48 protein-coding genes, 3 tRNA genes and 1 other RNA gene (2 of these 52 running past the window's edge) are annotated in these 57,530 nt (G+C 56.3%); 37 read left to right on the top strand and 15 right to left on the bottom strand.

All coding sequences use genetic code 11. The features are described from left to right. The 3 genes in view from PSES9_RS0120930 to PSES9_RS0120920 are tightly spaced (at most 30 nt apart) and all read left to right on the top strand, a layout consistent with a single transcriptional unit that may run on beyond the window. Positions 1-197, top strand: partial view of an undecaprenyl-diphosphate phosphatase gene (locus PSES9_RS0120930; protein WP_010490282.1) — the final stretch only. The gene continues 634 nt to the left of window position 1, outside the view; only the last 197 of its 831 coding nucleotides appear in the window; the start codon falls outside the window, past its left edge; its stop codon occupies positions 195-197. Between the two features lie 14 nt (positions 198-211). Beyond that, entirely contained in the window at positions 212-1,039 is an 828-nt protein-coding gene (locus PSES9_RS0120925) for an AraC family transcriptional regulator (RefSeq protein ID WP_010490281.1), read from the top strand. A 30-nt stretch (positions 1,040-1,069) separates the two neighbouring features. Beyond that, the gene (locus PSES9_RS0120920; protein WP_010490280.1) at positions 1,070-1,765 is read left to right on the top strand and encodes a DUF1294 domain-containing protein; all 696 of its coding nucleotides are present in this window, start codon (positions 1,070-1,072) and stop codon (positions 1,763-1,765) included. Here PSES9_RS0120920 and PSES9_RS0120915 read toward each other — a convergent pair. Continuing rightward, positions 1,760-2,113 carry an MmcQ/YjbR family DNA-binding protein gene (locus tag PSES9_RS0120915; RefSeq protein WP_010490279.1) on the bottom strand — a complete coding sequence of 118 codons (354 nt, stop codon included), beginning with the start codon at positions 2,111-2,113 and terminating at the stop codon, positions 1,760-1,762. The two genes, PSES9_RS0120920 and PSES9_RS0120915, sit on opposite strands and share 6 nt — an antisense overlap. A gap of 15 nt (positions 2,114-2,128) precedes the next feature. After that, on the bottom strand, positions 2,129-3,325 hold the full coding sequence (locus PSES9_RS0120910) for an MFS transporter (RefSeq protein WP_010490278.1): 1,197 nt from the start codon (positions 3,323-3,325) through the stop codon (positions 2,129-2,131). 341 nt (positions 3,326-3,666) lie between these two features. On the opposite strand from PSES9_RS0120910, the gene PSES9_RS0120905 reads away from it, so the two are divergent. Both PSES9_RS0120905 and PSES9_RS0120900 read left to right on the top strand, forming a co-directional pair. Beyond that, positions 3,667-4,173 (top strand): DUF1993 domain-containing protein, encoded by a 507-nt coding sequence (locus tag PSES9_RS0120905; RefSeq protein WP_010490277.1) that lies wholly within the window; start codon positions 3,667-3,669, stop codon positions 4,171-4,173. Positions 4,174-4,203: 30 nt separating this feature from the next. Further along, a complete protein-coding gene (locus PSES9_RS0120900) occupies positions 4,204-4,536 on the top strand; it encodes a luciferase domain-containing protein (protein WP_010490276.1) in 333 nt (110 codons plus the stop codon). A gap of 23 nt (positions 4,537-4,559) precedes the next feature. Here the strand turns inward: PSES9_RS0120900 and guaD are convergent, their stop codons facing one another. The 4 genes from guaD to xdhA form a co-directional block, all read right to left on the bottom strand. Continuing rightward, positions 4,560-5,864, bottom strand: coding sequence for a guanine deaminase (guaD, locus tag PSES9_RS0120895; RefSeq protein WP_010490275.1), 1,305 nt, complete (start codon positions 5,862-5,864; stop codon positions 4,560-4,562). 59 nt (positions 5,865-5,923) lie between these two features. Then, the gene (gene xdhC / locus PSES9_RS0120890) at positions 5,924-6,763 is read right to left on the bottom strand and encodes a xanthine dehydrogenase accessory protein XdhC (protein WP_010490274.1); all 840 of its coding nucleotides are present in this window, start codon (positions 6,761-6,763) and stop codon (positions 5,924-5,926) included. A 225-nt stretch (positions 6,764-6,988) separates the two neighbouring features. Then, positions 6,989-9,385 (bottom strand): xanthine dehydrogenase molybdopterin binding subunit, encoded by a 2,397-nt coding sequence (gene xdhB / locus PSES9_RS0120885; RefSeq protein ID WP_010490273.1) that lies wholly within the window; start codon positions 9,383-9,385, stop codon positions 6,989-6,991. Then, positions 9,378-10,829, bottom strand: coding sequence for a xanthine dehydrogenase small subunit (gene xdhA / locus PSES9_RS0120880; RefSeq protein WP_010490272.1), 1,452 nt, complete (start codon positions 10,827-10,829; stop codon positions 9,378-9,380). The genes xdhB and xdhA overlap by 8 nt, the downstream gene beginning before the upstream one ends. Before the next feature lie 541 nt (positions 10,830-11,370). Here xdhA and PSES9_RS0120875 point away from each other — a divergent pair. The 4 genes from PSES9_RS0120875 to ligA all read left to right on the top strand — a co-directional run bounded on the left by PSES9_RS0120875 (position 11,371) and on the right by ligA (position 19,097). Next, the gene (locus PSES9_RS0120875) at positions 11,371-12,030 is read left to right on the top strand and encodes a GntR family transcriptional regulator (RefSeq protein WP_010490271.1); all 660 of its coding nucleotides are present in this window, start codon (positions 11,371-11,373) and stop codon (positions 12,028-12,030) included. Positions 12,031-12,042: 12 nt separating this feature from the next. Next, positions 12,043-15,540 (top strand): chromosome segregation protein SMC, encoded by a 3,498-nt coding sequence (gene smc / locus PSES9_RS0120870; protein ID WP_010490270.1) that lies wholly within the window; start codon positions 12,043-12,045, stop codon positions 15,538-15,540. 308 nt (positions 15,541-15,848) lie between these two features. Further along, positions 15,849-16,664 (top strand): cell division protein ZipA, encoded by an 816-nt coding sequence (gene zipA, locus PSES9_RS0120865; RefSeq protein ID WP_010490269.1) that lies wholly within the window; start codon positions 15,849-15,851, stop codon positions 16,662-16,664. A 60-nt stretch (positions 16,665-16,724) separates the two neighbouring features. Further along, the gene (ligA, locus tag PSES9_RS0120860) at positions 16,725-19,097 is read left to right on the top strand and encodes an NAD-dependent DNA ligase LigA (RefSeq protein ID WP_010490268.1); all 2,373 of its coding nucleotides are present in this window, start codon (positions 16,725-16,727) and stop codon (positions 19,095-19,097) included. Positions 19,098-19,188: 91 nt separating this feature from the next. Here ligA and PSES9_RS0120855 read toward each other — a convergent pair whose 3' ends face one another. Beyond that, positions 19,189-19,467 carry an HU family DNA-binding protein gene (locus PSES9_RS0120855; RefSeq protein ID WP_010490267.1) on the bottom strand — a complete coding sequence of 93 codons (279 nt, stop codon included), beginning with the start codon at positions 19,465-19,467 and terminating at the stop codon, positions 19,189-19,191. Between the two features lie 496 nt (positions 19,468-19,963). On the opposite strand from PSES9_RS0120855, the gene ffs reads away from it, so the two are divergent. Continuing rightward, positions 19,964-20,060: signal recognition particle sRNA small type (gene ffs / locus PSES9_RS24740), an RNA gene on the top strand. Between the two features lie 230 nt (positions 20,061-20,290). Here ffs and PSES9_RS0120850 read toward each other — a convergent pair. Both PSES9_RS0120850 and PSES9_RS0120845 read right to left on the bottom strand, forming a co-directional pair. Beyond that, complete coding sequence (locus tag PSES9_RS0120850; RefSeq protein ID WP_010490266.1) at positions 20,291-20,578, bottom strand: DUF3509 domain-containing protein; 288 nt, start codon at positions 20,576-20,578, stop codon at positions 20,291-20,293. 187 nt (positions 20,579-20,765) lie between these two features. Beyond that, positions 20,766-20,987, bottom strand: coding sequence for a hypothetical protein (locus tag PSES9_RS0120845; protein WP_010490265.1), 222 nt, complete (start codon positions 20,985-20,987; stop codon positions 20,766-20,768). A gap of 488 nt (positions 20,988-21,475) precedes the next feature. On the opposite strand from PSES9_RS0120845, the gene dnaX reads away from it, so the two are divergent. The 7 genes from dnaX to PSES9_RS0120810 all read left to right on the top strand — a co-directional run bounded on the left by dnaX (position 21,476) and on the right by PSES9_RS0120810 (position 30,144). Next, the gene (dnaX, locus tag PSES9_RS0120840; protein WP_010490264.1) at positions 21,476-23,566 is read left to right on the top strand and encodes a DNA polymerase III subunit gamma/tau; all 2,091 of its coding nucleotides are present in this window, start codon (positions 21,476-21,478) and stop codon (positions 23,564-23,566) included. A gap of 20 nt (positions 23,567-23,586) precedes the next feature. Then, the gene (locus PSES9_RS0120835; protein WP_010490263.1) at positions 23,587-23,913 is read left to right on the top strand and encodes a YbaB/EbfC family nucleoid-associated protein; all 327 of its coding nucleotides are present in this window, start codon (positions 23,587-23,589) and stop codon (positions 23,911-23,913) included. A gap of 159 nt (positions 23,914-24,072) precedes the next feature. Further along, on the top strand, positions 24,073-24,675 hold the full coding sequence (gene recR, locus PSES9_RS0120830; RefSeq protein WP_010490262.1) for a recombination mediator RecR: 603 nt from the start codon (positions 24,073-24,075) through the stop codon (positions 24,673-24,675). A gap of 158 nt (positions 24,676-24,833) precedes the next feature. Then, positions 24,834-25,346: a sigma-70 family RNA polymerase sigma factor gene (locus PSES9_RS0120825; RefSeq protein ID WP_010490261.1), complete on the top strand. Its 513-nt coding sequence runs from the start codon at positions 24,834-24,836 to the stop codon at positions 25,344-25,346. A 1-nt stretch (position 25,347) separates the two neighbouring features. Further along, complete coding sequence (locus PSES9_RS0120820) at positions 25,348-26,307, top strand: FecR domain-containing protein (RefSeq protein WP_010490260.1); 960 nt, start codon at positions 25,348-25,350, stop codon at positions 26,305-26,307. 88 nt (positions 26,308-26,395) lie between these two features. Next, on the top strand, positions 26,396-28,840 hold the full coding sequence (locus PSES9_RS0120815; RefSeq protein ID WP_010490259.1) for a TonB-dependent siderophore receptor: 2,445 nt from the start codon (positions 26,396-26,398) through the stop codon (positions 28,838-28,840). 155 nt (positions 28,841-28,995) lie between these two features. Next, positions 28,996-30,144, top strand: a complete 1,149-nt coding sequence (locus tag PSES9_RS0120810) for an acyl-CoA dehydrogenase family protein (RefSeq protein WP_010490258.1) — start codon at positions 28,996-28,998, stop codon at positions 30,142-30,144. A gap of 61 nt (positions 30,145-30,205) precedes the next feature. Here PSES9_RS0120810 and PSES9_RS0120805 read toward each other — a convergent pair whose 3' ends face one another. Then, a complete protein-coding gene (locus PSES9_RS0120805) occupies positions 30,206-31,123 on the bottom strand; it encodes an AraC family transcriptional regulator (RefSeq protein ID WP_010490257.1) in 918 nt (305 codons plus the stop codon). A gap of 502 nt (positions 31,124-31,625) precedes the next feature. Between PSES9_RS0120805 and PSES9_RS0120800 the strand changes: the two genes are divergently transcribed. Next, positions 31,626-31,907 (top strand): hypothetical protein, encoded by a 282-nt coding sequence (locus tag PSES9_RS0120800; RefSeq protein WP_010490255.1) that lies wholly within the window; start codon positions 31,626-31,628, stop codon positions 31,905-31,907. A gap of 27 nt (positions 31,908-31,934) precedes the next feature. On the opposite strand, the gene PSES9_RS0120795 is transcribed toward PSES9_RS0120800, so the two are convergent. Continuing rightward, the gene (locus PSES9_RS0120795; protein WP_010490253.1) at positions 31,935-32,798 is read right to left on the bottom strand and encodes a universal stress protein; all 864 of its coding nucleotides are present in this window, start codon (positions 32,796-32,798) and stop codon (positions 31,935-31,937) included. 268 nt (positions 32,799-33,066) lie between these two features. Between PSES9_RS0120795 and PSES9_RS0120790 the strand changes: the two genes are divergently transcribed. From PSES9_RS0120790 to PSES9_RS0120770, 5 genes are all read left to right on the top strand, one after another. After that, positions 33,067-33,672, top strand: a complete 606-nt coding sequence (locus tag PSES9_RS0120790; RefSeq protein ID WP_010490251.1) for a tRNA-(ms[2]io[6]A)-hydroxylase — start codon at positions 33,067-33,069, stop codon at positions 33,670-33,672. Between the two features lie 154 nt (positions 33,673-33,826). Further along, the gene (locus tag PSES9_RS0120785) at positions 33,827-34,303 is read left to right on the top strand and encodes a MarR family winged helix-turn-helix transcriptional regulator (protein WP_010490249.1); all 477 of its coding nucleotides are present in this window, start codon (positions 33,827-33,829) and stop codon (positions 34,301-34,303) included. Beyond that, positions 34,300-35,781: an efflux transporter outer membrane subunit gene (locus tag PSES9_RS0120780; RefSeq protein WP_010490247.1), complete on the top strand. Its 1,482-nt coding sequence runs from the start codon at positions 34,300-34,302 to the stop codon at positions 35,779-35,781. Before PSES9_RS0120785 ends, PSES9_RS0120780 begins: the two co-directional genes overlap by 4 nt. A 16-nt stretch (positions 35,782-35,797) precedes the next feature. Next, on the top strand, positions 35,798-37,006 hold the full coding sequence (locus PSES9_RS0120775; protein ID WP_010490245.1) for an HlyD family secretion protein: 1,209 nt from the start codon (positions 35,798-35,800) through the stop codon (positions 37,004-37,006). 57 nt (positions 37,007-37,063) lie between these two features. Continuing rightward, complete coding sequence (locus tag PSES9_RS0120770; protein ID WP_010490243.1) at positions 37,064-38,593, top strand: DHA2 family efflux MFS transporter permease subunit; 1,530 nt, start codon at positions 37,064-37,066, stop codon at positions 38,591-38,593. Between the two features lie 49 nt (positions 38,594-38,642). Here the strand turns inward: PSES9_RS0120770 and lpxH are convergent, their stop codons facing one another. After that, the gene (lpxH, locus tag PSES9_RS0120765; protein ID WP_010490241.1) at positions 38,643-39,368 is read right to left on the bottom strand and encodes a UDP-2,3-diacylglucosamine diphosphatase; all 726 of its coding nucleotides are present in this window, start codon (positions 39,366-39,368) and stop codon (positions 38,643-38,645) included. Further along, positions 39,365-39,859, bottom strand: coding sequence for a peptidylprolyl isomerase (locus PSES9_RS0120760; protein ID WP_010490239.1), 495 nt, complete (start codon positions 39,857-39,859; stop codon positions 39,365-39,367). The genes lpxH and PSES9_RS0120760 overlap by 4 nt, the downstream gene beginning before the upstream one ends. Before the next feature lie 465 nt (positions 39,860-40,324). Here PSES9_RS0120760 and PSES9_RS0120755 point away from each other — a divergent pair, with 465 nt between their 5' ends. The 3 genes from PSES9_RS0120755 to PSES9_RS0120745 all read left to right on the top strand — a co-directional run bounded on the left by PSES9_RS0120755 (position 40,325) and on the right by PSES9_RS0120745 (position 45,365). Then, positions 40,325-41,989, top strand: coding sequence for a glutamine--tRNA ligase/YqeY domain fusion protein (locus PSES9_RS0120755; protein ID WP_010490237.1), 1,665 nt, complete (start codon positions 40,325-40,327; stop codon positions 41,987-41,989). Positions 41,990-42,094: 105 nt separating this feature from the next. After that, complete coding sequence (cysS, locus tag PSES9_RS0120750) at positions 42,095-43,477, top strand: cysteine--tRNA ligase (protein WP_010490235.1); 1,383 nt, start codon at positions 42,095-42,097, stop codon at positions 43,475-43,477. Between the two features lie 334 nt (positions 43,478-43,811). Next, a complete protein-coding gene (locus PSES9_RS0120745; RefSeq protein ID WP_010490233.1) occupies positions 43,812-45,365 on the top strand; it encodes an arylsulfatase in 1,554 nt (517 codons plus the stop codon). Positions 45,366-45,438: 73 nt separating this feature from the next. Here PSES9_RS0120745 and PSES9_RS0120740 read toward each other — a convergent pair whose 3' ends face one another. Then, a complete protein-coding gene (locus PSES9_RS0120740; RefSeq protein ID WP_010490231.1) occupies positions 45,439-47,340 on the bottom strand; it encodes a sigma-54-dependent Fis family transcriptional regulator in 1,902 nt (633 codons plus the stop codon). A 385-nt stretch (positions 47,341-47,725) separates the two neighbouring features. Between PSES9_RS0120740 and PSES9_RS0120735 the strand changes: the two genes are divergently transcribed. The 6 genes from PSES9_RS0120735 (at position 47,726) to PSES9_RS0120710 (ending at position 53,739) form a co-directional block, all read left to right on the top strand. Next, on the top strand, positions 47,726-48,820 hold the full coding sequence (locus PSES9_RS0120735; protein ID WP_010490229.1) for an ABC transporter ATP-binding protein: 1,095 nt from the start codon (positions 47,726-47,728) through the stop codon (positions 48,818-48,820). Next, positions 48,820-49,986 carry an ABC transporter ATP-binding protein gene (locus PSES9_RS0120730; RefSeq protein ID WP_010490227.1) on the top strand — a complete coding sequence of 389 codons (1,167 nt, stop codon included), beginning with the start codon at positions 48,820-48,822 and terminating at the stop codon, positions 49,984-49,986. The genes PSES9_RS0120735 and PSES9_RS0120730 overlap by 1 nt, the downstream gene beginning before the upstream one ends. Continuing rightward, on the top strand, positions 49,973-50,833 hold the full coding sequence (locus tag PSES9_RS0120725) for a carbohydrate ABC transporter permease (RefSeq protein ID WP_010490224.1): 861 nt from the start codon (positions 49,973-49,975) through the stop codon (positions 50,831-50,833). The genes PSES9_RS0120730 and PSES9_RS0120725 overlap by 14 nt, the downstream gene beginning before the upstream one ends. A 21-nt stretch (positions 50,834-50,854) precedes the next feature. Then, entirely contained in the window at positions 50,855-51,652 is a 798-nt protein-coding gene (locus PSES9_RS0120720) for a carbohydrate ABC transporter permease (protein WP_010490222.1), read from the top strand. Between the two features lie 10 nt (positions 51,653-51,662). Beyond that, the gene (locus PSES9_RS0120715) at positions 51,663-51,935 is read left to right on the top strand and encodes a DUF2160 domain-containing protein (RefSeq protein ID WP_010490220.1); all 273 of its coding nucleotides are present in this window, start codon (positions 51,663-51,665) and stop codon (positions 51,933-51,935) included. A gap of 61 nt (positions 51,936-51,996) precedes the next feature. Beyond that, positions 51,997-53,739, top strand: a complete 1,743-nt coding sequence (locus tag PSES9_RS0120710) for an ABC transporter substrate-binding protein (protein WP_010490219.1) — start codon at positions 51,997-51,999, stop codon at positions 53,737-53,739. Positions 53,740-53,817: 78 nt separating this feature from the next. Here PSES9_RS0120710 and folD read toward each other — a convergent pair whose 3' ends face one another. Beyond that, positions 53,818-54,672, bottom strand: a complete 855-nt coding sequence (gene folD / locus PSES9_RS0120705; protein ID WP_010490217.1) for a bifunctional methylenetetrahydrofolate dehydrogenase/methenyltetrahydrofolate cyclohydrolase FolD — start codon at positions 54,670-54,672, stop codon at positions 53,818-53,820. A gap of 280 nt (positions 54,673-54,952) precedes the next feature. On the opposite strand from folD, the gene PSES9_RS0120700 reads away from it, so the two are divergent. The 5 genes from PSES9_RS0120700 to clpP form a co-directional block, all read left to right on the top strand. Continuing rightward, positions 54,953-55,029 (top strand) — tRNA-Arg (locus PSES9_RS0120700). Between the two features lie 30 nt (positions 55,030-55,059). Next, positions 55,060-55,135 (top strand) — tRNA-His (locus tag PSES9_RS0120695). 59 nt (positions 55,136-55,194) lie between these two features. After that, positions 55,195-55,279, top strand: a tRNA-Leu gene (locus PSES9_RS0120690). Between the two features lie 553 nt (positions 55,280-55,832). After that, on the top strand, positions 55,833-57,143 hold the full coding sequence (gene tig, locus PSES9_RS0120685) for a trigger factor (protein WP_010490215.1): 1,311 nt from the start codon (positions 55,833-55,835) through the stop codon (positions 57,141-57,143). 92 nt (positions 57,144-57,235) lie between these two features. Next, positions 57,236-57,530, top strand: the 5' portion of a protein-coding gene (gene clpP / locus PSES9_RS0120680) for an ATP-dependent Clp endopeptidase proteolytic subunit ClpP (protein WP_010490214.1). The gene runs 347 nt beyond the window's last position; 295 of the gene's 642 nt are visible here — the first part of the coding sequence; the start codon lies at positions 57,236-57,238; the stop codon falls past the right edge of the window.

The raw sequence follows: 57,530 nt of genomic DNA, 5'->3' as shown, positions 1-57,530 counted from the left end.
AACCTGCGGATCTGCCAGTATTTGCCATTGGCTTTGTGACTTCGTTTATTTTCGCGATGATTGCAGTGCGTGCCTTGCTGCGCTTTATTGGTAACCACAGTTATGCGGTATTTGCCTGGTACCGGATCGGTTTCGGGCTGCTGATCCTGGCAACCTGGCAACTACATATGATCGATTGGAGCACCGCTCAGGGCTAGTTAGTGAGTCATCTATGAGCACAAGGTTATCCGGCTCAACAGCCAGTATCACCAAGCAGGTGGTGCAGCGCTATCATCTGGCATGGAAGGCTAGCGACCTTGATGCGGTGATGGCGCTCTATCATCCGGATGTTGAGTACAGTGATTTCTTTCAGAACAAGGTGTTTCACTTCACGCAGCTGCGCGAGTATGTGCGCAGCTCGATGCCGCTTGCGCCTCAGGAGGTGCTTGAACACACCGACCGAATTCGCTTTGATGATGACACGGCGTTTATCCAGTACCGGATTACTTTACGTGGCGGTCCCGGTTTGGTTTCGTTTCGCTCAAGCGAGGCGATCACGGTTCGGGACGGGCTGATCTGGCGGGTTAACGAATACGCGTCGTTGATCCACGAACAGCATGACGGCCAGCATGAGCCGGACAGCCGCCCAGCCACCAGTCGACTGGGGCTGTCTGCACGCCAACTGGGCATTCTGGCGCTGGACCTGCAAGAGTATTTCGCCCAGAAGCAGCCCTATTTGGACCCGGGGCTCAATCTCCAGCAAGTGGCGAGCGAAACGGGTTATAGCCGCAATCAGATCTCTTATCTGTTGAATCAGGTACTGGGCCAAAGCTTCTACCGTTATGTTAATCATGAGCGGCTCAAGCATTTACTGCAGAGTGTCGAACTGCTCCCGCCGTCGGCCAAGGTTGATGATCTGGTCTTCGCGGCGGGCTTTAACTCACTGTCTGCTTTTTATAAATGCTTTCGTTTGCATATCGGTATTACGCCCAAAGCCTATTTGAAGTTGCCTGTTGCGGAACAAAATGCCCTGCGTGCCAGCGCGCGTGAGAATGGTTAGTTGTGATGTGCCGGGGATGACTGTTTGATCATGGAAGTACATGGCTCGATCAAGAGCTGGAACGATGAAAAAGGCTTTGGTTTTATCCGTCCGGAGCAGGGCGGGCCGGAGGTGTTCGCTCATATTTCGGCAATGCGCGGTGATCGTCGCCCGCTTGTGGGTGACAAGGTGTTGTATATCGCCAGTAGAGATGACAAGGGACGAATTCGAGCCGAGCACCTACGTCTTGCCGGGGAATTGTCCCTTGATCAGCCCAGTATTCGTCGCAAGCCGCGCAAGCCACAGCCTGAAATAAAGAAGGCTTCAAGGCCGCCAAGGCGCCAAGGCTCTGCGCCCATGCAAAACCTTGGGTTCAAAACCCTGGTGTTCGCCTGTCTATACGCCTTGCCACTGTTTGGCAGTTTCCAGTTGTTTTTCAAGGCTGGTTTTATCTGGATATTGGTGGCTTATGGACTGATGAGTCTGGTTAGCTTCGTGCAGTACTGGAGTGACAAAGCCAAAGCCATGCGTGGGGCTTGGCGCATACCGGAAACCACATTGCACCTGGTTGAGTTATCCGGCGGTTGGCCTGGCGCCTTGATTGCCCAGCAATGCTTTCGGCATAAAACCCGAAAAGGTGCCTACCAGTTGATTTTCTGGCTGATCATCCTGGCCCATCAACTGTTCTGGTTTGATTGGTTGGTCTTGGGTGGCGAGTACTTCGGCCACTTTATCCGGCGTTTATAGGTCAATCAGCAGGCCAAGCTGTTTGCGCTTTGACAATTTAGCCACCACCAGCTGATGGGAGCGGGTGAGCAGTTCGCGCAGCTCTTGATCGCCGATGGGCAACTGATCACAGTCCATGCTGATCCAGTGTGCGCGGGCCAGATAGGGGGCGGGGCGGATTCCCGGGCGATCAACAAAGCCGAGAAACAGGTCTTTATCGACCTTGAAGGCGAGATTACCGCCAAGGAAGTTAAGGATCGCAAACATCTTGTTTCCAGCAATGGAGAATACCTGGTTTTCGCCCCATTTGAAGTCTTCACGGGCGCCCGGCAACTGCAGGCAAAATGCAGCAATTTGTTGGCGGTTCATCTTTATGTTCCTGTGTTAGGCCGAGCCCAACCTTGAGCGACTATCTCTGCTTAGCAATACCAGGGTCAGCAGCATGCCGAGCAGCGCCATGCAGGCGGCAACCATAAAAATCGAGCCGAAACCGAAATGACCGGCAACGGCACCCATAAGAGGGCCGGCGGTGCCCAATGCCAGGTCAAAGAATACTGCGTAGGCGCCGAGTGCCGAACTGCGGCTGGCAGGCGGAATATGCGAGATGATTTCGACCCCCAGCGCAGGATAGACCAGTGACAGGCCAAAGCCGGTGAGGGCGGCGCCACATAAGGTTAGCCATGGGGTGGGTGCAAGCCAGATCATCATCAGGCCAACGCACTCGATAAACAGGCATATGGTTGCTACGCGATACCCCCCGCGCTTTTTGATTGCACTGGAAAACCATAGGCGAGCGAGGATAAACGCGGCGCCGAATGCGCTCAGGCAATACGCCGCGTTATCCCAGTCACGGCTGTCGTAATACAGGGTGATAAACGTCGCCAGCGTGCCGAAGCCAATTGAGCCAAGTGCAAGTGCCACGCCGTTTGGTGCGACTTTCAGAAACACGCTGCTAAAGGGCAGGCGCTTCCCCTGAATAATGGGCGCCGGGGTTTTGATGCGGGCCAGCAGAAATGATCCGCCAGCAAGAGCCAACGTCAGGCTGCCTATGCTCCAGAGGCCCAGGCTGGACACCATCATCACTCCCAGGGGAGCTCCGAGCGCTACTGCTCCATAGGATGCAATACCATTCCAGGAAATCACCCGGGCAGTGTTTTCCGCGCCGACCCTGCCGATGCCCCAACTGATCGAACCTGTACCGACCAGGCCTTGGGATACACCGAGGATGATCCGGGCGAGTATCAGTAATATCAAGCTGGCCAGTGGATAGGCAATCAGGGAGGTGGCGATCAGGGTTACAGCGCCACTTATCGAGCAGCCAACAAGGCCATAAAGTACACCTCGTTTGGCGCCCAAGCGGTCGGCGATAGAGCCGGATATAGGTCGAGTCAGCAGGGTCGAAAAATACTGTGTGCCAATAACCACCCCGGCCAGTACCGAGCTATAGCCAAGGTCATACAGGACGAAGCCGGGGAGTACAGCGAGGGGCAAGCCAACGCACAAGAAGCTGATAAAGGTGAAAAATACTATAGTCAGGATCTGCAAGGTGGAGTTGTCTGCAGATGTCGGCTCGGTCGTCATTTGGCAGCTCAGATTGGCAATGGCGGCGGAAGATCGCGGACCCCAGAAAACAACTGCGCGAGGTATCGCCAGGTTGGAAGCTGCTCAGAGTGGTTGGCCCACTAAGCTCGGCTTTTTAGTCCTTTGCGATTTTCGATCGCGGCGTTTCCAGAGCCTCTTTTGATGATGGCTCATCATACAACTGAAAACAAAGCCTGCTAACGAATATTTCAGGATTTTATTAGCCGGCCGAATGCACATGGCCAAGGTATCCCTTGCTCTTGAGTCGAAATATCAATTCGCGCGAGCAATGCCACGGGTGTAATGTGCTCGGATCAACCTGCCGTTGTGGAGTAATAAGCATGTCGTTGTCCATGTATCAAGCCAGCGTTCCTGTTTTTATCCGTATGCTGAACAATCTCGAAGCGATCCTCGATAAGGCTTCGGCACACGCCGAGGCTGAAGGTTTCGATTCAACTGTGCTGGTCAATGCCCGCCTGGCACCCGATATGTACCCCTTGGCGCGACAAGTTCAAATCGCCACTGATGCAGTCAAAGGCTGTGTCGCGCGCCTTGCCGGAGTGGATGTGCCGAGCTATGCCGACGACGAGGCAAGCATTGCTGAACTCAAAGCGCGGATTGCCAAGACCCTTGCTTTTATTCAAACCGTCAAGCCGGAGCAGATTGATGGCAGCGAGGACAAAACCATCAACATCAAGCTGCCTTCGCGCGAGTTGAGCTTTAATGGGCAAATGTTCCTGCTGCATTTTGCTTTGCCGAACTTCTATTTCCACATCAGTTGTAGCTACGCGATCTTGCGCCACAATGGTGTGAAAATTGGCAAGATGGACTTCTTGGGCGCAGTTTGAGCCAGTCAATCACCAAGGGCAGCCGACAGGATGAATGCATTGAAGGCGCAATTGCTTGAGGCGATCAAAAGCTTGCCGGGCATGCAGGTTGTGGTCTGGCCTGGGCGATCGGATGGCTTTACTACGCTAAACCATGGCCAAAAGGAAATTGCCCATTTTCACCACGACAATGAGCTTGATCTGGCGCTGGGCAAATCGCTGATCAAGCAGCTGGGGTTGCAACATCCGGCGAACTCGATAAAGCATCCAAGGCGCTCGGCTTCATCTGCTTATATCGAGTTGCGTTATACCAGTGCTGATGAGGTGGATGAGGTCGTTCGCCTCATCAGGCTGGCAATAGCCGAGCGTGAGTCCACTGCTTGAGCCCGGGCCAGCAGCGGACAGATTCAATCGCGACAATGGACTGATTGACCTGCAGCAAAGGTTTCTTTCACGGCGCGGTCGTCGCCCAGGATAGTCAGGGCGAAAAGTTTCTCTTCCAGGCTTTTGGCTTGCTGCATGCGGTAGTCAATCAGCGGTGTGGCTTTATAGTCGAGGACGATAAAGTCGGCGTCCTTGCCGCTCGCGAAGTTACCTATCTTGTCGTCCAGATACAGGGCGTTGGCGCTGCCAAGTGTTGCCAGGTAGAGCGACTTGAATGGATCAAGCTTGTTGCCCTGCAGTTGCATCACCTTGTAAGCCTCGTTCAGTGATTGCAGTTGCGAGAAACTTGTACCGGCTCCGACATCAGTGCCCAGGCCGACGCGAACACCATGCTGTTCAAGCTTGTTCAGGTTGAACAGGCCACTGCCGAGGAACAGGTTCGACGTTGGGCAAAAGGCAACGGCAGAGCCGGTTTCGCCCAGTCGTTTGCATTCATCGTCACACAGGTGCACGCCGTGGGCGAACACCGAGCGGGCGCCAATGAGTTTGTAGTGATCGTAGACATCCAGGTATCCGGTGCGCTCAGGGAAGAGGGCTTTGACCCAGTCGATTTCCTTGAGGTTCTCGGACAGGTGCGTATGCATGTACAGGTCGGGGAACTCATGATACAGCTTGCCCGCCAGCTCAAGTTGTTCCGGGGTACTGGTCGGTGCGAACCGTGGCGTGACTGCATAGTGCAGGCGACCCTTGCCGTGCCAGCGTTTGATCAGTTCCTTGCTGTCGGCGTAGCCGGACTCGGCTGTGTCGGTCAGGTAGTCGGGCGCATTGCGGTCCATCAGCACCTTGCCGGCGATCATGCGCAGGTTGAGCGCTTCGCTGGCCTCAAAGAATGCATCAACCGACTGCTTGTGTACGCTACCGAACACCAACGCGGTGGTGGTGCCGTTGCGCAACAGTTCCTTGATGAATATACCGGCAACATCGGCTGCATGGGCTTTATCGGCGAACTGCTGTTCGGTCGGGAAGGTGTAGGTGTTGAGCCAGTCCAGCAATTGCTCGCCGTATGAGGCAATCATGCCGGTCTGTGGGTAGTGGATATGAGTGTCGATAAAACCGGGGGTGATTAGTGCATCGTGGTACTCGACAATCTCTATACCTTTGAGTTTGTCGAGTAAATCTGCCGCGTGGCCGACCTTCACCACGCGACCGTCTTCAACGAGCAGGATACCGTCCTCGAAATACTCATAGGATTGTTCGATACCTACCACCGCTGGGTCGCCAAGGCTGTGGAGTATGGAGGCGCGGTAAGCTTTTGCAGGGGTGGACATATTTTTCTCGGCATTCTGTATTCACCGTCCGCCATTATCCTTGGGGGACGGCACTGGAATTAAGCGTGGTTGCGGCGTGAAGCCGGTAATAGTTGAGCGATGGGGCCGGCGGATTTACTGTGCTTTTGCTCGCCAAAATGGGCGTTGTAGGTGGCGATGATTTCACCCGCAATCGACACTGCAATTTCGACGGGTAACTTGCCTTTGACTTCGGCCAGGCCCATAGGGCAGCGCATGCGCTGAACCACTTCGGGATTGAAGCCACGGTCACGCAAGCGATGTTCAAACTTGGCACGCTTGGTTTTCGAGCCGATCAAGCCGTAGTAGGCAAAATCATCGCGCTTGAGGATTGCGGCGCTTAGCTCAAGGTCGAGCTGATGGTTGTGGGTCATGACGATGAAGTAGCTCCCGGCGGGCATGTTATCGACTTCATCGACCACTTCATCATTGACCACTTTCTCGGCACCGCTTGGGATCTGCTCTGGAAACTCGGCTTCACGAGAGTCAATCCAGCGCACTTTGCATGGCAAGCCGGCAAGCAGCGGCACCAGGGCGCGGCCGACATGGCCGGGGCCGAATACGGCGATTTGCGCCTGCGGCTGGCCCATTGGCTCGAACAGCAATACTGTTGCGCCGCCACAGCACTGGCCAAGGCTGGCGCCCAGGTTGAAGCGTTCCAGGCGCGTGCTTTGGGAGCCACTGGCGAGCATTTGGCGGGCCATTTCCATCGCCTTGTATTCAAGATGACCACCACCGATGGTTTGGTAAATCCGCTCGGCGGTGACCACCATTTTCGAGCCGGAATTACGCGGGGTTGAACCGCGTTCGTCGATGATGGTGACCAGGACGCAAGGCAGGCCTTGCTCTTGAAGCTCGGCGAGGGTGCTGATCCAGCTCATTTTCTCAGCCTCCAGCTGTGTAAGGGTTTGGCAGGGCGTGACAGGCACCAGTTAGCAACTTTAGGTTGCTCAACAACAGTGCTTGATGGCGCCAGCACAAACAGCGGCGACACCTGATGGCCAGGGGCTTTGGCTGTTTCGGTTAAATTTTCGGTGGTATTTGTCATTGTTGTACACCATTGAGAAAACAGAGCGGCGTAGCATCACGCCGCTCATTGCACCCGATTAGACAGGCTCTGCAGCCTCACGCGCTACCGCCTTGGCCGGTTGCTGGTATTTCTTCATTTGCTCGACACCCCAGAGCACGCGCTCAGGCGTTGCAGGTGCGTCGATGTCGGGCTGCTGGCGATACTCAGCCAGGCTGGCGACGGCATCCTTGATCGCACACCACACGGCAATGCCCAGCATGAATGGCGGCTCACCCACGGCTTTGGAGTGGAATACCGTGTCTTCCGGGTTCTTGCGATTTTCGACCAGCTTGACCCGCAGATCGAGTGGCATGTCGGCGATGGCTGGAATCTTGTAGCTGGCCGGACCATTGGTCATCAGCTTGCCTTTCGGGTTCCAGACCAGTTCCTCCATGGTCAGCCAGCCCATGCCCTGAACGAATGCGCCTTCAACCTGGCCAATATCGATTGCCGGGTTAAGCGAGGCGCCGACATCGTGAAGAATGTCGCTACGCAGCATCTTGTATTCGCCAGTCAGGGTGTCGACTATGACTTCGGAGCACGCGGCACCGTATGCAAAGTAATAGAAGGGGCGGCCGGCGGCTTTATCGCGATCGTAGAAAATCTTCGGTGTGCGATAGAAACCGGTGCTCGACAGCGAAACCTGAGCAAAGTATGCCTGCTGGATCACCTGGTCGAAGGCAATGAACTGGTCGCGCACGCGGACCTGGCCGTTGCGGAACTCGATGTCTTCTGCACTGACCTTATGTTCGCGCACCAGGAAGTCGACCAGGCGTTGCTTGATGGTTTCTGCAGCGTTCTGTGCGGCTTTGCCGTTTAGATCGGCACCGCTGGAGGCTGCGGTCGGCGAGGTGTTGGGCACTTTGTCGGTATTGGTCGCGGTAATCTGGATACGTGATATATCGACCTGGAAAACCTCAGCCACGACCTGTGCGACCTTGGTATTGAGCCCTTGGCCCATCTCGGTGCCGCCATGGTTGAGATGGATGCTGCCATCGGTGTAGATGTGTACCAGCGCGCCTGCCTGGTTGAGAAAGGTGGCTGTAAAGCTGATGCCGAACTTCACCGGTGTCAGCGCCAGGCCTTTTTTCAACACCGGGCTTTGCGCGTTGAATGCACGAATTTCCTCGCGACGCTTGCTGTAGTCGCTGCTGGCTTCAAGCTCGCTGGTCATTTCGGCCAGCATGTTGTGCTCTACCTTTTGGTAGTAGTGGGTGATATTGCGATCTTCTTTGCCGTAATAGTTGAGCTTGCGCACCTCCAGCGGGTCTTTGCCAAGCTGGCGGGCAATATGATCCATCACTTGCTCGATCGCGACCATGCCTTGCGGGCCGCCAAAGCCGCGGTAGGCGGTGTTCGAGGCGGTGTTGGTCTTGCAGCGGTGGCCGTTGATGGTCGCGTTGCCGAGGAAGTAGGCATTGTCAGAGTGGAACATCGCCCGGTCGACAATGGAGCCTGACAAGTCGGGCGAATAGCCACAGTTGCCCGCCAGTTCAAGCTCGATACCCTGGAGCAAGCCGTCGTCGTCGTAGCCGACATCGTACTCGACATAGAAAGGGTGGCGCTTGCCGGTCATCTGCATGTCTTCGACACGCGGCAGGCGCATCTTGGTTGGCCGCCCGGTGAGATGAGCAACCACGGCGCACAAGCATGCGGGCCCGGCCGCCTGGGTTTCCTTGCCCCCAAAACCACCGCCCATGCGGCGCATGTCGATGACGATCTTGTGCATCGCCACGCCCAGCACTTCAGCCACCAGTTTTTGCACTTCGGTGGCGTTCTGCGTCGAGGTGTACACAATCATCCCGCCGTCTTCGGTGGGCATCACCGAGGAGATCTGGGTTTCCAGGTAAAAGTGCTCCTGGCCACCGATGTGCAGGCGGCCTTGCAGGCGGTGTGGGGCCGCAGCCAGAGCGCCAGCAGAGTCGCCGATCTTGTGCTGGTGACTGTCGAGAACAAAGTGCTTTTTACGCAAGGCATCGACTACATCGAGCACAGGTTCCAGGTCTTCGTACTCAATAACGGCTGCCATGGCTGCCTTGCGTGCAGCGTCCAGACTATTTGCGGCTACCGCCAGTACCACCTGGCCAACGAACTCAACCTTGCCGTCGGCGAGCAGGGGGTCTCCAGCGACTACTGGGCCAATATCCAACTGCCCGGGTACATCTTTGCTGGTGATGGCTATGGCCACGCCGGGAATTTCATAGCAGGGTGCAGTATCGATCTTGACGATTCGCGCGTGTGCACGGTCGCTCATGCGTGCGTAGACATGGAGCTGGTTGGGGAATTCCAGGCGGTCGTCGACGTAGGTGGCCTCGCCAGAAACATGCTTGGCTGCGCTTTCGTGTTTGACACTGCGGCCAACGCCAGTTGTGAGGTCGGCGCGGAACAGTTCAGCCAATTCAGCCTGGGTTTTTTGAATGATGTGATTAGACATATGCAGTCACCCGCGTCTCAACTTCTGGAGCTTGCATTTCAAGGAAGAACTTACGCAGCAGGTTTTGTGCGATAAGCAGGCGATACTCTTTACTGGCGCGGAAATCGCTCAGCGGCGTGAAGTCCTCGGCCAGAGCCGCGCAGGCTTGCTCGATAACCCCCGGATACCAGGCAGCACCGTTCAAGGCCGCTTCACAGGCTGCGGCACGCTTGGGGATGGCGGCCATTCCGCCAAAGGCGATGCGTGCGCTTTGCACCACGCCGTCTAGCACTTCGATATTGAATGCTGCGCAGACTGCCGAGATATCGTCATCCAGGCGTTTGGAGACCTTGTAAGCGCGGAAGGCACGATTGGCTTGCGCGCGAGGCACTATGATCTTTTCGATAAACTCGGCTTCCTGGCGAGCCGTAACCTTGTAATCGATGAAGTAATCTTCGAGTGGCAAGGTGCGTGACTCATTGCCTTTGCGCAGCACGATCTGCGCGCCGAGGGCTATCAGCAGCGGCGGGGCATCACCAATGGGCGAGGCATTGCCTATATTGCCGCCAAGGGTGCCCTGATTGCGGATTTGCAAGGATGCGAAACGGTGCAACAACTCTCCGAAGTCGGGGTAATCCTTGGCCAGAGCCGAGTAGCAATCGCTCAACGCCGTGGCGGCGCCAATCTCGATGGTTTCGTCATTGATGTCGATGCGTTTCATCGATTCGATATGACCCACATAAATCATCACGGGCAGTTCGTGGTGGAACTGGGTGACTTCAAGCGCCAGGTCGGTGCCACCTGCAAGCAGGCGTGCTTGCGGGTTGGCCGCGTAGATATCAGCCAGGTCTGCAACAGTCAGTGGCAGCAGGCAGCGTTTGTCACCGCTCTTGAGTTCGGCTGTATCAAGGGGAGCAATGGCTTTGAGCTGGGCAATGGTCTGGGTTTCAGCGTTATCGAACTGGTCCGGTTGTTTCTGGCAGCAGGCTTGCTCGGCAGCATCGATGATCGGACGGTAGCCAGTGCAGCGGCACAGATTGCCTGCAAGTGCTTCGAGGGTTTCAGCCTTGTTGTAGCCGTTGCTGGTCTTTTGCAAGGCAAACAGCGACATGACAAAGCCGGGAGTGCAAAAGCCGCATTGCGAGCCGTGACAGTCAACCATGGCCTGTTGCACGCTGTGCAGTTGGCCCTGGTGCTTGAGGTCTTCAACGCTGATCAGTTGCTTGCCATGCAGCGAAGAAACAAAGGTCAGGCATGAGTTGAGTGTGCGATAGCGAATGCGCTCGCGGCCTTCACTTGTATCAAGCTCGCCAACCACCACGGTGCATGCACCGCAGTCACCAGAGGCGCAGCCTTCTTTGGTACCGGGTTTGCCAAGGTGCTCACGCAAGTAATTGAGCACTGTGACGTTGGGGTCGAGTTGCTGCTCTGTACGCAGCTCCCGGTTAAGTAAAAACTGGATCAAGGAAGACCTCCAGGCATTTTATTGTTGTCGATTTGCTGGCCTGAAGCTGATCCGAGAAGGAGCCAGCCAGGGTTCAAGCAATCCGTTTGAACTAAATCTAGTGATTTCTGACTTTTGGGTCAACTAATATTTGACGTGCGAGTCAGGTGGTTTTCATGCCCGATAGTTATGAGTAAGTCGGTTGCCAATGAATGTCTGATGCTCGCTGCTTTTTTCATGCCAGGCGGTCGTACTGCCTCGGATACCCGGACAGATGAGCCGAGCCGGTGAAAACCGGGCTCCCCATTGCGCGAATTCGGTATGTGGTTGTGGCCTGGGTGCCATGATCTGGTGCGTTGGCCGTGACAGCTTTGCAAGCCAGGGCCCTGTGTTACACTTTGAAGATCTGTGGAACAATCTCAGCGCCTATCACCTAGCGACTTGCAGCGACTGCGCCCAAGTTCGAGCTTGACCCGGATGTTCGTCCGTAACCTTGCATGTTGGCGCTTATTGCGCCTGTCGATAATTTCTTGCAAAGCACCCTCAGGTTTTAAGGAACAGCATGACCTTCAAGGCCCCGGATAGCCTCGCCGAGCAGATTGCGCAGCATTTGTCAGAACGTATCATTCGCGGTGAGTTGCGGGCGGGTGAACGCATTCAAGAGCAGAAAGTTACCCAGTTGCTGAATGTCAGTCGGGGTTCTGTGCGCGAGGCCTTGCTGATACTTGAGCGCCGGCACTTGATTATTATCCAGCCCCGGCGCGGCGCACAGGTTAGCGAGTTGACCGCGCACAATGTCAAGAGCCTGTACGCGCTAGTGGTTGAGCTCTACGGCTTGCTGGCCTGTACGGTTGCGCGTGGCTGGCGCGAACAGTCTGAGCTGGAGCCGTTCGTTGATATCCAAAAACGCCTTTCCAGCAACTTCCAGCAGGGCGATATCAATGCCTTTGTCGATAACAGCTTCGATATCATGCGTGCCGCCTATGGATTTTCAAACAACCCTTATTTGCAACAAAGCGTAGAAAACCTGCTGCCGGCGATCAGCCGCACCTATTATCTGGCATTCGAGCGGCGGCGCAGTGAAATGGGGCAGTTCATCAATAGCTTCACTCGCTTGTTGCAAGCGATCATCGAGCGCGATGAGAATCAGGCACGCGAAGTGCTTAAAGGCTACTGCGCACATAATTCTAAACTGGTGCTGGCAGCATTAGCTGAACGCTAAGGAACGCTTTGCATGCGTCTGAAGTCGATCAAACTCGCAGGTTTCAAGTCCTTTGTTGACCCAACCACCGTGTCGTTTCCCAGCAACATGGCAGCGGTCGTTGGGCCCAATGGTTGTGGTAAATCAAACATAATCGACGCTGTTCGTTGGGTAATGGGTGAAAGTTCGGCGAAGAATCTCCGCGGCGAGTCGATGACCGATGTCATCTTCAATGGCTCGAACACACGTAAACCCGTTACCCAGGCCTCGATCGAGCTGATTTTCGATAACAGCGACTCAACGCTGGTGGGTGAGTACGCGGGTTATGCCGAGATCTCGATTCGCCGCCGGGTGACCCGCGATAGCCAAAATACCTACTTTCTCAACGGCACCAAGTGCCGTCGTCGTGACATCACCGACATCTTTCTGGGAACTGGCTTGGGGCCGCGCAGCTACTCGATTATCGAGCAAGGGATGATCTCCAAGCTGATCGAGGCCAAGCCCGAAGACTTGCGCAACTTCATCGAAGAGGCCGCGGGGATTTCAAAGTACAAGGAACGCCGCCGCGAGACCGAGAACCGGATTCGACGCACCCATGAAAACCTTGCGCGCCTGACTGACCTGCGCGAAGAACTGGAGCGCCAGCTCGAACGCTTGCATCGCCAGGCCCAGGCTGCTGAGAAGTATCAGGAATACAAGGCAGAAGAGCGCCAACTCAAAGCACAACTCACAGCCCTGCGCTGGCAGGCCCTGAACGAGCAAGTGGGCCAGCGTGAGTCGATCATTCGTGATCAGGAAGTGGGTTTTGAAGCGTTGGTGGCCGAGCAGCGTAATGCCGATGCCAGTATCGAGCGCTTTCGCGACGGTCACCATGAATTGTCTGAACAGTTCAACCTGGTGCAGGGGCGCTTTTATTCGGTGGGTGGCGATATTGCCCGGGTCGAGCAAAGTATCCAGCATGGCCAGCAGCGGGTGCGTCAGTTGCAGGAAGACCTCAACGAGGCCGAGCGCTCGCGTCAGGAAACCGAGTCCCACTTGGGTCATGACAGCACCTTGGCTGCGACCCTCGGCGAGGAGTTGGCCCAACTGGAGCCCGAGCAGGCACTGATTGCCGCCGCGGCCGAGGAATCAGCCGCGGCGCTTGAGTTGGCTGAGGCTGCAATGCATGGCTGGCAGGAGCAGTGGGACGTTTTCAATCAGCGCTCGGCTGAGCCGCGCCGCCAGGCTGAGGTACAGCAGTCGCGTATTGGGCAGTTGGAGCAGAGTCTTGAGCGCCTGGTCGAGCGCCAGCGGCGACTCAGTGAGGAGCTGCAGCAGCTTGCCGCCGATCCGGAGGATGCGGCGATACAGGCGCTCGGCGAGCAGGTTGCGGTTAGCGAATTAAGCATCGAGGAGCTGCAAGTCGCCGAGGCAGAGCACGCTGACCGCTTGCAACTGCTGCGTGGAGAGCTGGAGCAAGCTGGGCAGGCCCAGCAACAGGCCCAAGGTGAGCTGCAGCGCTTGCAGGGGCGGCTGGCTTCGCTGGAGGCGCTGCAACAAGCGGCGCTGGAGCCGGGGCAGGGGGCCGCCCAATGGCTGGATCGGCAACAGTTGCTTGATCGGCCTCGGTTGGCCGAAGGGCTTCGGGTTGAAAACGGTTGGGAGTTGGCGGTCGAGACGGTTCTCGGCGCTGATCTTCAAGCGGTGTTGCTGGATGATCCTGAGGCTTTAAACCAGCTGGACTTTTCAGATTTCGAGCAAGGTGATCTACGCCTGCTTAGCCCGGCTAAAAATGGCCAGAGAGTGGCGGGCAGTTTGCTCGACAAGGTTGAGTCTGCGCTCGACTTATCGCCATGGTTGGGTGCTGTTCGCCCAGTTGAAACACTTGATCAGGCCTTGGCCCTGCGTGGTGGTCTGGGTGAAGGCGAAAGCCTGATAAGTCGTGACGGCTACTGGGTTGGCAAGCATTTCCTGCGGGTGCGGCGCGCCAGCGAGGCTGAAAGTGGTGTGCTGGCACGCGGGCAGGAACTGGAGCAGCTTGGGTTCGAGTGCACGGAGCGTGAGGCGGCACTGGAGTTGCTCGGGGAGCGCTTGCTCGGCCTTCGTGAACAACAGCGCGAGCATGAGGAGCAGCGCGAGCAATTGCGTCGTCAAGTGCAGGAGCAATCGCGACACCTGGGGGAGCTCAAGGCACAGTTGTCGGCCAGTGCCGCCAAGGCCGAGCAGTTGTTGCTGCGTCGACAGCGTCTCGACACTGAACTGAGCGAACTGTCTGGCCAGCGTGAGCTTGAGCAGGAGCAACTCGGTGAGTCGCGCCTGCAGCTGCAGGACGCGCTGGATGCCATGGCCCAAGACAACGATCAGCGCGAGACGCTGCTCGCCAGTCGTGACCAGTTGCGTGAGCAGCTTGATCGGGTTCGTCATGATGCGCGCCAGCACAAGGATCATGCTCACCAGCTAGCCGTGCGCCTGGGCTCACTGCGTGCGCAGTACGACTCAACCCGTCAGGCCCTTGAGCGCTTGCGCCTGCAGTCCGAGCGCCTGCATGAACGTCGCGAGCAGTTGAATCTTAATCTCGAGGAAGGTGCCGCACCGCTCGAAGAGTTGCGTATCAAGCTCGAAGAATTGCTCGACCGCCGCATGGGTGTCGAGGATGAGTTAAAGCTGGCGCGCTTGACTCTTGAGGATGCGGATCGACAATTGCGTGACGCCGAGAAACGCCGTACCCAGGCTGAGCAGCAGTCGCAGTTATTGCGCGGTCAACTCGAGCAGCAGCGCATGGAATGGCAATCGCTGACGGTGCGGCGTAAAGCATTGCAGGATCAGTTGCTGGAAGACAATTACGATTTGCATGGTGTTCTGGCAACGCTGCCGAGTGAGTCCAGTGAGAAGTCCTGGGAAGAGGAGCTCGAACGCATGGCGGCGCGCATCCAGCGCCTGGGGCCGATCAACCTCGCGGCAATCGATGAGTACCAGCAGCAATCGGAGCGCAAGCGCTATCTGGATGCCCAGGATGCGGATTTGGTCGAGGCCCTGGATACGCTGGAGAATGTCATTCGCAAGATTGACCGCGAAACACGTAATCGCTTCAAGGAAACATTCGATCAAATAAATGCGGGGTTGCAGGCGTTATTTCCGAAGGTTTTTGGTGGTGGCACAGCTTATTTGGAACTCACAGGCGAAGATTTACTCGATACTGGTGTAACAATTATGGCGAGGCCACCTGGCAAGAAGAACAGCACTATCCATTTGCTCTCCGGTGGAGAGAAGGCCTTGACCGCGCTAGCGCTGGTTTTTGCAATCTTTCAGCTTAATCCGGCGCCGTTTTGCATGCTCGATGAGGTCGATGCACCTCTGGACGATGCTAACGTTGGTCGTTATGCGCGCCTGGTCAAGGAGATGTCTGAGAAAGTGCAGTTTATTTACATCACCCACAACAAGATCGCCATGGAAATGGCGGATCAATTGATGGGGGTGACCATGCATGAGCCGGGTTGTTCGCGTTTGGTGACTGTGGATGTCGAAGAGGCGCTGGCGATGGTGGACGCCTAGTGTTGGGCAAGTCCTTGGAAGTGATGCTCTGCTGTGATGTGGTCAAGTTTTGAGCAAAATGTTACGGCTAACTTGATATAAGGGGTTTTTTTCACCTTTTCATCGTTTTAGCCTACTGTTGTAGTGTGTTTTCAAACTCGCCAGCAGTGTAAAGTAACCTTTCGTCGTGCTAGCTTAATGCCCACTTTTGTTATGCGTGGAAAGTGCCAGTTGGAACATGGTGTTGGCCCCACGTTTTTTGAGTTATCGGAGCAGGTTTGAATGCTTCCGTTGTGTATATTAATTGTCATTAGGGGTTAAGGTATTTCATGGAATTCGGTCTACGTGAGTGGCTGATCGTTATCGGCATCATTGTGATTACTGGCATCTTGTTTGATGGCTGGCGCCGGATGCGTGGTGGTAAAGGGAAGTTGAAATTCAAGCTTGATCGAAACCTGTCCAACCTGCCGGATGATGACAGTGATCCGGAGTTGTTGAGCCCCGCCCGAGTGGTCGATAAGCCGCAACATCAAGAACCTTCCTTCGATGAGCATGATTTACCATCGATGAGCGCACGCGAGTTGAGCCGTCGACGTAACAATGAACCCCAGCAGGGTGACTTGAATCTTGATGTGGACGAGCCGGTCCCGACGCTGCTTAACCCGGTTGATGATGCTCCGGCGAGCAAGGTCGAGGCTAAAGAGCAGGCGCCGGTTGACGAAGTCCTGGTGATTAACGTGATTGCCCGCGATGCCAATGGTTTCAAAGGCCCGGCATTGCTGCAGAATATTCTGGAAAGCGGTTTGCGTTTCGGTGAAATGGATATTTTCCATCGTCACGAAAGCATGGCAGGCAACGGCGAAGTATTGTTTTCCATGGCCAATGCACTCAAGCCCGGAACCTTCGACCTGGATGACATTGAAGGCTTCAGCACACGCGCCGTGAGTTTCTTCCTTGGCTTGCCTGGCCCGCGTCACCCCAAGCAGGCTTTTGATGTAATGGTGGCTGCTGCACGCAAGCTTGCCCATGAGCTCAACGGTGAACTCAAGGATGACCAGCGCAGCGTGATGACCGCTCAAACCATCGAGCATTATCGCCAGCGTATCGTCGAGTTTGAGCGTCGCCAACTGACCAGTAAGCGTTAAACGCAACCGTGATTATCAGAAAGCAGCTTTGGCTGCTTTCTGTGTTTTTGAGAGAGCAACATGACTGACGCCGCCCAACGTATCTTGCAGCTTCGTGCCGAGCTGGACCAGCACAACTATCGTTATCACGTGCTCGATGAGCCTAGCATTCCCGATGCCGAGTACGATCGCCTGTTTCACGAGCTCAAAGCGCTTGAGGCGCAAAATCCCCAACTCGTGACACCAGACTCGCCAACCCAGCGGGTCGGTAGCCTGGCGCTGTCAGCTTTTGGCGAGGTCAAGCACGAAGTGCCGATGCTAAGCCTGGGCAATGCCTTTGAAGATTCCGATCTTGAGGATTTTGACCGGCGTGTCCGTGAGGGGCTGGATCTGCCTGCGGGCGATCTGTTTGGCTCGGTGGAATACAGCTGTGAGCCCAAGCTTGATGGCCTTGCTGTCAGCCTTCTCTATGAAAACGGCTTGCTGGTACGCGGCGCTACGCGCGGTGACGGCAGTACCGGAGAAGACATCAGCGTCAATGTACGCACCATTCGTAATGTACCGCTGAAGCTTCAAGGCGAAGGCTGGCCGCAGGTGCTTGAAGTGCGCGGTGAAGTCTTCATGTCCAAGGCCGGGTTCGAGGCGCTTAATGCCAGGCAACTGGAGCAGGGCGGCAAGGTGTTTGCCAACCCGCGTAATGCTGCTGCGGGTAGCCTGCGCCAACTGGACTCGAAGATCACCGCCAGTCGGCCTCTGGAGTTTTGCTGCTACGGCATTGGCCGGGTGCAGGGTGATTTGCCTGAAACCCATATTGGCATCCTGCACGCGCTCAAGGGGTGGGGCATGCCAATCAGTCGTGAGCTGAAGCTGGCAAAGGGTGCCCAGGCCTGTCTCGATTATTACCGCGATATAGGCCAGCGGCGCACTTCGTTGGCCTACGAGATCGACGGCGTGGTGTTCAAGGTCAACAGTCTGGCCCAGCAGCGCGAGCTTGGGTTCAGGGCGCGTGAGCCACGTTGGGCCATCGCCCATAAGTTTCCGGCGCTTGAGGAGCTAACCGAACTGCTTGCGGTTGAGTTTCAGGTGGGCCGTACCGGCGCTGTAACACCTGTGGCACGGTTAAAGCCGGTCAAGGTCGCTGGGGTCACGGTTTCCAACGCAACCCTGCACAACATGGACGAGGTTGCCCGGCTCGGCCTGATGGTTGGAGACACCGTGGTTATCCGCCGGGCAGGCGATGTTATTCCCCAGGTGGTGCAGGTGGTCAGCGAGCGCCGGCCGAACTGGAGTCCGGAGGAGCGTGAGCAACGCAGCGTAAAAGTCCCGGAGCATTGCCCGGTATGTGGGTCGGCTGTCGAGCGCACGCAGTTGGTCAAGCGCAGCAAGGGCAAGGAGTCTTTTGTCGAGGGCTCGATCTATCGCTGTGTGGGGCGCCTGGCCTGCGGTGCGCAGCTCAAGCAGGCCATCATCCATTTCGTCTCCCGTCGGGCGATGGATATCGAAGGCCTGGGCGAGAAGAGCGTCGAGCAGTTGGTGGATGAAGGCCTGGTTAATTCACCTGCAGACCTCTATGCGCTGACGTTCGAGCAAATCGTTGGCCTGGAAGGCTTTGCCGAGTTGTCGACTAACAACCTGCTCGAGGCTATCGAGCAAAGCCGCAAGCCAACCCTGGCACGGTTTATCTATGCACTTGGGATACCTGACGTAGGCGAGGAGACCGCAAAGCTGCTGGCCCGAGCCCTGGGCTCGTTGGCGCGCATTCGCCAGGCACTGCCCGAAGTGCTGACCTACTTGCCCGATGTCGGCCTGGAAGTGGCCCATGAAATCCATAGTTTCTTTGCCGATGAGCATAACCAAGGCGTCATAGGCCAACTGCTCAAGCACGGCATCGAGTTGCAGGAAGAGGGTGATTTGCACCCTGAGTTCGCAGCCAGCACTACACTTGCCGGTTTTATTACCAAGTTGAATATTGCCTTTATTGCCGCCACTGGGGCGGAGCGGCTAGCTGCTAAATTTGGCTCGGTCCAGGGCATTATCGATGCTGACTGGCTTGATGTGCGCCAGGTCGAGCGGCTCAGCGAAAGGGCAGCCAAGTCGTTGCGCGATTACTTCGACGACCCGGCCAACGCGCAGCGTGCGCTGGCGATAGAAAATCAGTTGCGTGAGTTCGGCATGCACTGGCAGAGCGAAAGAAAGCAGCTCGAAGGGCTGCCGCTGGCGGGGCAAACCTGGGTGTTGACCGGCAGTCTTGAGGTCATGAGTCGGGATGTAGCCAAGGACAAGCTTGAGGCTTTGGGCGCTAAAGTCGCGGGCTCTGTTTCGGCTAAGACCAGTTGTGTGGTTGCAGGGCCGGGCGCGGGGTCAAAGCTGGCCAAGGCTAACGACCTGGGCGTGAAGGTACTGGATGAGGATGCGTTTCTGGCTGTGCTGGCCGGGTACGGTGTAGCGCTCTAGCTTAGAGTAACCGCTCAAGTATTCGGATTAATCGACTTGAGCGGTACATCGTGCGGGTCTACTGCTTGAAGACCTCGCGACGCTCCAATGCTTAGTTGATCGCGTCAGTCAGTGCTTTGGCTGGCACGTATTTAACGACTTTCTTGGCTGCGATCTCGATGGCCTTGCCGGTTTGCGGGTTGCGCCCGGTGCGTGCAGGACGTGCAGTTACTTTCAGCTTGCCAATGCCAGGAAGAGTGATCTCGTCACCATTTTCCAGTGCATCACTTACGATTTCGCTCAGTTGATCAAGCGCGGCACGTACAGTGGTTTTTGGGGTGTCGATGGCTTCGGCGATATCACTGATCAATTGGTCTTTGGTCATAGCCATGTTGTAGCTCCTTGATTGATTGAGGGCTCTTGTCGTGCCCACGCAGGTAAGTGCGTTTTGAGTCGCAGGTCTTGTTTATAGGTTATTGCCTAAAGATAGCGACCTGTTTCTGACTCGCGGTTCGACAAGAAATTCCGTTGGGAATGCATTTCTACGATTAATAATATCGGCGTCACAGGCCTTGATAGCCTGCTGTGCACACCAGTTGCAAATATATCCGGGTAAATGAATCGACCCGCGCGTTGCCATGAGACCGATAATGACACAGGGCTGCGCTCGATTATCCAGTAGCATCGGTGTTTTGTGCGGCGCTGGTCATGATGCATGTCAATTTTTGAGTGATGAGCACTGATCTGGCGCTGCAGTTTTGCAGGTGCAGGCCTATTGCCAGTCAAGCGAGGCAATTTCAGTGCTAAGTGCTTGAAGCGGTTGTAACTTTAATTCAAGCCGGTACAATGGCGCGGCTCGCTTCTGGTGAGCAGCGTGATGGTGGTCCTGCCGGTCCCCCCGCAACGATTACCCGTGAACCTGGTCAGATCCGGAAGGAAGCAGCCACAGCGGGAACATTGTGTGCCGGGGTGTGGCTGGTGGGACCGCCTCCAATCTATAAATCCTTGAGTCTTCAAGGATTTATCAGTCAAATACGCCATCTCGGCATTGCAGTCTCTCGCTGCATAATCCCTATTTTCTTAATGTCTTTAGCTGCATAACGGCGCAAATAATCGTTGTTATTGATTCAATGCGACTGATTGATGCTGCGCTGCTAAAGCTGCAGGCAATAAAAAACCCCGCCATTGCGGGGTTTTTGTATTCCAGCCAGGCATCAAGAAATGTGATAGCTGAGAACGCTGTCCTGTTCTTTCAGGGCTTTGCGCATTTCCGCAGGAATCGAGCCGGAGCGTACGGCCAGCTCCAGGCGGATTTCTTCGAGGCTTTGTGCGAAGCTCTCGGTGTTATTGAGTTGCTCTGCGCTTAGCACGCGGCTATAGACATTGGTTTCAGTCTCATCCAGCAATGACAGAACAATGCTGCCATCGGGGCGTGGTGAGCTGAATGTGGTGCGTAGCGGGGCAAACAGGTTCTCTACGTTTGACTGAATAGTGTTGTCCATTCCCTTATTCCATCCTATATGGTGATTCAGTTAGAGGCGAGTTTACCGGCAAAGTTCGCAGTTTGCCGGTTAGATTGCAGCTGCATTGCTTGGAATCTAGCTGCAATCACTGGCAAAGCCCTGAGTTAGATGCATTTTTCTCTATACAGAGAAGCAGTGCCTTGCCGCGCTGGTATCGAAGACTCGCCTAGGCGACGAGTGACTCACGGGCGCGCTCAATAACCTGCTGCAAACGCTCACCATTGTATTGGCCTGGATACAGGCGCTGGCTGTGCTTGGCAATGCCGGCCTGATTGACAATGGTGAAGCTGAAGCTACCTTTGCGGGCAGCGAGGATGCGGCAATCAAACGGCGCAAATGCGCTGGATAGGGTGCGAATGGCATCCTGAATTTGAGTATGTGTATTCATTTTTTTGGGTGTTTCCTAAAACTACATGCGCATCATTGCGCGGATAAAGCTCCAACATCCGGCCCAGTTTAGGCTGGAGGTCTTGATGTAATCGGAGCGAAGTTGCGCGATTAAGTTCCGGCAACAGCTTGGCGTTGCTGGTCGTTCAATCGGGTCTGTACTTCGGAGGCAGGCGAGCAGCATCGCTTAAGCGAGGCAGCCTGGTCAGTCAGCAGGGTGGGCTTGGTTGAGAGCTGTGTGGCACCGTTGTTACGAATGCGCTCTGCAACTAAATTCCAACGAGGGGGCCTTGCGTCTATCAGACGGGAGCCTATTTGACTTACAGCGTGGTACGAACAGCGGCAATACTAGCCGTTTGATCAAAAAATAGCCAGTGCTTTTATTGGTAGCCAAACTGGCGCACATTTACTGCAATGCACAGCGGATGCAATTTACCCGGTGCTCCGTTAGGATTAGCTCACTTTTGCTTCCTCACGCGACGGGTTTCGATGAGTTATCAGGTTCTTGCACGCAAATGGCGTCCGCGCACATTCAGCGAAATGGTGGGGCAGACCCACGTACTCAAAGCGTTGATTAATGCACTAGACAGCCAGCGCCTTCACCATGCGTATCTGTTTACCGGCACCCGTGGCGTGGGTAAAACCACTATTGCCCGAATTATTGCCAAGTGCCTGAATTGCGAAACCGGTATCAGTTCGACCCCATGCGGGACCTGCTCGATCTGCAGGGAAATCGATGAAGGACGCTTTGTAGACCTGATCGAAGTCGATGCTGCCAGCCGGACCAAGGTCGAAGACACCCGCGAGTTGCTCGACAACGTCCAGTATTCCCCGAGCCGTGGGCGCTTCAAGGTCTACCTGATCGACGAAGTGCACATGCTTTCCTCGCACTCGTTCAATGCCTTGCTCAAAACCCTGGAAGAGCCGCCGCCACACGTTAAATTCCTGCTGGCGACGACAGACCCGCAAAAACTGCCAGTCACTATTCTCTCGCGCTGCTTGCAGTTTTCGCTGAAAAACATGCCGCCTGAGCGCGTTGTCGAGCACCTGACCCACGTACTTGGTGTTGAGCAGATTCCATTTGAGGATGACGCCCTATGGTTGCTTGGGCGCGCAGCCGATGGCTCCATGCGTGACGCCATGAGCTTGACCGACCAGGCGATTTCGTTCGGCGAGGGCAAGGTGCTTGCCGCTGACGTACGGGCAATGCTTGGCACCCTGGATCATGGCCAGGTCTACGGCGTGCTGCATGCCTTGCTTGAAGGCGATGCTCGCGCGGTGATCGATGCTGTGCGTCACCTGGCTGAGCAAGGACCCGACTGGGCTGGCGTGTTGGCCGAGATACTCAATGTATTGCACCGCGTCGCCATTGCCCAGGCCCTGCCGGATGCAGTGGATAATGGTCAGGGCGATCGGGATCGAGTCATGGCGCTGGCCCAGGCCTTGCCTGCAGAGGACATCCAGTTTTATTACCAGATGGGCTTGATCGGTCGTCGCGACCTGCCACTGGCACCGGATCCCCGCAGCGGTTTCGAGATGGTGCTGCTGCGCATGCTGGCGTTCAGGCCTGCCGATAGCGATGATGCGCCGAGGGTGGCGCTAAAGCCGGTTGGGATTAGCCAGCCCCCTGCTAATCCCCCAACAGAATCAGTGGCTGGCGCTGCACAAGCGGCTCCGGCAACTATTGCTCCAGCGCCTGTCGTTGAAACGCCTGCGGCTGTTACGGCTCAAGCTCCTGTATCAACAGTCGCCATCGAGCCTGTGGTTGAGTCCGCAGCCGAAACTGTGGCCAATCAGCCAGATGCTGTTGCCTCGCCTGTCGTAGCAGAACCAATTGCCTATGCAACCCCTGCGCCTGCTCCCGTTGTCGAGCCAGAGCCAAGTGCTGCACCTGCGGTAACCAATTTGCCCTGGGAAGAGCAGGCGCCCGAGCCGCTTGTTGGCGCAGAGGCCGCCGCTGAGCTGGTCAATCCGCCCGCTGAAATTGTCGAGGCGATCGAGCAGGGCGCGCAGGTCATTGCTGTGGCTGAGCCAGAAGCCGACGAAAGCGACGATGACGAGCCGCCGCTGGATTATGATTACGTGGAAATGGATGCCGATTCCATTGATTACGATTTCGACGCGGTAGAGCCTTCAGTACCAGCGGAGCCTGAACCGCAGCCTGCCATGCAGCCGGCAACAGGCCTGGCGGCTGATTGGTTGCAGTTGTTCCCGCAACTTGGCCTGTCGGGCATGACCGGGAGTATTGGTGCAAATTGCACGCTTATCTCGGTTGAGGGCGATAGCTGGTTGTTGCACCTTGATCCAGGCCATAGTGCCTTGTTCAATGCGACTCAGCAGCGGCGGCTCAATGATGCACTCAATGCCCAACTGGGCCGTGCCATCGAGTTGAAAATCGAATTGGTTACACCTGAACAGGAAACACCTGCGCAGGCTGCGGCGCGTCAGCGCGCTGATCGCCAGCGTGAGGCTGAAGAGTCGATCAACAATGACCCCTTCGTGCAGCAAATGATCCAACAGTTCACCGCGGTTATCCGCGCTGACAGTATTGAACCCATTGATACCCCAGTTAACCCCTGAATACCGAGGACAGCACCATGATGAAAGGTGGCGGCATGGCCGGCTTGATGAAGCAGGCGCAGCAGATGCAAGAAAAAATGCAGAAAATGCAGGAAGAATTGGCCAACGCTGAAGTTACCGGTCAATCCGGCGCCGGCTTGGTTAGCGTGGTGATGACTGGTCGCCACGACGTCAAGCGCATCAGCCTGGACGATAGCCTGATGCAGGAAGACAAGGAAATCCTCGAAGACCTCATTGCTGCGGCCGTCAATGATGCCGTGCGTAAAGTCGAGCAAAACAGCCAGAGCAAGATGGCCGGCATGACTGACGGCATGCAGTTGCCGCCTGGCTTCAAAATGCCATTCTAGGCAGCGCCGACAGTCTGATCGAATGACTGTTTTCCTATGTTCGCGGCGGTTTTACCTGGGTAAATTCGCGGCGAACATATTTCATCCTGCCTGACAGCTCCGCTGACAGGCTTGGATAACCATCGATTTCTTCGCCTTATTGCCCACGCGAGTATTGCCATGAGCTTCAGCCCATTGATTCGCCAGTTGATCGATTCCCTGCGTGTATTGCCGGGAGTGGGGCAGAAGACTGCTCAGCGCATGGCCTTGCAGTTGCTCGAACGTGATCGCAGTGGTGCCTTGCGCCTGGCGCAGACCCTGACCCAGGCAATGGAAGGTGTTGGCCATTGCCAGCAGTGCCGTACGCTTAGCGAAGAAACTATTTGCCACATCTGCCAGGACACGCGGCGGGATGACACCCTGTTATGCGTGGTAGAAGGCCCGATGGATGTCTATGCGGTCGAGCAAACCGGGTTTCGCGGCCGTTATTTTGTGCTCAAGGGCCCCTTTTCACCACTGGACGGGCTTGGGCCTGAAGCCATTGGTATCCCGCAATTACTTGCCCGTATCGAACAGCAAGGCACTTTTACCGAAGTGATCCTGGCGACCAATCCGACGGTAGAAGGTGAGGCCACCGCACACTACATCGCCCAGTTGCTGACCAACAAAGGCCTGATCGCCTCGCGCATTGCCCATGGCATGCCGCTGGGTGGCGAGTTGGAGCTGGTCGATGGCGGTACTTTGGCGCATGCGCTGGCAGGTCGTCGGCCTATCTCTATCTGATACGCCGGTCTATACGCTCAAGGGCGGTACCGAATTGGCTCGCAGGCTTGTGTTGCAGGTCGGGTTTGGACGCTGATTCGAGTGGATCACTGGATATTTGTTGTTGAGAAGCATTACCATTAGCATCTTCCGTTAAAAGATGCTTGTGAGTGCCTGCGATGTCGGTTGTGCAGTTGTCTTCCCAGCAGTACGTACAACGTCTCTACAGTGACCATAACGCCTGGCTCAATGGCTGGCTGCGTCAGCGCCTTGGTTGCGCGCATAACGCCGCAGACCTGGCGCAGGACACCTTTGTTCGCCTGCTCAAATCGCCTGATGGCCTGGCCACCTTGCGACAACCCCGTGCTTACCTGTCGACCATCGCCCATGGCCTGGTCGTTAACTTCTGGCGGCGACAGTCGGTCGAGCGGGCTTATCTGGACGCGCTCGCGGCGCAGCCAGAGGCGCTGGCTCCATCGCCAGAAGAACGTGAAATGATTGTGGAAACCCTGCTGGCCATCGATGCGATGTTGCTGAGACTGCCGAGCAAGGTGCGCGAGGCATTTCTCTTGTCGCAACTTGATGGCCTGACCTATGCCGTCATTGCCCAGCGCCTGGCTGTATCCGAGCGTATGGTTAAAAAATACATGGCGCAGGCCATGTTGCATTGCCTGATGTTGGCGCAGCAATAGCATGTCTGCCCAGTCCGATTTCCGGGTACTTGAACAGGCTGCCGAATGGTTTGCGGTGTTAGCGAGCGAATCTGTCAGTGACAGGCAGCGCAAGGCGTGGCAGTTGTGGCTGGCGAGCAATCCGGCGCATCAGGCCGCCTGGCATCGGGTGCAGCAAATCAGTGGTCAATTCCAGGCCTTGCCTGCCGCCCAGCGTGAGCCTGCCCACAATGCTCTGCGCGCAGGCGTTCGTACTCGTCGTCAAGTGCTTAGTAGTCTGTTGCTGTTGGTGGGTGGCGCTGGTTTGGGCCTGACTGTGTCACGCAAGCCCGTGCAGGCCTGGATGGCTGACCAGAGCAGCACAACCGGCCAGATCAGACAATTGCACTTGGCAGACGGCGCCCAGTTGTGGCTCAACAGCAACAGTTCAGTCGATATCGACTACAGCCTTGACCTGCGGTTATTGCGTTTGTGGCAAGGCGAGTTGCTGGTCGACAGCGCCCCGGATATCCAGCAGCCCGCTCGACCGTTGTGTGTCGACACGGTTGACGGGCGCTTGCAGGCGTTGGGTACTCGCTTCAGTGTGCGCATGCAGCAGGCTGGCACATTGCTCAGTGTCTTTGAAGGCCGTGTCCGCATTACCTGTGCTCAGGGGGCGAGCAAAGTGGTGGGCGCTGGACAGCAGGCCTGGTTTGATCGGCGGCAGATTGGCCCCATCAGCCAGGTTTCACCCGCCCGTAATGCCTGGCAGCGCGGCATGCTGCTGGCGGACGATCGTGCGCTCGGCGACTTCATCAGCGAACTGGCCGAGCATGTGCCCGGGCATTTGGCAGTCGACCCACGGATTGCAGGTCTGCATCTGGTTGGCGCATTCCCGTTGAATGACCCGGAACGCATCTATGCGGCGCTTGAGGCGAGTTTACCCATCCGTGTCAATCGGCGCTGGCCATGGTGGATCACCCTTGAGCCGGTTTCAGGTTAAGACCTGCGATTGTTTTTTTATGCGATGGGTTCCCTTTTTCGCGACTCGTTTGGCCTATCAACATAACCATCTGCCAAAGGGTCATCCGATGCGCTCCAACGATTTTCGTCCAACTCATTTGCGCCAGGCTATTCGCTGCGCTGCACTGATGTTTCCACTTGCGCTGATGTCGCAGCAGTCCGTGGCTGCTGAAGCCCAGGCGGCGAGCCAGCAAGTGCGCCAATACAATATTGCGCCTGGCAACTTGTCATCTGCATTGAGCCGTTTTGCCGGTGAGGCGGGGGTGATGCTCTCGGTCGATGCACGGCTTACCGAAGGCAAGCAAACAGGGGGCTTGAACGGGGAGTACGGTGTTCATGAAGGCTTTACCCGCTTGCTCCAAGGCACTGGCCTGAGTATCAGCCAGGGCGAGCAGGGCGGATATACGCTGCATGGCCAGGGCAGTGACGGCGCCATGCAATTGCCCGCCACCACAGTCAAAGGCTTTGCCCTGGGCAATGCCCTGGGCAGCATCGATGGCTATAACGCCACGCACAGTAGCGTTGCCACCAAGACCAGCTTGCCCCTGCTTGAAACCTCGCAATCGGTTTCGGTGGTAACGCGCGAGCAAATGGATGACCAAGGCTCGCAAACCGTTGCCGAAGCCATGCGCTACACCCCGGGTGTGATGACCAATCCGTACGGCGCGACGCATCGCTACGATTATGTAGCGATGCGCGGTTTTAATGACGGCTCGGTGGACAATCTGTTCCTCGACGGGCTGAAGATGATGGGCGACAGCGGCACCTACAGCAGCCTGCAGATCGACCCTTACTTTCTTGAGCGTATCGATATTCTGAAAGGCCCGTCCTCAGTGCTTTATGGGCGTAGCCTTCCGGGCGGTCTTGCGGCGATGACCACCAAGAAACCAGAGTTTCAGGCCTCAGGACAAATCCAGGCCATTGCCGGCAGCAACGACAAGAAAGGTATTGGTTTTGACTTCACCGGGCCATTGGATGACCAGCAGCGCATTGCCTATCGCCTGACCGGGCTGGTCGACAGCGCTGACACCCAATTCGATTACGCCGATGAAGAGCGTTACACCCTGGCGCCAAGTGTTTCGATCGACTTCAGCGAAGACACCCATTTGACCTTGCAGGCTTACCTGCAGAAAGATCCGAACAGCGGCTACCATGGCGGCCTGCCTGCAGAGGGTACGATCAATCGTCACGCCGGGCGCCATATCTCCGAGCATTTTTTCGAAGGTGAGCCGGATCAGGACAGCTTCGAGCGTGAGCAGCAGATGATCGGCTACCAGTTCGAGCATCGTTTCAACGATACCTGGTCGGCGCGGAAAAACTTCCGCTATCAAACCTCTGATGTCAGTGCCGAGCAAGTCTATGCCGCTGGCTGGGCCAATGATACCGAGTTGTATCGTGCCTATACCGGCGCTGATGAAAAGCTGCACGCCTGGATCATCGACAATATGCTCCAGGCCGAATTCAATACTGGCGCAGCGCAGCACACTGTAGTGGGCGGGCTTGACTATCAGCGGCGCAAAACCCGGGTCGACTACACCGCCGGCACCGCCAGCAATATCGATGCTTTCAACCCAGTCTACGGCGGCACGGTAACCATCAATCCGGCATGGTCAAGCAGTTCCACGCGACGGCTTGAGCAAACCGGTGTGTACCTGCAAGACCTGATCGCCCTGGATAACTGGCGTTTTTCGCTGGGCGTGCGCCAGGACTGGGTCAAGGTCGAGTCAGAAGACGAAATCTACGGCGGCACCAGCAAGGATGAACCCAGCAAGTTCACCGGGCGTGCCGGAGTGTTGTATCTGTTTGATAACGGCCTTGCGCCGTACATGAGTTACTCGGAGTCCTTCAACCCCAACGCCTATGCCGACCAGGACGGCAATCCGCTGGCGCCCACGGAAGGCAAGCAATGGGAGTTTGGCTTGAAGTTCCAGCCTAATGGCACCGATGACCTGTACACCGCATCGCTGTTTCATATCGATCAGGAAAACCTTGCAACCAAGGCCGCCGATGAAGACTTCTACCGCCCCGTCGGCGCTGTGCGCTCGCAAGGGTTGGAACTTGAGGCACGCCTGCAATTGACAGAAGCTGTGCGCCTGCTTGGCAGCTATACCTACACCGATATCGAATACTCGAAATCAATAATCAGCACTGTCGATCCAACCTTGGACAACAAGGGCAACTCACCGACCCAGGCCGCCGAGCACATGGCCTCTGCGTGGCTCGACTACAGCTTCCTTGGTGGTCGCCTTGAAGGGCTGAAAATCGGTGCAGGCGTGCGCTATGTGGGCGATAGCTGGGCGGATGCCGAGAATACACTTGAGGTGCCATCCTACACGCTGGTCGATGCATCCCTGGGTTATGACCTCGGTAAGCTGGGCCTGACCGGCGTCGATGTGCGCTTGAACGCCAATAACCTGACTGACAAAAAGTACGTGGCGTCTTGCGGCAGCCTTAACTATTGCTACTTTGGCGAAGAACGCAACATCCCTCCGCCGGCCAGTTACAACTTCTGATCTTGTGTCCCTAACGCCGGAGCTAGTAACTCCGGCGTTCATTTTTCTGCAGCTTTGCAATCGAGCGGCTGTTGAGTCGGCGTTATGGCGGGTATCTCATCTTGCTTGCCTAGCAAGCGCTTGGTATGGTCGCAAGAAAATAACGAGCAAAACCCATGACTGCCATGCACGACTATTTTGACGATTCCCATCGTTTAGTTCGCGATACCGTCCGGCGTTTTGTAGAGCGCGAAATTCTTGCGCATGTCGATCAGTGGGAGGAGGCTGGGGAATTCCCGCGTGAGCTGTATCAAAAGGCAGGCGCTGCCGGCATCCTGGGAATTGGTTACCCGGAAGATTTTGGTGGTAGCCACGAGGGCGATGTATTCGCCAAGGTTGCCGCCAGCGAGGAGTTGATGCGTTCAGGCTCTGGTGGCTTGGTCGCCGGCCTGGGATCGCTGGATATTGGTTTGCCACCGGTGCTCAAGTGGGCCAGGCCGGCACTGCGTGATCGTGTTGTGCCACAGGTGCTTGCAGGTGAAAAGATCATGGCGCTGGCGGTTACCGAGCCCGGCGGTGGCTCTGATGTTGCAAACCTGCAGACCCGTGCGGTGCGCGAGGGTGATTACTACCGGGTAACGGGCAGCAAGACCTTTATCACCAGCGGCGTGCGCGCCGATTTCTACACGGTTGCCGTGCGAACCGGTGGTGATGGCTTTGGCGGTGTCAGCTTGCTGCTGATCGAGAAGGGCACGCCTGGGTTCAGCGTCGGCCGCAAATTGAAAAAGATGGGCTGGTGGGCGTCGGACACCGCAGAGTTGTTCTTTGATGACTGCAAGGTGCCAGCCGAAAATCTGATTGGCGCTGAAAACATGGGCTTTGCCTGCATCATGGCCAACTTCCAGAGTGAGCGTCTGTCGTTGGCAATCATGGCGAACATGACGGCTCAGCTGGCGCTTGAGGCCTCCTTGCAGTGGGCGCGTGAGCGGCAGGCGTTCGGCAAACCTATCGCCAAGTTCCAGGTGCTCAAGCACCGCCTGGCTGAAATGGCCACTCAACTCGAAGTGTCGCGTGAGTTCACCTATCGCCAGGCTGCGCAGATGGCGGCTGGCAAGAGCGTGATCAAGGAGATATCCATGGCCAAGAACTTCGCCACTGATATCGCCGACAAGATTACCTATGACGCCGTGCAAATATTAGGCGGCATGGGTTATATGCGCGAAAGCCTTGTCGAACGCCTGTATCGCGACAATCGGATTCTTTCGATTGGTGGTGGTTCGCGCGAAATCATGAACGAGATCATCAGCAAGCAGATGGGCCTATAGCGACTGTGGCAACGCAGGCTTTTAGCCTGCGAGAGCGCCATATCAGTCATCAGGCTACAAATTAGCTGGCACTGCGCAGGCGGGCGAGGTCGCGTAAAGGCGGCGCGCCGAACAGGCGGCTGTATTCACGACTGAACTGGGACGGGCTCTCGTAGCCAACCTTGTAGCCTGCAACCGCCGCTTCCATGCCTTCGCTAAGCATCAGGCGCCTGGCTTCTTGCAGGCGCAACTGTTTCTGGTACTGCAGCGGGCTCAGTGCTGTTACTGCTTTGAAGCGGTGGTGCAGGGTTGATTGGCTGAGATTGACCTCGCGGGCCAGGTCTTCGATTCGCAAGGGCTCGGTGTAATTGCTGTTGAGCCAGTCAATCGCCCGGGCAATGCGATGGCTCTGGCTGTCATTGATCACTATTGCATGCAGGTGATGCCCTTGGGCACTGTGCAGCAAGCGGTAGAATATTTCGCGTAGCACCATGGGCGCCAGGATATTGATATCACGCGGTGTCTCAAGCAATTGCACCAGGCGAATCACGGCATCGAGCAGCGGCAAGTCAACCCGGTCCAGATACAAGCCGCGACGCGGCCCGCTGTTGGGTACGCCTATTGGGCCTGTGTCGGCTATCAGATTGCTGACCAGCGCCGGGTCGATATCCAGGCGCAGGCAGAGGTAGGGCTTTTCAGGCGTGGCTTGCGTGATATGCCCGCTGACGGGCAAAGGGACCGAGGCCACCAGGTAATTGAGCGGGTCGTACTGGTACACCTCATCGGCCAGGCGTACCTCTTTGCGACCCTGGGCAATGATGCACAGGCTTGGCTTGTACAGCACCGGCATCGGCAGCGTTGGCTGGTCGGCGCGGGCGAGAAATACACCTTTGATTGCGGTCTCGACCACATTATCAGTCGGCACCAGCCGGCTTATCAGTGCGGCCAGTTCGTCCTGGCGCTGGGCGAGTAGTACGGCTGTGTGTTCAGGGCTTGTCATGCGCGGGTCTCTCGGTTGGTCGCCAAAGCTTAGCCCGGTAGATCAGGCAATTGGTGGCCTGGGAAATACTATTGCAGGAATAGGCAAAAATTGGCTTTTAACAGGCAATTGCCGATGCCGCGCCTGCAGGTTAAATGCTTTTGACTCAAGTGACACCAGCCAATAAAAAAACTGCTCTTGCAGTTTTAGGCAATAACCAACCAGTAATTGACTAGTGGCAATAGCGGCTAGCCGATTACTCTTTAGCTACTGGGGAATGTTCTATTACCCAGGCGCAGTGCAACGCTGACGCACAGGTTCGGCAGATATTCGATCTGCACTGAATCGGCTCTGACCCAAGCTCTGGTCAAAGCCATTACGCTAGCCAATCAAAAGCAGGTACAGACTCTCGGGGCCGTTGGCGCGAATTTATCGCTGACTGTCTTGCCGTTGTAACTGTATTTGGCGAGCCCTGTCGCGTCAGCAGGCTGAAACAGCGGTTAACAAAGAGATGGAGAGCGACATGACGACTTATCAATGTGCCCTGATCCGGGCCAACAGCGGCTGTGATGAAGTGCTTGGAGCTTATTTGTGCGAAGCCCTTGATGATGTTTCGTCCATGGCCGGTTGCCGAGCATTTGCTGTCGAGGCAGATCCGCAACTCAGCGCCAATTGGCTGTTGAGTGCAACCTGGGAATCGCCAGAGGCGATGCGCGCGTTTATAGGCAGCGAGCAACTGGCGCAGGTGCTCAGTCACGCATTGCAACAAGGTTGGATCCAGGAAATCAACTGCAACGCGCCATAGGGGCGCGCTGCAGCTTTAGGGGAGGGGTTAGGCTTGTGCGACCAGTTCTTCGAGGTGGTCGATAATGTCGTCGGGCTTGAGTACCAGCACATCGCTCTCAAGCGCGTCGAGAATCACCTCGGCAGTATTGCCGATCAATGCGCCGGAAATCCCCGTGCGTGCGACAGTGCCAATGACGGTAACCACCGCGCCAAGGTTATGCGCAGTAAGTGGGATCAATGAGTCGGCCGGGCCTTCGGCAATGTGCAGGCGGTCCTCGCTGATGTCGAACTCAGCCTGGAACTCCTTGCAGGCTGCCCGGTAGCGCGCCTCGATTGTTTCTTTGAGTTGGAATGTTGGGTCAGCGGCAGACAGCATCGGTGTCGGGTGTGCGCTGATTACGTGCAGCTTGGCGTGGGCCAGGCCGGCAATCTCGAAGCCGTGGCTGATAATCCCGGCGTGGAGTGCCTTGTGCTCGTAGTCATCGTTGCCAACATCGACTGCCGCCAGCACCACTCCTTCGGTCCAGGGACGATCGGTCTTGACCATCAACACCGGGCTGGGGCAATAGCGCAGGAGTTTCCAGTCATCGGGCGTGAGAAGGGCGCGTTTGAGTGGGTTGTCTGGCAGGTGCTGCTTGATGACCAGGCCGCAGCCCTCGGCCTGCTGCTCGGTAATAATGGTGTTGTGCAGGTTGTCGCGCCAGGCCTGGTTGCTACTGACGCTAAAGCCCTCGTCAATCACCATGCTGCAAAGGTCTGCGAGAAACGCCGAGTGGTCGCCTTTGTGGCTGCAAACCAGCAGGTGTAAGTGCGAGCCGGTGACGCCGGAAATCAATTTGGCACGCTTGAGCGCCAGAGCGTCCGGCAGTGCGGGGTCAAGCACAACGAGAATGCTTCGGATTGCTTGCATGATGATCTCCCAGGGAATCTGCACCACTTCATCAACTATAGATGCAACCAGCGCACTGTGTAGTTGATGCAAGTCAATCTGCCGGGCTGGCTGTTCGCCGTGTCATTCGTATAATGTGCCGCCGGTATCTACGCCGGTTTCGTCCTTGATTGTTGTGAGCCTATGCAACCGCCAGCCAATATTGATTGTTTGTCGCGTCTTCGCACGCCCCTAGTGTCAGCCACAGTGCTGGCTTGGTTATTTGTGTCCATCACTACGGAGCGTGCCTGTGCTGACTGAAATCAATGCGTTTCTGGGCAGTGAAACACCGCAAGGCTGGATCGATGCGGCGCTTGACCAGCAAGAAGTGATGCTGCTGGATCACAAGAATTGTGAATTCAAGGCCGCATCAACGGCCTTGAGCCTGATTGCCAAGTACAACACCCATACCGACCTAGTGGTCTATATGTCGCGCCTGGCCCGTGAAGAGCTGGTGCACCATGAGCAAGTCGTGCGCATCATGAAAAAGCGCAAAATCGAATTGCGGCCACTGTCAGCCGGCCGTTATGCCTCAGGTTTGCGCGCCGGGGTACGCAACCATGAACCAGTGAAGATGGTCGATACCCTTGTGGTCGGTGCTTTTATCGAGGCGCGCAGTTGTGAGCGTTTTGCCAAGATTTACCCGCATTTGGACGAAGAACTCGGCAAGTTCTACCATGGTTTGCTGAAGTCGGAAGCTCGGCATTACCAGCATTACCTCAAGTTTGCCTATCAGTTTGGCGATGCGGCGGATGTTGAGCGGAGCATCGAGCGGATAAGGGCAATCGAGCAGGAACTGATTGCCAGCCCCGACACAGAGTTTCGCTTTCACAGTGGCGTGCCAGTCGCCTCCTGACCTGCTGTACCCCCTCTAAAACGCGGTTTTCAGCTGCAAGCCTTGGCTTGCGGCTCGCTCGTGCCTGAAAAATGCAACAAAATGTTTTGAAATATAGCTGCCTAGGCAGTAATATCTAGCGCATTCTCTGCCTAGGCAGCTTTTCAGGTGCGCAATGAGTAATCCAACCCCGCCATTATTTCCATTTTCCGTGATGGGCCTGTTGATCGGTCGTACGGCATTGCTTAAAGACCAGATCCTGGACCGCAACCTGGAGCCTTATTCGGTCACGGCAGCGCAGTTCAAGGTGCTGATCATGATTGCCCACTTTGAGGTGGATACCCCAGCCGAGCTCTGTCGGCAACTGTCGTTGGACAGTGGCGCCATGACCCGCATGCTCGATCGGCTTGAGCACAAGCAATTGGTTATCCGGCGTCGCTGTGCAGAAGACCGCCGTCATGTGCGCCTGGCGTTGGCCGAAGACGGACTGGCGTTGGCGAATCAACTGCCAAGAATCGGTACTGCTGCGATGGATGAGTTGCTTGGGGTGCTGGAGCCGGAAGAGCGCGCCATGCTCGAGAGAATCCTCAAGAAAATACTGTTCAGCGCAGGAGACACCATCACTATGCAACGTCTGGGTGATCATCAATGAGTCGCGCAATCAGGCAGCAATTTTCCCTTGCACTGCTGGCGCTGAGTATTGCCGGCTGTGCCAATTATTCAGGTCTCAATACTTCGGCCACGGGCATTGATGCCAGTGAACTGCAAGCCCAGAAGTCGTTAAGTGAGGTCAAGGTTTCCCCGGCCAGCTGGCCCAAAAGCGACTGGTGGAGAAGCCTCGGCGATGCCCAGCTCAATGGGTTGATTGAAGAAGCCCTGAGAGACAGTCCGGACCTGCAGGTGGCTGAGGCGCGTGCGCACCAGGCAAGTGCCGCAGCCTATGCGGTGGATGCCGAGCGGATGCCGCAAATTGATGCCCAGGCCGGAGTTGATCGTGAGCGCTTGGCCCGCGTCCAGGATCCCACGGGCGAGGGCAGCCGTTACAGTACCTTGCGCAGCGCAGCCATAGACTTCAACTACAACTTCGATTTGTGGGGAGGGCAACGTGCCGCTTGGGAGGCCGCCCTGGGGCAGGCACGCGCCGCGGAAGTGGATCAGAAAGCTGCACAGCTGACGATTGCCGCCGACGTGGCCCGAGCCTACAACAACCTGGGCCAGGCCCATGCGCTGCATGACCTGGCCCTTGAAGACCTAAAACGCACCACGCAGATGGTCAAGCTCGGCAAGCGCCGCATGGATGCAGGTATTGACAGTGTTTATCAGTACCAGCAATCCGAGAGCCTTGCCGCCAGTTCCAAAGAGCAGTTGCTGGCCTCGGAAAAGAATCTGCAAAGCGCCAAGATTGCCCTGGCGGTGTTGCTTGGCAAGGGGCCTGACCGTGGTGAGCAAATCGCCCGGCCTGCGATCTTGCAGGCCAGTGCCGTTGCCTTGCCCAGCCAGTTGCCGGCTGAGTTGCTTGGGCGTCGCCCGGATATAGTCGCATCACGCTGGAGAGTTGAAGCCGCCAGCAAAAATATTGATGCCAGCAAGACGCGCTTTTACCCCAATCTCAACCTGAGCGCCTCGGGTGGCGTGCAATCGCTGCTGGGCGATGCCATGTTTGGCAATGCCAGCCGATTTTTCTCCATAGGCCCAAGCCTGTCGCTGCCGCTGTTTGACGGGGGCCGCCTGCGTGCGGATCTTGATGCGCGCGATGCCGATTACGACCTGGCGGTTGCTCAGTACAACAAGAACCTGGTGCAGGCGCTGGGGCAGGTCAGTGACACCATCAGCCAGTTGCGCTCGATTGACCAGCAAATAGATTCGCAAAGCCTTGCTGCCCGGATTGCACAGAATTCCTACGACACTGTCGCCGACCGCTATGGCTCGGGGATAGGCAATTATCTCGACGTGTTGAGCATTGAGCAGCAGCTACTCGGCGCACAGCGCCAGTTGGCCAACCTCAATGCCGAACAAATCAACTTGTCGATCCTGCTTATGGAGGCGCTAGGTGGTGGTTATCAACCTGACACCACAGCCCTCGACACCACATCGCTAAGCGCGCACGCCAACGCGCCGCTCACTGAATAATCAAAGGTAACTTGCCATGGCTACAGCTACTCATTCTGAACCCGCTGAAAACCAACAAGCGGTTGATGCGGGCAATAAGCGCAAGCGCAAAACCTGGCTGTTTGTACTCTTGCTGGTGGTCATTCTCGGTGGCTTGGGCTTTGCGGCCTGGTACGAGTTTTATGGGCGCTGGAATGAAAACGCCGACGATGCCTACGTCAACGGTAACGTTGTCGAGATCACGCCACTGATCACCGGCACAGTTGTCAGTATTGGTGCCGATGATGGTGATTTGGTGCATGAGGGGCAGGTGCTGATCAACTTCGACCCAAGCGATGCATTGGTTGGGCTGCAAAGCGCCAAGGCCAATCTTGCGCGTACCGTACGCCAGGTGCGCGGCTTGTACAGCAATGTCGATGCCATGAAGGCGCAAGTGCAAACACAGTTGACTGCGGTGCAAAAAGCCAAGAAAGACTACCAGCGCCGGCAGAGCCTGGCCGCTGGCGGGGCGATTTCCCGCGAGGAACTGTCCCACGCCCGTGATGCACTGACCTCGGCGCAAAGCGCCTTGAATAACGCGCAACAACAACTCAACAGCACCCGGGCGCTGGTCGATGACACCGTTATCGCTTCGCATCCGGATGTGCTGGCTGCGGCAGCCGATTTGCGTCAAGCCTACCTCAACAATGCACGCAGTGCCTTGATTGCTCCCGTGACCGGTTACGTGGCCAAGCGTACCGTGCAACTTGGCCAGCGTGTCCAGCCGGGCACGCCGTTGATGGCCGTGGTGCCACTGGATCAAGTGTGGATCGATGCCAACTTCAAGGAGACCCAGTTAAGCAAAATGCGTATTGGACAGTCAGTCGAGATCACCAGCGACCTGTATGGCGATGACGTGACTTTCAATGGCACGGTCGACAGCCTCGGGGCTGGCACTGGCAGTGCTTTTGCACTCTTGCCCGCGCAAAACGCTACCGGCAACTGGATCAAGATCGTGCAACGTGTTCCGGTGCGCATCCATATCAACCACGACGAGTTGGCCAAGCACCCGCTGCGCATTGGCCTGTCAACCCTGGTCAATGTCAACCTGCACGACCAAAGCGGCCCGGTCCTGGCCCAGCAGCCGCCGGTCAAGGCCTCGTACACCACCAATGTCTACAAGCAGCAGCTGGCTGATGCCGATGCCCTGATCAGCAAGCTGATCAAGGACAACAGCGAGCCAGTGGCCAAAACCGCGGCGCGTTAATCCCCCTCGGGCCTCGCTTATCGGGCGAGGCCAGTCTTAATACATTAAGGAGTGGTGATGAGCTCTCAAGCTTCTTTCACACCGCCCAGCTTGTTGCTTTGCACCATTGGCTTTTCGTTGGCGACCTTCATGCAGGTCCTCGATACCACTATTGCCAACGTGGCGCTGCCGACGATCGCAGGCAACCTCGGGGTCAGTGCGGAGCAGGGCACCTGGGTCATTACTTCGTTCGCCGTCAGCAACGCAATTGCCTTGCCGCTGACCGGATGGCTGAGCCGCCGTTATGGCGAGGTAAAGCTGTTTGTCTGGGCCACCATGCTGTTCGTACTGGCTTCATTTCTGTGTGGGATTTCGCGCTCCATGCCTGAGCTTGTGGGCTTTCGGGTGCTACAGGGGTTGATGGCCGGGCCGCTGTACCCGATGACACAAACCCTGTTGATTGCGGTGTATCCCCCGGCCAAACGGGGGCTGGCGCTGGCTTTGCTGGCGATGGTGACTGTTGTGGCGCCCATTGCCGGGCCAATTCTTGGCGGCTGGATAACCGACAGCTACAGCTGGCCATGGATCTTCTTTATCAATGTACCAATAGGTTTGTTTGCCGCCTTCGTGGTGACCCAGCAAATGCGCAAGCGGCCGGTGGTCACCAGTCATCAGCCTATCGACTACATTGGCTTGCTGACCCTGATCATCGGTGTCGGTGCGCTGCAGATTGTCCTCGACAAGGGCAATGACCTGGACTGGTTCGAGTCGAATTTCATCGTGATCGGCACGCTGATCTCGGCGATCTCACTGGCGATATTCATTATCTGGGAAATGACAGACCGTCATCCGATCGTCAACCTGCGTCTGTTTGCCCATCGCAACTTCCGGATCGGCACCATAGTGCTGGTTGGGGGCTATGCCGGCTTCTTTGGCATCAACCTGATCTTGCCCCAGTGGCTGCAAACGCAGATGGGCTACACCGCGACCTGGGCGGGCCTGGCCGTGGCGCCGCTTGGCGTCTTGCCGGTGCTGATGTCTCCGTTCGTGGGCAACTATGCGCATAAGTTCGACTTGCGAATTCTGGCAGGCATCGCATTTTTGGCGATTGGCACGAGTTGCTTCATGCGCGCCGGCTTCAACTCGCAAGTTGATTTTCAGCATATCGCCCTGGTCCAGCTGTTCATGGGGATAGGTGTCGCACTGTTTTTCATGCCAACGTTGAGCATCCTGCTCTCGGACTTGCCGCCGGATCAGATTGCCGATGGCTCGGGACTGGCGACTTTCCTGCGTAATCTGGGCGGTAGTTTTGCCGCATCGCTGACCACCTGGATCTGGATACGTCGCTCCGAAGTGCATCACGCCTACTTGAGTGAGCATATCAGCGTGTACGACCCGGTAACGCGCCAGGCGCTGGATCAGCTCGGTGGGGCCAACGTCCAGTCCTATGCCCAACTTGAGCAGACCCTGACCAGCCAGGCCTACATGGTCTCGACCGTGGATTACTTCACCCTTATGGGCTGGGTGTTCATAAGCCTGATACTCATTGTATGGCTGGCCAAGCCACCCTTTACCGCCAAGGCAGGGCCAGCAGCCGCAGGGCACTGATCAGGAAGAGTGTCGGTTGAGAAAAACGGTGCAAAGGCACCGTTTTTTATCAGGCGTCGAGGCTGAATGGCGCCTGGTTGAAGCCGGTTTCATCGACCTGCAAGGCCCAGCCTTGACGATCCCAGTCCCCCAGGACGATACGCCTGGCGGGCTCGCCGTTTACCAGCAGCTTGTGCACGGCCGGTCGGTGGGTATGACCGTGGATCAGGGTCTTGACGCCGTGTTCGGCCATGACCCGACTGACTTCATCCGGGGTGACGTCGACAATGTCGCTGGCTTTCATCCGGGTTTGGGCCCGGCTTTCATTGCGTAGCTTGCGCGCCAGCTTATGGCGAGTCCCCAGTGGAAGGTGTCGCAGAATCCACAGGCTCAGGGGGTTGCGCAAGTAGCGGCGCATGCGCATGTAGTTTTCATCGCGGGTGCACAGGCTGTCGCCATGCATCAGCAACACAGCTTCACCGGCCAGTTCGACTACGCTGGGGTCGCGCAGCAGGGTGCAGCCGGCTTCGCGACAAAAGCGCTGGCCAATCATGAAGTCGCGATTGCCATGCATCAGGAATATGGCGGTGCCGCTTTCACTGAGTTGTTTCAGTGCGTCTGCAATCGAACGTTGAAAGGGGCTGATTGCATCGTCACCAATCCAGACCTCGAAGAAATCCCCGAGAATGTACAGCGCCTCAGCCTGGCGTGCGCGGGTGCCGAGGAAATGTAGAAACGCCCGGGTAATGTCCGGGCGCTCCTGTTCAAGGTGCAGATCAGAGATCAGTAGGATCACTCAACGATCTCGGCACGCTCGATGATGACGTCGTCCACCGGAACATCCTGGTGGCCAGACTTCATGGTGGTAGGCACGCCCTTGATCTTCTCGACTACATCCATGCCATCGGTCACTTCGCCGAACACTGCATAGCCCCAGCCTTGGACCGTAGGTGCGGTGTGGTCGAGGAAGGTGTTGTCGGCTACGTTGATGAAGAACTGGGCAGAGGCCGAATGTGGCTCCATGGTGCGCGCCATGGCAACGGTGCCCACTTTGTTGGAAACGCCGTTGTTGGCTTCGTTCTTGATGGTGGCGTTGGTCGGCTTCTGTTTCATGCCAGGTTCAAAACCGCCACCCTGAACCATAAAGTTGCTGATCACGCGGTGAAAAACGGTGCCATCGTAGTGGCCGCTTTTTACGTATTCCTTGAAATTGGCCACGGTTTCTGGCGCCTTGTCGGCAAACAGGGTCAGGGTGATAACGCCGTGGTTGGTGTGCAGCTTGATCATGGTAGTAATCGCTCTATCAAAATAAGCAGGAGGCTGGGGCGCGCTAAGCCAACCCACAAAGCCCTGAAACTCGTGCGTCAGGTCATGGCGCAGAGGTAAAGGATCTGCGTGTCCGTGGCTTTGCAGGCCGCATTTTTGCGCGAGTTTTAGATGCGCTCATCGGTGCAGCGGGTATTGTAAACGTAACTTAAGTGCTACGCAGCGCAAATGAACTGGTTTCAAGGCCTGTCAGGGGGTTGACAGCTTCGGCTATGATAGGCGCTTTGCAATTGCCGGAAAACCATCACCATTGTGATTGTCGTGCACCGCTTGGTTATCGTTTGCGCTACCCCAATAGCGTGGTTCTGCGATAGCGCCAATGCAATGTTGTAACGCTCGCTCAGCACACTGGTCTAGAGGTTTTCAGCGCATTCATCGTTTTAGTCGGCCGTTGCTAAGCCGCGAACCTGCATGATCAAGGACACCATGAGCAAGTCAGAGACTCCCGCCGCAACGAACTTCCTTCGCCCCATCGTCCAGGCTGATCTGGAGTCAGGTAAGCACGCGAAGGTTATTACCCGTTTCCCGCCGGAACCTAACGGTTACCTGCATATTGGCCACGCCAAGTCGATCTGCCTGAACTTCGGCCTGGCAAAAGAGTTTGGTGGTGACTGTCATTTACGTTTCGATGACACCAACCCGGCCAAGGAAGACCAGGAATACATCGATGCGATCAAGCAGGACGTGCAATGGCTGGGTTTCCAGTGGGCAGGCGACGTACGCTTCGCCTCCAACTACTTCGACCAACTGCATGATTGGGCTGTAGCGCTGATCAAGTCCGGTGATGCCTATGTTTGCGACCTGTCGCCTGAAGAGTCGCGGGCATACCGTGGCTCCTTGACCGAGCCGGGCCGGAACAGCCCGTTTCGTGACCGTTCGGTTGAAGAAAACCTGGATTTGTTCGCCCGCATGAAAGCAGGCGAATTTGCCGATGGCGCACGCTCGCTGCGGGCTAAAATCGACATGGCAGCGCCAAACATCAACCTGCGCGACCCGATTCTCTATCGCATACGCCATGCCCATCACCACCAGACGGGTGACAAGTGGTGCATTTACCCAAGCTATGACTTCACGCACGGCCAGTCCGATGCCATAGAAGGCATTACCCATTCGGTTTGCACCCTTGAGTTCGAAGACCATCGTCCGCTGTACGAGTGGTTCCTGGCGCATTTGCCTGTACCGGCACAGCCACGCCAGTATGAATTTGCGCGGCTTAACCTCAACTACACCATCACCAGCAAGCGCAAGCTCAAGCAGTTGGTGGACGAAGGCCATGTAAATGGCTGGGACGACCCACGCATGTCAACGCTGGTTGGCTATCGCCGTCGTGGCTACACGCCTGCATCGATGCGTAACTTCTGCGACATGATCGGGGTCAATCGTGCCGGCGGCGTGGTGGATATCGGTATGCTTGAATTCGCCATCCGCGAAGATCTTGACGCCAACGCCGCGCGTGCCATGTGCGTGCTCAAGCCCCTGAAGGTGGTGATCACCAACTACCCGGAGGATGAGGTTCAGCTACTCAGCCTGGCGCGTCATCCAAAGCAGGACATGGGCACCCGTGAGCTGCCGTTTGCCCGCGAGATCTATATCGATGCTGGCGACTACGAAGAAAACCCGCCAAAAGGCTACAAGCGTCTTGAGCCGGGTGGCGAGGTGCGTTTGCGCGGCAGCTATGTGATTCGTGCCGATGAAGCGATCAAGGACGCCGAGGGCAATGTGATCGAACTGCGTTGCTCCTACGACCCTGAAACCCTTGGCAAGAACCCGGAAGGGCGCAAGGTCAAGGGGGTGGTGCACTGGGTGCCAGCCGCTGCCAGCGTTGAGTGTGAAGTGCGGCTTTATGACCGTTTGTTCCGCTCGGCCAATCCGGAAAAAGCCGATGAAGGCGGTAGCTTCCTGGACAACATCAATCCCGAGTCGCTGGTCGTGCTCAAGGGCTGTCGCGCCGAGCCGTCGCTGGCCAACGCAACGGTTGATGATCGTTTCCAGTTTGAGCGCGAAGGTTACTTCTGCCTCGACTCGAAAGATTCCAAGCCGGGTGCGCTGGTCTTCAACCGCACCGTAACCCTGCGTGACTCCTGGGGTTGAGCCCAGGCACAGGGCTGAGTGAGTAATCCAGGGCCGCAGTGAGCCTGCGGCCCTGGGTTATGCAGCAGATTTTGTGGCTTAAAGGGCCGCGTTTAAGGATTTTTTATGCTGACCATCTACAACACCTTGAGCAAGACCAAAGAAGCGCTTAAACCGCTAGTCGGCAACCAGGTACGGATGTACGTCTGCGGCATGACGGTTTATGACTTCTGCCACATCGGTCATGCCCGGGTGATGGTCGCGTTTGATGTGATTGCACGCTGGCTGCGCTTTCGTGGCTATGAGTTGACCTATGTGCGCAATATCACTGATATCGACGACAAGATTATTCGTCGCGCCCAGGAAAATGGCGAAGGCTTTGAAGTGCTGGTCGAGCGAATGATTGCTGCCATGCATGAAGACGAAGCCCGTCTTTCGGTGCTGCGTCCTGACATGGAACCCCGTGCGACAAGCCATATTTCCGGCATGCACGAAATGATTCAAACCCTGATCGACAAGGGCTTTGCCTACGCCCCGGGCAATGGTGATGTGTATTACCGGGTGGGCAAGTTTGTCGGTTATGGCAAGCTCTCGCGCAAGAAGATCGAAGACCTGCGCATCGGGGCGCGCATTGAAGTCGACGAGTCCAAGCAGGACCCGCTTGATTTTGTCCTGTGGAAGGGCGCCAAGCCTGGCGAGCCAAGCTGGACATCCCCATGGGGGGAAGGGCGACCCGGCTGGCATATCGAATGCTCGGTCATGTCGACCTGCTGCCTTGGCGAGACATTCGACATTCACGGCGGCGGTCCCGACCTGGTTTTCCCGCACCATGAAAACGAAATCGCGCAGAGCGAAGCCGCCACCGGCAAGCTTTACGCCAATGCCTGGATGCACGCTGGCGCGGTACGCGTGGATGGCGAGAAAATGTCTAAATCCCTGGGCAACTTCTTCACCATCCGCGAGGTGCTGGAAAAATACCATCCTGAAGTGGTGCGCTACTTCCTGGTGTCGAGTCAGTACCGCAGCCCCATCAACTACTCCGAAGACAGCCTGAAAGAAGCCAAGGGCGCGCTGGAGCGCTTCTACCACGCACTCAAGGGGTTGCCTGAGGCCGCTCCTGCTGGTGGCGATGCCTATGCCGAGCGTTTTGCCGAGGCGATGGATGATGACTTCAACTCCCCAGAAGCCTGCGCCGTGTTGTTTGAGATGGTTCGTGAGATCAATCGCCTGCGCGATACCGACCTAGAGGCCGCCGCCGGTTTGGCTGCGCGCTTGAAACAGCTGGCTTCGGTGCTGGGGGTGCTGCAGCTTGAGCCTGAGTCCTTCCTGCAAGCGGGAGCGAAGGGCAAGGTTGATGCGGAGCAGGTAGACGCATTGATAGCTGCACGGTTGCAAGCGCGTAGCGAGAAGAACTGGGCTGAATCCGACCGTATTCGCGATCAACTGACCGCCATGGGAGTCGTTCTTGAGGACGGCAAGGGCGGTACAACCTGGCGTTTAGCCGAGTAAGGCGTTTTCAAGCCTGTAAGAAAAGCCGCTTATGCGGCTTTTTTTATGCGCCGATGGTGGGGCACAAGTTGCTGATGTCAAAACCTGTCACGTAAAAACAAACCTTTGTCGTGTAATGTCAAGCGCAGGCATATGGCAAAGCCGTACCTTGCAGCCTGGAGCACTGTTTCGTTTGAACCTCAGGCACCTACTGGCGTTGTCACGCGTGCAGCCGGTGCCTGTGACGGTTGGAGTTAACGCGTGATTGTCGTGGGCATTTGCCCAGCAACGACTGGGTTCATCGATGCACACGCTTGCTCCGCAGGCTAATAATAATGACTCAAAGGATGTCCTGATGACTTGGTTACGAGTACGTCTAAAAACCATCGGCACGGCCGCGCTGCTAGCGTCTTCGGTATGCGCCGCCTCCCTGGTATCTGCCGCCGATAAGCCCAATATTCTGGTGATAATGGGCGATGATATTGGCATCACTAACATCAGCAAATACAGCTACGGCATGATGGGCTATCCAACGCCCAATATCGACCGCATAGCCAATGAAGGCATGATGTTCACCGATTATTACGGGGAGCAAAGCTGTACCGCCGGTCGCGCAGCCTTCATTACAGGCCAGCACCCGGTACGTACGGGGCTCACCAAGGTCGGTATGCCTGGCTCGACAGTCGGGCTGCAAAAAGAAGATCCGACGCTGGCCGAATTGCTCAAGCCATTGGGTTATACCAGCGGCCAGTTCGGTAAGAACCACTTGGGCGATCGCGACGAATTTTTACCGACCAACCATGGTTTTGACGAGTTCCTTGGCAACCTTTATCACCTCAATGCCGAGGAAGCGCCTGAGGACGAGGACTGGACCAAGAACCCGGTCATCGATAAAGCCATTCGCCCGCGCGGAATCATTCACAGCACCGCCGACGGCAAGGTCGAAGATCTTGGCCCGCTGAACCGCAAGCGCATGGAAACCATCGACCAGGAATTCCTGGATGCGTCGCTTAACTTCATGGACAAGGCGGTTAAAAAAGACAAGCCGTTCTTCGTCTGGTTTAACTCAACGCGCATGCATTACTACACCCACATCAAGGAAGAAACCAAGGGGCTTTCGGGCCAGGGTTTCTATAACGACGGCATGGTCGAGCATGATGGCCAGGTCGGCGAGCTGCTCAAGAAGCTTGATGACCTGGGTGTCGCTAAAAACACCATCGTGATCTACACCACCGATAACGGTGTGCATTTCAACCAGTGGCCTGACGCTGGAATCACCCCATTCCGTGGTGAGAAAAACACCAACTGGGAAGGTGGTTATCGCGTCCCGGCAATCATTCGCTGGCCAGGCCACATCAAGGCCAACTCTGTTTCCAACGAGATAGTCTCGGCTCAGGACTGGGTTCCAACATTGATGGCTGCCGCTGGTGTACCGGATGTCAAAGAGAAACTGCTCACTGGCTACACGGCCGGTAGCAAGAGTTTCAAGGTCCATCTCGATGGCTACAACCAATTGCCGTACCTTGAGGGCAAGGAACCTAAAGACCCGCGCACTGACTTCTACTACTTCAGTGACGACGGTAAATTGCTGGGCATGCGTGATGGTGATTGGAAGGTTGTTTATGCTGAGCAGCGCGCGCACCGCTTTGATGTATGGCGCGATCCCTTCGTAGACCTGCGTGCGCCAAAGCTGTTCAACCTGCGTCGCGATCCATTCGAGCGTGCCGATACAGATTCCAACAGCTACAACGTGTGGTGGGACAAGAAAGCCCAGTCGGCAATCTTCCCTGGGATCTTCCGTACCCAGCAGTTCCTGATGACGTTCAAGGATTTCCCGCCACGTCAGCGCCCAGCCTCGTTCACGATCGACCAAATGGTTGAAAAACTGATGGATTTCAAAGGCAAATAGGTCTTTGCGCCAGCTGTCCAGAGGTACAAAAAAAACCGCTTTCGAGCGGTTTTTTTGTACCCTTGCACCAGACCTATGTTTTCACACCTTGCTCACGCAGGCGCTTGTAGAGGGTATTGCGGCTTACGCCTAAATGCCGGGCAAGTTGCGATACATTTCCGGCGCAGGCCTGTAGTTTTTGATTGAGGTCAGACGCGCCGCTCATGCCACCATGGGTGCCAGCGCCGGTGTTTGCTTGCGCCATGGAACTTGCTGTCGCTGGCTGGTGGGCCTGCAGCTCGGCAATAAAATCATCCGGCAGATGCTCGACTCTGATCGGCTGATCATCAGCCATTGCCAGGGCGACCTGGATCACACTGCTGAGCTGGCGCAGATTACCCGGCCATGGGTGCGCATTGAACAATTCAAGTACTTCATTGCTCAAGCCTGCCCATTGCTGTGGTTCCCGGTATTGCTGCCACAGGCGTTTGAACAAGGCGGTTTTATCGCTGCGTTCACGTAGCGGGGGCAGTTCGAGGCTGAGCCCGTTAATGCGGTAGTAAAGGTCCTGGCGGAACAAGCCCTGCTCAACATCATTTCGCAGTGGACGGTTGGTCGCCGAGATCAAGCGGATATCCACCGGGTAGTTTTCACTGCTGCCCAGCGGTTGCACGCAACGTTCTTGCAGCACTCGCAACAGACGCGCCTGGACCCGCGCTGGCATGTCACCGATTTCATCGAGAAACAACGTGCCCTTGTCTGCCTTGCGGATCAGGCCACTGCTGCCTTTCTGGTTGGCGCCGGTGAAGGCGCCTTTCTCGTAGCCAAAGAGCTCGGACTCAACCAGCTCGCTGGGAATGGCGGCACAGTTGACTGCAATCAATGGCTGCGCCGCGCGACTGCCGGCGTGGTGCAGGGCTTTGACGAAAACTTCCTTGCCCACGCCGGTTTCGCCATGGATGAGCAGGGGGATGTCTTTCTCGATCAGGCGTTGGGCTTGCTGGATGGCCTTGTCGACCCGGGCATCACCCATGCTCAGGTTATCCAGGCTTAGGTTATCGGCGGGCAGGCCATGATCGTCTTGAGAGATTGCCGCGCCCTTGGCCTGCCGCCGGAAATCACGGGCGGTTGGAGCTACGGGCTGCAGTGGCTGGGTGATATGGGCATGGAAACGAAAGCGTCCGCCGGCTTTCAAGTTGAACGGCTGGCCGGAGGGTTGGTTGAGCAACTGCTGCAGCGGCACATCGAATAACATTTCGATATTGACCAGCGCCAGGCTGGTGCCGAGAAGGTTGTCCGCCCGACGATTTGCCGATATCACCTGGCCGCTTTCGTCGAACACCACCAGCCCCGCCCAGGGGCTTTCTAGGTTATTGAGGCTGGTGTTGAAGGTCAGCTGGAAATAGTGCTGCTTGAACAGGTTCAGGATCAACCGGTTTTCCACCGACTGGCTCATCATCTTGACCATGCCCAACGTGTGCGAGGGTGGCAAATAGCTGTCGCTGGAGACATCGAGTACTGCAATCACCTGGCGCTGTTCATCGAAGATAGGCGAGGCGGAGCCGGTCATGAATCGGTTGGCCTTGAGGTAATGCTCGTCGTGTTGGATATGTACCGCCTGGGCACAATTGAGGGCAGTGCCTATGGCATTGGTGCCGGTTTGGCGTTCCTGCCAGCTGGCGCCAGCGACAAAGCCCGCACTGCGCTCTGCATCGAGAAAGCGTTGGTCGCCCCATGACTGCAAGACCTGGCCCCGGTTGTCCGCCAGCATGATCAGGCAATTGGAGTTGGCGAGGATGTTGCCGTAATACGGCAGGACTTCCTGGTGCGTCGTGACGACCAGGCTTTGATGGCGCTCAAGCAGGGCGCTGACTTCGCCTCGCACCGGGGAGCCAAAGCTAGGCGCTGTCTGATGCGTCAGGCCAAATTCGCGGCAGCGTGACCAGGAATCCTCAACAATTGCCTGGTGAGTCAGTATGCGGGCAGATTCAGCCATGCAGGCAGTTCTCCGTTGCAGTGTTTCTTATTGTTGTTAGCCACGGTCTTCGCCGCACTTATTCTCATGCCCACAATGCAACAGCATTGGCCAGGCCGAGCAAGGCATTTGCTTGTAGCCGAACGCTTGGCCGAAACCGAATTTCGCGCGTTCAGTCCCTGTGGTTTTGCCGGTTTACTGAGTGTCGCTGATGACTGTTCAATGTCAACGCCCGGGTGTTCAGTTGTTCAGTCCACAACTGTTCAAAGCTGTTCAGTGAGTAACAGAAACTGCAGCGGCCATAAATAAATATGCATTGTCAGACAAGAACATAGAACAATAATCGCTGAGCTGGCACGGACATCGCTTGGTTGTGTGAAATGGCATAACAAAAAAAGGAAACGCCATGTCACTGACGCTGGAACATGTCAGCCGTTGGGTTGATAACCAGGTTTACATCGACGATGCCTGCCTGAGTTTCGAGCCTGGGTCATTCAATGTGCTGCTGGGACGCACCCTGTCCGGGAAAACCAGCCTGATGCGGCTGATGGCCGGCCTGGACCGTCCAAGTAAGGGGCGGATCCTGATGAATGGTGCGGATGTGACCGCCATCCCAGTGCGCCAACGCAACGTGTCGATGGTGTATCAACAGTTCATCAACTACCCCACGCTCAGCGTATTCGAGAATATCGCCTCGCCATTGCGCCAGGCGCGTTGCTCGGAGGCCGAAATTACCGAGAAAGTCCACGCCACGGCCAAGATGCTGCGCATCGAGGGCTTGCTCAAGCGTTTTCCCCTGGAGCTTTCCGGCGGCCAGCAACAGCGCACGGCCATGGCCAGGGCGCTGGTCAAGGATGCTTCCCTGATTCTGTTTGACGAGCCGCTGGTCAATCTGGATTACAAATTGCGCGAAGAGCTGCGCCAGGAGATGCGCGAGCTATTTGCCGCACGCCATACCATTGCCATCTACGCCACCACCGAGCCGAATGAAGCGCTGGCGCTGGGGGGTACCACAACCATTTTGCACCAGGGGCGCATTATCCAGAGCGGCAATACGCCCGAGGTCTACCACCGTCCGCAGCATATATTGGCTGCAGAGCTGTTTTCTGAACCGCCAATCAATATTCTCCCAGGCCAGATCAGCGGGACCGAAGTGAGTTTTGCCGATACCGTGCATTTTCCCCTGAACCCTGACTTGCAACAGCTTGAGCCCGGCGAATACCGGTTTGGCATGCGCCCAAGCCATATTGGCCTGGTGCCTTCCAATGATGATGACCTCGAGCTGGCGGTGACGGTTGACCTTGCCGAAATAAGCGGTTCGGAAACCTTCCTGCATGTGCGAGGCGAGCAGTTCTCGTTGGTGCTGCACCTTCCCGGTGTACATGAGTACGACGTGGATACACCGATTCTGATTTATATCCCTACCCACAAATTATTTGTCTTTGATGTTCAGGGTCAACTCAAGCAGGCCCCAGCGCGACGCACGGGGAGGGCTGCCTGATGGCTGAGATCCGCTTGCAGAATCTTGCCCATAGTTACAGTCGCACGCCAAGCAGCGCCGCTGAATATGCAATTCGCGAAATGAACCATACCTGGGAGCAGGGCGGTGCCTATGCGCTGCTGGGGCCATCAGGTTGCGGGAAGTCGACACTGCTGAACATCATCTCCGGGCTGCTCAGCCCGTCCCATGGCCAGGTGTTGTTTGATTCAAGGGTGGTCAACGACTTGACCCCGCAAATGCGCAATATCGCCCAGGTTTTCCAGTTTCCAGTGGTGTACGACACCATGACCGTGTTCGATAACCTGGCCTTTCCACTGCGTAACCAGGGCATGGCTGAACCGCAAGTATTGAGCAAGGTGCACGAGATTGCCGAAGTGCTTGATTTGCATCCTTTGCTGACGAAAAAGGCCAGCAACCTGAGCGCCGATGAGAAGCAAAAAGTCTCCATGGGCCGTGGCCTGGTGCGTGATGACGTCTCTGCGATTCTATTTGACGAGCCGCTGACGGTGATTGACCCGCACCTGAAGTGGAAACTGCGGCGCAAGCTCAAGCAGATTCACGAGCAGTTCAATATCACCATGATCTACGTCACCCATGACCAGTTGGAGGCCTCGACCTTTGCCGACAAGATCGCGGTGATGTATGGCGGCCAGATTGTGCAGTTTGGTACGCCGCGTGAACTGTTCGAGCGGCCCAGCCATACCTTCGTCGGTTATTTCATTGGCAGCCCCGGGATGAACTTGATCGAGGTCGAGCGTTGCGCGGATGGAGTCTGCTTTGCCAACACTCGCTTGAGCCTTGGCGCAGCGCTAAACCAGCGACTTGATTCGCTGGATTATCAGCAATTGAAAATCGGTATTCGCCCCGAGTTTGTTCATCTCTGGGATCTTCCCGGCAGCGATCTTCCCGGTGCTGAATCCTTGGTCGAAGTAGCGGCCGACAGCGACGCCTTTAGTGCCGAGGTGGTACATGTCGAGGACTTGGGCACTTATAAAATCCTCAGCCTGAACCTGGATGGCCAGCCGCTCAAGGTGCGCCTGCAAGAGGACCAGGTCGTACCCAGGCATCGGGCATCGGTGAGTTTTCCGGCGCAGTGGCTGATGGTCTATGCCGATGACTTTCTGGTCACGGTAGACGCACAGGAGGCGCGCCATGAAAGTGCATAACAATAAAGCCTGGTGGTTGGTGTTGCCGGTGTTCTTGCTGGTGGCGTTCAGCGCGGTGGTGCCGATGATGACTGTGGTCAACTACTCGGTGCAGGACATATTTGACTCATCCAGCCGCTTCTTCGTTGGCGTTGACTGGTTCAAGCAGGTGCTGCGTGACTCGCGCCTGCATGACTCCCTGTTGCGCCAGTTTATTTATTCAGGCTGTGTATTGCTGATCGAAATTCCACTGGGCATTGCGATTGCCCTGACCATGCCGACCAAGGGGCGCTGGGCGTCAGTCTGTCTGATCGTGATGGCCATTCCATTGCTGATTCCATGGAATGTCGTCGGTACCATCTGGCAGATCTTTGGCCGCGCCGACATCGGCCTGCTGGGCTGGACCCTGAATGCGCTGGGCATCAGCTACAACTATGCGTCCAATACCACTGATGCCTGGGTCACGGTGCTGGTGATGGATGTCTGGCATTGGACCTCACTTGTGGCGCTGCTGTGTTATTCAGGCCTGCGGGCGATTCCCGATGTGTATTACCAGGCTGCACGTATTGACCGCGCTTCATCCTGGGCGGTGTTTCGCTATATCCAGTTGCCCAAGCTCAAGAGTGTGTTGTTGATTGCTGTGATGCTGCGTTTCATGGACAGCTTCATGATCTATACCGAGCCCTTTGTGCTGACCGGGGGCGGCCCCGGCAATGCAACGACCTTCCTCAGCCAGACATTGACCAAAATGGCTGTCGGCCAGTTCGACCTCGGTCCGGCGGCTGCATTCTCCCTGGTCTACTTCCTGATCATCTTGTTGGTGTCATGGCTGGTTTTTCCCCCCCCCCCCCATAACCCCCAGCGATAAGAACAGCTGAGGAGGCGGGCAATGTTACGTAAACGCGTGGTTTTGGTGATCTATATCCTGTTTCTGCTGGTGCCGATCTACTGGCTGGTGAACATGTCGTTCAAGAGCAATACCGAGATTCTGGGCAGCCTGACGCTCTGGCCCAGCAGCTTTACGCTGGATAACTACAGGGTGATCTTCACCGATCCGAGTTGGTATCAGGCATACCTCAATTCATTGTATTACGTGAGCTTGAACACCCTGATCTCGCTCAGTGTGGCCTTGCCGGCCGCCTATGCATTTTCGCGCTACCGCTTTCTCGGTGATAAGCACCTGTTCTTCTGGCTGCTGACCAATCGCATGGCGCCGCCCGCCGTGTTTCTGCTGCCGTTTTTCCAGCTTTATTCATCGATCGGCTTGTTTGACACCCATATCGCAGTGGCCCTGGCGCACTGTCTATTCAACGTGCCCCTGGCGGTGTGGATTCTCGAGGGTTTCATGTCCGGGGTGCCGAAGGAAATCGATGAGACGGCTTATATCGACGGTTACAGCTTCCCCAAATTCTTTGTGAAGATCTTTATCCCGCTGATTGGCTCCGGAATTGGAGTGACGGCATTTTTCTGCTTCATGTTTTCCTGGGTTGAGCTGCTGTTGGCACGAACCCTGACATCGGTGGATGCCAAGCCCATCGTCGCGGTAATGACGCGTACGGTTTCAGCCTCGGGGATCGACTGGGGCGTGCTGGCCGCTGCTGGAGTCTTGACCATTTTGCCGGGCATGTTGGTGATCTGGTTCGTGCGCAACCATGTGGCCAAGGGCTTTGCCCTGGGCCGGGTGTAAGGAGAATCCTATGGAGTGGATGGCCTGGACATTACCGACAGCGCTGTTTTTTGGCGGTATCGGCTTGTTGCTGGTTGGTATGACGGTTTGGGAGTTGCGTTCGCCCTGTGTTGAGCGCCGCGGCTTTTTACCTATTACCACCAGTCGTGGTGATCGTTTGTTTATCGGGCTTTTAGGCAGCGCATACCTGCATCTCATGGTGATAGGTGTGACTGACTGGAGTGTCTGGATAGCCTCGGCGCTGTCCGTGGTGTGGTTGGTTGTAGTGATGCGTTGGGGCTAGTGGAGGGCAGTTGGTAGCGGCATTTCCTGGCTTTGGTAAATACCCTGAGATGGAGGTCTCTATGTTCGAAAATAACAACAAAACCCGACATAGCATGGCGCTGGCTGCCTTGCTGGCGTTGTCCGGACTCAGTGGCGCGGCTTTGGCCGATGCTTATGAGGATGCGGCGAAGAAATGGATGGCAAGTGAGTTTAGTCCCTCGACACTGACGCCTGAACAACAACTGGCCGAGCTCAAGTGGTTCATCAAGGCGGCAGAGCCGTTTCGCGGCATGACCATTAACGTGGCATCCGAAACCATCGCCACCCATGAGTATGAGTCCAAGGTGCTGGCCAAGGCCTTCAGTGAAATCACCGGGATCAAGCTCACCCATGACCTGATGCAAGAAGGCGACGTGGTTGAAAAGCTGCAAACCCAGATGCAATCAGACAAAAACATCTACGACGGCTATATCAACGACTCTGACCTGATCGGCACTCACTTTCGCTACGGCAAGGCAGTGGCCATCAGCGACATGATTGCCAACGAAGGCAAGGACTTCACTTCGCCAACCCTGGATCTGCCCGATTTTATCGGCATATCCTTCACCACCGGGCCGGATGGCAAGCTGTATCAACTACCCGACCAGCAGTTCGCCAACCTTTACTGGTTTCGCGCGGATTGGTTTGAGCGCGCTGACCTGAAAGCCAAGTTCAAGGAAAAATATGGCTATGAGTTGGGTGTGCCGGTCAACTGGTCGGCCTACGAAGACATCGCCAAGTTCTTCTCTGAAGATGTCAAGGAGATCGACGGCAAGAAAGTCTACGGCCACATGGATTACGGCAAGAAAGACCCATCGCTCGGCTGGCGCTTCACCGATGCCTGGTTCTCCATGGCGGGCGGCGGCGACAAGGGCTTGCCCAATGGCCTGCCAGTTGATGAGTGGGGTATTCGGGTAGACGGATGTCGCCCGGTGGGTTCGAGCGTTGCCCGTGGCGGTGCCACCAATGCTCCGGCGGCCGTCTTTGCGACCCAGAAGTACGTCGATTGGCTGCGCCAGTACGCACCGCCAGAAGCGCAGGGCATGACTTTCTCTGAAGCAGGGCCCGTGCCTGCACAGGGTAACATTGCCCAGCAAATCTTCTGGTACACCGCCTTTACCGCGGATATGACCAAGCCAGGTTTGCCGGTGGTTAATGCTGATGGCACGCCAAAGTGGCGGATGGCGCCTTCGCCTAAAGGGCCGTACTGGGAAGAGGGCATGAAGCTCGGTTATCAGGACACCGGATCATGGACCTTCCTCAAGTCGACGCCTGAGAAGCAGCGTCTTGCCGCCTGGCTGTATGCGCAGTTCGTGACCTCGAAAACCGTGTCGCTGAAGAAGACCCTGGTTGGCCTGACGCCTATTCGTGAGTCGGACATCAACTCGCAGGCCATGACCGACATCGCGCCGAAACTGGGTGGTCTGGTTGAGTTCTATCGCAGCCCGGCGCGTGTGCAGTGGACGCCAACAGGTACCAATGTGCCCGATTATCCGCGCCTGGCGCAGCTCTGGTGGCAGTTTATTGCCGAGGCCGCCAGTGGCGACAAAACACCGCAAGAGGCTTTGGATGGCCTGGCCGCAGCACAGGACACCATGCTCGGTCGTTTGGAGCGGGCCAATGTACTGGGCGAGTGTGGGCCCAAGCTTAACGAGCCCCGTGATCCGCAGTACTGGTTGGATCAACCGGGCGCGCCAAAGCCCAAGCTGGCTAACGAGAAGCCCAAGGGGGAGACGGTTAACTACGCCGACCTGCTGAAATCATGGGAGCAGGCGCGCAAGTAAGCCAAGCCAGAGTAAAGCTCGCACAAATAAAAAACGGCAGACGCTAAGCGCCTGCCGTTTTTTATTCGAGCCCTGTGCTTAGTCGTGCAGGTGTTCTGCCGCGTGCAAGGTGTTTTCCAGCAAGCCTGCGCGCGTCATCGGGCCAACACCGCCGGGTACGGGCGTGATCCAGCCTGCGCGAGGCAGGGCGGTTTCGTACACCACATCACCAATCAACTTGCCATCTTCCTGGCGGTTGATCCCGACATCAATCACGATCGCGCCCGGCTTGACCCATTCGCCCTTGATCAGGCCAGGCTTGCCAGCCGCGACCACCAGCAGGTCGGCATCGCCAACGTGGCGAGCCAGGTCCTTGGTGAAACGGTGAGTCACTGTCACGGTGCAACCGGCGAGCAGCAGCTCCATGGCCATTGGTCGACCGACAATATTCGATGCGCCAACGACCACCGCGTGCAAACCATAAAGGTCGACGCCGGTGCTTTCGAGCAGGGTCATGATGCCTTTTGGTGTGCATGGACGCAGCAGCGGCATGCGCTGCGCAAGGCGGCCAATATTGTAAGGGTGGAAGCCATCGACATCTTTATCTGGGCGAATTCGCTCAAGAATCAGCGAAGAGTCGAGGTGTTCGGGAAGCGGCAGTTGAACAAGGATCCCGTCGATGGTTGGGTCTTGGTTCAATTGATCAATCAGTGCCGCCAAATCTTCCTGGCGGGTATCGGCTGGCAGGTCATAGGCCTGCGACAGGAAGCCTACTTCTTCACAGTCCTTACGTTTGTGCGAGACATAAACCTGAGAGGCAGGGTCGCTGCCCACCAGGATCACAGCAAGGCCCGGCGCTCGCAGTCCTTGCTGGCGTCGCTCGGCGACAGATTTGGCTATCTGCTGGCGAAGGCTGGCAGCAATCGCTTTACCGTCAATCAGTTGTGCGGTCATTGCGCGTGGTTAACCATTAGAGAGGGTGGAAAAAGGATGCGTATTCTCGCACGGAGCAGGCGTGGGGCAAAGGCGCTAAGCCACGAAATTCGTGTAACTCCTTTATCTCACTGATTTTTTTTGATTTTAGTGTTGACGGATATGTAATCCGCCATTAACATTCGCCCCGCTTGTCGAGCACAGCCAGTCGCTGGGTAAGACGGCAAACAAGCAAGCTACTTACCTGGTAAGTGTTTGTGAGAATGCCGAAAGCTTAAAGTCTGCTTCTGCAGATGGATAAGCGCCCGTAGCTCAGCTGGATAGAGCATCCGCCTTCTAAGCGGATGGTCGCAGGTTCGAGTCCTGCCGGGCGTGCCATTTGGCAGCTTTGGCTCAAGTAGTTATATGGTGGGCGTAGCTCAGTTGGTAGAGCACAGGATTGTGACTCCTGTTGTCGTGGGTTCGATCCCCATCGTCCACCCCATATTGCTGAAATAAGAGCCAGGCCTTAGGCCTGGCTCTTATGTTTCACCCCCTTGTTTTGCGGACGTGGTGAAATTGGTAGACACACTGGATTTAGGTTCCAGCGGCGCAAGCTGTGAGAGTTCGAGTCTCTCCGTCCGCACCAATTAAGGTATTGTTTTCAAAGGATTTATTCTCATGAATACCCGAAAGGGGAGCAATTTGGGAATACTTTGGGAATGGGTAAAGACAAAAGGCAGCTCCGTAAGGGCTGCCTTTTTTCGTTTAAGGGTGTTTCAGGCGTATGGTGCCTGTATGCCTGAATCATTGCGCAGGGGCTGGTTAAGCCGTTGATTTGTATTGTCTTGCCGGAGCAGGTCGCTGCGGCGCTGGTGAAAAATAGCTTTTTACCATTGGTCAATACAAAAGGTGTATTATGCGCCCCGGCTGTGCCCTGAAGGCTGTACCTGGCTAGACCATTACCGCGTTTGGGGAACACAAATACGCTGATTAACAAAGCACAGCGCCCGTATTTAAAGGCGTTGCTGCGATGGTGGCCAATGCATGAGTCCAAGGCTCTGCGTGCGCACCATCTATTAGTTATCTCCCGTTTGCCGCCTGCATCTAGGGTGACTTCTGTAAATTGACCCTCTAGAATGCATGCCCTTGATCTGGGACTGGAAACAGTCGGCTTAATGTCTGTGCAACGAGGATTATCAATGCAAGTTTCTGTTGAAAACACTTCCGTACTCGAGCGTCGCATGACCGTCGGTGTACCCGTCGAGCGCATCGAGACCGAAGTCAACAAGCGTCTGCAGCAGACTGCTCGTCGCGCCAAGGTCCCTGGCTTCCGTCCAGGCAAGGTACCGATGAGCGTTATTCGTCAGCGCTACGAAGACTCGGCGCGCCAAGAAGCCTTGGGCGAGCTGATCCAGGCGACCTTCTATGAAGCTGTTGTCGAGCAGAAGCTGAACCCGGCTGGCCAGCCAGCGGTAGAGCCCAAGTCGTTCGAAAAGGGCAAGGACCTCGAGTACGTCGCTACTTTCGAAGTGTTTCCCGAGTTCGAAGTAACCGGCCTGGACACCATAGCTGTCGAGCGCCTGGAAGCTGAAGTTGTTGATGCTGATGTCGACAACATGCTGGATATCCTGCGTAAGCAGAACACCAGCTTTGAAGCTGTTGAGCGTGCCGCTGAAACTGGCGACCAGCTGACTATCGACTTCGTTGGCAAGATCGACGGTGCTGAGTTCGCAGGTGGTTCGGCCAAGGGCACCCAGCTGGTTCTGGGTTCTGGTCGTATGATTCCTGGCTTTGAAGACGCCCTGGTTGGCGCCAAGGCTGGTGAAGAGAAGGTCATCAATCCAACCTTCCCTGAAGATTACCAAAACCTTGACCTGGCCGGTAAAACCGCAGAGTTCACTGTCAATGTGACTGCTGTTGCTGCGCCAAAGCTGCCTGAGCTGAATGACGATTTCTTCGCGCTGTTCGGTATCAAGGAAGGCGGCATTGAAGGTTTCCGCGCCGAAGTTCGCAAGAACATGGAGCGCGAGCTGCGCCAAGCCATCAAATCCAAGGTCAAGAACCAGGTGATGGACGGCTTGCTGGCTGCCAACCCGATCGAAGTGCCAAAGGCGCTGCTGTCGAGCGAAGTTGACCGTCTGCGCGTTCAGGCTGTTCAGCAGTTCGGCGGCAACATCAAGCCAGACCAACTGCCAGCCGAGCTGTTCGAAGAGCAGGCCAAGCGTCGTGTGGTGCTGGGCTTGATCGTTGCCGAGGTAGTCAAGCAGTTCGATCTGAAGCCGGATGATGCTCGCGTTAAAGAGTTGATCACTGAAATGGCCTCTGCTTACCAAGAGCCTGAGCAGGTTATTTCCTGGTACTACAAGAACGATCAGCAGATGAACGAAGTTCGCTCTGTTGTGCTCGAAGAGCAAGTTGTAGATACTGTTTTGCAGAAGGCGAATGTGACCGATAAAAAGGTCTCTTACGAAGAAGCTGTCAAGCCGGTGGAAGCTCCAAAAGCCGACTGATTTCTTTACCTCGTTCGAACACACCATAAGCCAGCCCTCGTGCTGGCTTATGCGTATTTGAAATATGACTATCTAGGGAGCGAGTGCAAGAAATGTCCCGCAATCCTTTCATGCAACAAATGCCTGACATGCAAGCCGCTGGCGGCTTGGTACCTATGGTTGTCGAGCAGTCGGCCCGTGGTGAGCGCGCCTACGACATCTATTCACGTTTGCTCAAGGAGCGAGTGATCTTCCTGATTGGTCCGGTCGAAGACTACATGGCCAATCTGGTTGCCGCACAGCTGCTGTTCCTTGAAGCAGAAAACCCGGATAAAGACATTCACCTGTATATCAACTCGCCAGGTGGCTCGGTAACTGCGGGTATGTCGATCTACGACACCATGCAGT

Source organism: Pseudomonas sp. S9 (assembly GCF_000222125.1).
Classification (GTDB): domain Bacteria; phylum Pseudomonadota; class Gammaproteobacteria; order Pseudomonadales; family Pseudomonadaceae; genus Aquipseudomonas; species Aquipseudomonas segetis.
The sequence above is the reverse complement of the archived record's forward strand: the minus strand, read 5'-3'. Positions and strand labels throughout refer to the sequence as shown.

Bases quoted from the DNA above. Each gene is read 5' to 3' on its own strand.
- PSES9_RS0120715 (WP_010490220.1), top strand. From the start codon at position 51,663: ATGGAGTGGATGGCCTGGACATTACCGACAGCGCTGTTTTTTGGCGGT.
- PSES9_RS0120910 (WP_010490278.1), bottom strand. From the start codon at position 3,325: ATGACGACCGAGCCGACATCTGCAGACAACTCCACCTTGCAGATCCTG.
- PSES9_RS0120920 (WP_010490280.1), top strand. From the start codon at position 1,070: ATGGAAGTACATGGCTCGATCAAGAGCTGGAACGATGAAAAAGGCTTT.
- tig (WP_010490215.1), top strand. From the start codon at position 55,833: ATGCAAGTTTCTGTTGAAAACACTTCCGTACTCGAGCGTCGCATGACC.
- dnaX (WP_010490264.1), top strand. From the start codon at position 21,476: ATGAGTTATCAGGTTCTTGCACGCAAATGGCGTCCGCGCACATTCAGC.
- PSES9_RS0120845 (WP_010490265.1), bottom strand. From the start codon at position 20,987: ATGAATACACATACTCAAATTCAGGATGCCATTCGCACCCTATCCAGC.
- PSES9_RS0120785 (WP_010490249.1), top strand. From the start codon at position 33,827: ATGAGTAATCCAACCCCGCCATTATTTCCATTTTCCGTGATGGGCCTG.
- xdhB (WP_010490273.1), bottom strand. From the start codon at position 9,385: ATGTCTAATCACATCATTCAAAAAACCCAGGCTGAATTGGCTGAACTG.
- cysS (WP_010490235.1), top strand. From the start codon at position 42,095: ATGCTGACCATCTACAACACCTTGAGCAAGACCAAAGAAGCGCTTAAA.
- smc (WP_010490270.1), top strand. From the start codon at position 12,043: ATGCGTCTGAAGTCGATCAAACTCGCAGGTTTCAAGTCCTTTGTTGAC.
- PSES9_RS0120745 (WP_010490233.1), top strand. From the start codon at position 43,812: ATGACTTGGTTACGAGTACGTCTAAAAACCATCGGCACGGCCGCGCTG.
- PSES9_RS0120925 (WP_010490281.1), top strand. From the start codon at position 212: ATGAGCACAAGGTTATCCGGCTCAACAGCCAGTATCACCAAGCAGGTG.
- PSES9_RS0120795 (WP_010490253.1), bottom strand. From the start codon at position 32,798: ATGCAAGCAATCCGAAGCATTCTCGTTGTGCTTGACCCCGCACTGCCG.
- PSES9_RS0120810 (WP_010490258.1), top strand. From the start codon at position 28,996: ATGACTGCCATGCACGACTATTTTGACGATTCCCATCGTTTAGTTCGC.
- PSES9_RS0120850 (WP_010490266.1), bottom strand. From the start codon at position 20,578: ATGGACAACACTATTCAGTCAAACGTAGAGAACCTGTTTGCCCCGCTA.
- PSES9_RS0120905 (WP_010490277.1), top strand. From the start codon at position 3,667: ATGTCGTTGTCCATGTATCAAGCCAGCGTTCCTGTTTTTATCCGTATG.
- PSES9_RS0120775 (WP_010490245.1), top strand. From the start codon at position 35,798: ATGGCTACAGCTACTCATTCTGAACCCGCTGAAAACCAACAAGCGGTT.
- PSES9_RS0120855 (WP_010490267.1), bottom strand. From the start codon at position 19,467: ATGGCTATGACCAAAGACCAATTGATCAGTGATATCGCCGAAGCCATC.
- PSES9_RS0120720 (WP_010490222.1), top strand. From the start codon at position 50,855: ATGTTACGTAAACGCGTGGTTTTGGTGATCTATATCCTGTTTCTGCTG.
- PSES9_RS0120760 (WP_010490239.1), bottom strand. From the start codon at position 39,859: ATGATCAAGCTGCACACCAACCACGGCGTTATCACCCTGACCCTGTTT.
- PSES9_RS0120730 (WP_010490227.1), top strand. From the start codon at position 48,820: ATGGCTGAGATCCGCTTGCAGAATCTTGCCCATAGTTACAGTCGCACG.
- PSES9_RS0120805 (WP_010490257.1), bottom strand. From the start codon at position 31,123: ATGACAAGCCCTGAACACACAGCCGTACTACTCGCCCAGCGCCAGGAC.
- zipA (WP_010490269.1), top strand. From the start codon at position 15,849: ATGGAATTCGGTCTACGTGAGTGGCTGATCGTTATCGGCATCATTGTG.
- folD (WP_010490217.1), bottom strand. From the start codon at position 54,672: ATGACCGCACAACTGATTGACGGTAAAGCGATTGCTGCCAGCCTTCGC.
- PSES9_RS0120725 (WP_010490224.1), top strand. From the start codon at position 49,973: ATGAAAGTGCATAACAATAAAGCCTGGTGGTTGGTGTTGCCGGTGTTC.
- PSES9_RS0120815 (WP_010490259.1), top strand. From the start codon at position 26,396: ATGCGCTCCAACGATTTTCGTCCAACTCATTTGCGCCAGGCTATTCGC.
- PSES9_RS0120800 (WP_010490255.1), top strand. From the start codon at position 31,626: ATGACGACTTATCAATGTGCCCTGATCCGGGCCAACAGCGGCTGTGAT.
- PSES9_RS0120875 (WP_010490271.1), top strand. From the start codon at position 11,371: ATGACCTTCAAGGCCCCGGATAGCCTCGCCGAGCAGATTGCGCAGCAT.
- PSES9_RS0120825 (WP_010490261.1), top strand. From the start codon at position 24,834: ATGTCGGTTGTGCAGTTGTCTTCCCAGCAGTACGTACAACGTCTCTAC.
- PSES9_RS0120900 (WP_010490276.1), top strand. From the start codon at position 4,204: ATGAATGCATTGAAGGCGCAATTGCTTGAGGCGATCAAAAGCTTGCCG.
- ligA (WP_010490268.1), top strand. From the start codon at position 16,725: ATGACTGACGCCGCCCAACGTATCTTGCAGCTTCGTGCCGAGCTGGAC.
- PSES9_RS0120735 (WP_010490229.1), top strand. From the start codon at position 47,726: ATGTCACTGACGCTGGAACATGTCAGCCGTTGGGTTGATAACCAGGTT.
- PSES9_RS0120770 (WP_010490243.1), top strand. From the start codon at position 37,064: ATGAGCTCTCAAGCTTCTTTCACACCGCCCAGCTTGTTGCTTTGCACC.
- PSES9_RS0120755 (WP_010490237.1), top strand. From the start codon at position 40,325: ATGAGCAAGTCAGAGACTCCCGCCGCAACGAACTTCCTTCGCCCCATC.
- PSES9_RS0120740 (WP_010490231.1), bottom strand. From the start codon at position 47,340: ATGGCTGAATCTGCCCGCATACTGACTCACCAGGCAATTGTTGAGGAT.
- guaD (WP_010490275.1), bottom strand. From the start codon at position 5,864: ATGTCCACCCCTGCAAAAGCTTACCGCGCCTCCATACTCCACAGCCTT.
- PSES9_RS0120915 (WP_010490279.1), bottom strand. From the start codon at position 2,113: ATGAACCGCCAACAAATTGCTGCATTTTGCCTGCAGTTGCCGGGCGCC.
- PSES9_RS0120820 (WP_010490260.1), top strand. From the start codon at position 25,348: ATGTCTGCCCAGTCCGATTTCCGGGTACTTGAACAGGCTGCCGAATGG.
- xdhC (WP_010490274.1), bottom strand. From the start codon at position 6,763: ATGAGCTGGATCAGCACCCTCGCCGAGCTTCAAGAGCAAGGCCTGCCT.
- PSES9_RS0120835 (WP_010490263.1), top strand. From the start codon at position 23,587: ATGAAAGGTGGCGGCATGGCCGGCTTGATGAAGCAGGCGCAGCAGATG.
- PSES9_RS0120710 (WP_010490219.1), top strand. From the start codon at position 51,997: ATGTTCGAAAATAACAACAAAACCCGACATAGCATGGCGCTGGCTGCC.
- recR (WP_010490262.1), top strand. From the start codon at position 24,073: ATGAGCTTCAGCCCATTGATTCGCCAGTTGATCGATTCCCTGCGTGTA.
- PSES9_RS0120780 (WP_010490247.1), top strand. From the start codon at position 34,300: ATGAGTCGCGCAATCAGGCAGCAATTTTCCCTTGCACTGCTGGCGCTG.